We start from the raw sequence: 57,022 nt of genomic DNA, 5'->3' as shown, positions 1-57,022 counted from the left end.
CTCACCGCCGACCCCGACGGCCACGAGCACGCCCTGTACTGGGAGAGCGAGTACTACCAGGCCCCCGACGAGCTGCGGCCGGCGCTGAAGAACCAGCCGCAGGCCAAACCCAATCGCGGCGTGGGCGTACGCCGCCTGGACCACATCAACTTCCTCGCCGCCGACGTCCTCGCCAACGCCGAGTTCCAGGAACAGCTCCTCGGCGCCCGGCCCACCGAGCAGATCCGGCTCGACACGGGACGGATCGCGGCCCGCTGGCTGACCTTCACCGACAAGTCGTACGACGTCGTCTACACCGAGGACTGGACCGGTTCCTCGGGCCGATTGCACCACATCGCCTTCGCCGCCGACACCCGCGAGGACATCCTGCGCGCCGCCGACCTCGCCATCGACACCGGCGTCTTCATCGAGACGGGCCCGCACAAGCACGCCATCCAGCAGACGTTCTTCCTGTACGTCTACGAGCCCGGCGGCAACCGCATCGAGCTGTGCAACCCGCTCACCCGCCTGGTCCTCGCGCCCGACTGGCCGATCGTCACCTGGACCGAGGCGGAACGGGCGAAAGGCCAGGCCTGGGGCCTGAAGACCATCGCGTCCTTCCACACCCACGGCACCCCGCCCGTCGCCTAGGCGGAGACCGGGCAACGGGGGTGGGCCGCGCAGGGCGTGCGCGGCCCACTCTTCGCCGTATGTGCCCCGAGCCTCAGCGGTGGCCACCGGAACCGCGGCCATCAGGTCATTGCTGAGATTGTCAACAAAAGTGTTGACATGCAGAGAACGCGGTCCTTAGCGTCGCCCCATCACACGCCCCATCACACGCCCCCTCCAGGCACCGCCTCCTGGACGAGAGGAAAACAACGATGTCCTCCTCACCCGCCGCGCTGCCCGGCCGCGGCAGCGGACTGGCCCTGCTGGTCGTCGGCCTCTGCTGGCTGGCCGTGCTCTTCGACGGCCTGGACATGTTCATCTACGGCTCTGTACTGCCCCACATGCTCGAGGAGAAGGCGCTCGGCATCACCTCGGGGCAGGCCGGCGACCTCGGCAGCTACGCCACCTTCGGCATGCTGGTCGGCGCGTTGACCGCGGGGACGGTCGCCGACCGGATCGGCCGCAAGAAGCTGGTGGTCTCCTGCGTCACGCTCTTCTCGCTGGCCTCCGGCCTCTGCGCGGTTGCGAACGGCGTCGCCGTCTTCGGCCTCGGCCGCACCCTGGCGGGCGTCGGCCTCGGCGGCCTGCTGCCCACCGCGATCAGCATGGTCTCCGACTACGCCCCGCGCGGTCGCGCCGCCCTCACCATCGGCCTGCTGATGACCGCCCACCATGCCGGCGGCATCCTCTCCGCCTACGTGGCCCTGTGGATCGTCGAACCGCTCGGCTGGCGCGCCGCCTTCTGGGTCTGCGTGGTCCCACTGCTCTTCGTCCCGGTGCTCGCCAAGTGGCTGCCCGAGTCGCTGAGCTTCCTCGTCGCCCGGGGGCGCACCGAGGAGGCCCGCGCGCTGGCCGGCCGCTACGACGTCGAACTGCCCGCCGGGAAGGGCCGGAACGCCGTCGGCGCCCCGTGGGCCAACCTGCTCAACCTGTTCCGCGGCGGCGAGTGGGTCCAGACCCTACTGTACTGGCTGGCCTCCTTCGGCGGCCTGCTCCTCGTCTACGGCGTCGCCACCTGGCTGCCCACCCTGATGCGCGGCGAGGGCTACGAACTCGGCTCCGCGCTCACCTTCGTGGTCCTGTTCAACCTCGGCGGCATCGTGGGCATGCTGGTCGCGGGCCGGGCCTCCGACCGCTTCGGCGCCCCGCGCATCTCGGCGATCTGGTTCGCGCTGACCGCGGGCGGCGTGTTCCTGCTCAGCGTCCACATGCCGCTGGCGCTGACCTTCGTGGTCGTCTTCCTCACCGGCGTCTTCCTCAACAGCGCGCAGACCATGATCTACGCGACCGTCTCCATCGGTTCCGCCCCCGCCAACCGCGCCACCGCTGTGGGCTGGACCTCCGGCATGGGCCGCTTCGGCGCGGTCTTCGGCCCGTGGTTGGGCGGCCAGTTGCTCGCCGCGGACAAGGGCGACTGGGGCTTCACCGCCTTCGCCTTCGCCGGCTTCTCGTCCATGGTCTTCATCGGCATCGCGGCCCTGCGCACGACCAAGCGGCCCGCTGCCGGCCGTCCGGACCAGAAGCTGGTCGGCGCCCACTGAGGCCCCGGCACCGACTGGCATCCCGACGCGCCGCGTCGCCCAGGAGCGCCAGGAGCACGACGACGCGGGGAGACGGACCGCCCCCGTCCACACCCCCTTCGCATGAGGTCGTCCAGACCGTGGGCCTTGAGCGCGGAGGTGGTGCGAGGCCGGCCAGGCACAGTCCGGCCCAGACGGCGACTATCCGTCGGCGGGTGCTCACGAAATCGCCGTCCTGTCGGCAAGGCAATGTCCGGTGGCAGGCGTGACGCAACCTGCCTCGCGATGTGATCGGAAGAGCCCACCCGGCGGGGTGACCCGCTGAACCGCGCTCCCGCGCACACCTGCGGCGCGAGGAGTTTCACACGCGGGCCTGCACGAAGTGGTTCCGGTCGCCGTCGGGCGCGACGAAGCGGATGCCGTCATGGCGAAGCGCGGTCGGCCCGCCGTGGGCGCACCAGGCAGGTGACCTCTCGGCCGGCTTCCTGCGGCGGCCCTCGCCCCGCGGACGCCGGTGCGGCGAGGCGATAACCACTGGTGATGACCGCAGTAGGAACTCTGTGCTTCTGCACACGTCCGCGCCGACCTAGCTTGAGGAAAGCCCGATCACCTCGGGTGTCGCCGCGCGTTCACGGGCGACTGTGTCCGGCAACCCGGAAGGAAGTGCGAGTCGTATGCCCCCTACCGCCGACTGGTCGGTCGCCATCGCCGGCGAGTGCATGGTGACGAGGCCGTTCTCCATGCACTCCGAGGCGGAGTTCCTGCGCATCCGGGAACTGTTCGACAAAGCCGATGTCGCCTACGCGCATCTGGAGATGAACTTCGGCGACGCCGCCGAGGTGCACCCGGGCCGCGGCGACTGGTACGGCAGTTACATGTTGGCCGAGCCCCGCGTGGCCAAGGATCTGCGGTGGCTCGGCGTGGACGTGATGTCAACGGCGAACAACCACAGCCTGGACTTCGGTTCGGCCGGACTGTTCTCGACCGTTCAGGCCCTCAACGACGCCGGACTGGCCTGCGCCGGCACGGGACGGGACCTGGACGACGCACGGATGCCCACCTATGTCGAGACGCCCCGCGGCCGGATGGCGCTGATCTCGACCACCTCCGGCAACCGGCCGCACGAGTGGGCCGGCCGCCCCAAGGAGACCATGCTGGGACGCCCCGGCGTCAACCCGCTGCGGGTCACGACGACCTACGTCGTGCCCCAGGACTCCGCACAGCACCTCAAGGCCGCCGCGGAGGAGCTGAACATCCTGCGCACCGGCAAGGACTGGAAGCCGGGGAAGACCGGTCGCGTGCTGCGGGACGACGAGTTCCAGTACAACCTTCCCGGAGGGCAGTCGGCTGCCGGTGAGATGGTGTTCCGCGAGGGCGACGACCACAAGATCCTCACCGAGTGCCATCCCGGGGACCTCGAAGGCAACCTGCGCGCGATCCGGTCGGCGGCCGCCATGGCCGACCTGGTCATGGTCGCCCACCACTTCAACATCGCCGAGGGCCCGCGGGGCGACCGGCCGCCGCGCTTCGTCCGGGAATTCGCCCACCGCGCCATCGAGGCCGGCGCCGACATCTTCGTCGGCCACGGCTGGCACAAGACCCTCGGCATCGAGATCTACCGGGGCAAGCCCGTCTTCTACGGGCTCGGCAACTTCTTCGCTCAGTCCGAACTGCTCGAACGCGTCCCCTACGACAGCTACGAGACCTGGGGGCACGACGTCGACGCCCTGCCGACGCTCACCCCGGACGCGCATCCCCTGCACCCGGGGCTGGACACGCCCACTCCCACCTGGTGGAGTTCGGCCGTGATCGAGGTGCACCTCACCGACGGTCGGCTCACCGGCATCACCCTGCACCCCGTCGAGCTGGGCCGGGAGGTGTCGAAGGAGGCCAAGATCACCCGAGGCACCGGCAAGTCGGCGCGGCACCCCGCGACCGAGGGCCGCCCCCTGGTCGCGGACCAGGTCAACGGCGCCCAGGTGCTGGAGCGGTACCGGCAGCTGTCCGCCGAGTACGGCACGACCCTGGAGACCGACGGGCGCGTGGCCCGGCTGCGGCTCGGCGACTGATCCCCGCACGATCACGAACAGGAGGTACCGAGACGCATGGTGACGCTGACCCGACAGCCGACCTCCCCGCCGCGGGTGAACAGGAAGCAGGTGCGGACGCGACGACGCGGGCCTGGGGGACTCATGGTCCTCGTCGTCCTGCTCCTCGCCGTCCTCGTCTTCCTGCCGACCGTGCTGGTGTTCGTCCGTGCCGTCTCGGAAGACCCGCGCGACGCGCTGTCCACCTTCACCCCGGACGCCCTGAAGGACTCCTACGGCTCCTGGGAGATCTGGCGGGTACTGGGCGAGACCATGGCCATGTCGCTGGCGTGCGGAGTCATCGCCACCGCCCTGGGCGGCGCACTCGCCTGGGTGCTGGCCCGCACCGACGTACCGCTGCGGCGGTTCTTCGAACTGGTCGTGATCGCCCCGCTGTTCCTGTCTCCCTTCATCGGTGCGCTGGCGTTCCTGGAGCTGGGAGCGCCGCGCACCGGCCTGCTCAACCAGTTCGCCCGGGACGTCGGACTGCCGGGCTGGGTGTCGATCAACGTCATGACCTTCGAGTGGCTGATCATCATCCTGGCACTCCACTACGTGCCGTACGGATACCTGCTGGTCTCCGGCAGCCTGCAGAACATGGACGCCGGCCTGGAGGAGGCCTCCCACATGAACGGGCGGGGGACCCTGCAGACGGCGCTGCGGATCTCCCTGCCGGCCGTCCGGCACGCCACCCTGTCGTCGGTCATGTTCGTCACCATCAGCGCCACCGGCATGTTCTCCGTGCCGGCGCTGCTGGGGGCCAAGATGGACTTCCAGCCGCTGGCCGTGACGGTCTACCGGGCCACCAACGGCTATCCGAGCGACTACGCCCTCGCCGCCGCCCTCGGCACCATGCTGGTGCTGCTCAGTGTGATCGGTCTCTGGCTGTACCAGCGGGGGTTGCGGCAGGCGTCCAAGTTCGTGACGGTCACGGGCAAGTCCCGCAACCGCAAGCGCATACGGCTGGGCGCGGGCACCAAGTACCTCTTCGTGCTCCTGCTCGTCCTCTACGCTCTCGTCACGACCGTACTGCCGTACGCGGCCCTGTCCTTGCGGGCCTTCAGCACCTCCACGAACCTGGACGAGATCGACCCCACCTTCGATGTCGTCCGGCAGGTCCTGGAGGCCCCCGAGCTGAAGAACGCGCTCGGCAACACGGTGATCGTGGCCGTGACCACGGCCCTGTGCGCGGTGGCCGTCGGCATCCTGACCTCCTACGTCACGGAGCGGGTCCGGCACCGGGGCTCCGGCCTGCTCAACGCCGTCGCCATGTCCCCGCTGGCCGTCCCGGGCATCGTCTTCGCCACCGGGGTGTTCGCCCTCTACCTCGGCACCCCGCTCTACGGCTCGCTCGCCATCATGGTGGTCGCCTACGTGGCTTCCTACCTGCCGCACGCCACCCGCGTCACCGGTAACGGATTCGCCCAGATCGACAAGTCCCTGGAGGAGGCGTCCCGTATGTGCGGGGCGGGCCAGGGCCGCATGCTGTGGACCATCTTGCTGCCGCTGATGCGGCCGTCGATCGCCGCGGGCATCATCATGGTGTTCCTGTTCACGGTGCGGGAGATCAACACCGCGATCCTGCTCTACACCCCGGACACCATGCTGCTGTCCATCCTGTCCTTCAACTACGCCCAGCAGGCGTCGCTGCCGGCCGCCGCCGTCGTGGGCCTCCTGGAGACCGCCCTGATGATCGCTTGGATCGTCGTCATGCGGCTCCTGCTCCGGCCCGGAAAACTGCACCAGCGCGCCTGACGCGCACGGACCAAGCCGCCCGAATCGTGAACGAGGTGAACAGATCGATGGACGCGCCGCACCGCGACCCAGTGGACCACGGCCTGGTGGTGGAGGGACTCTTCGCCGACTACGGCGGCACGATGGCGGTCTCCGACCTCAGTCTGGAGATCGGACGGTCCGAGTTCGTCACCCTGCTCGGACCCAGCGGATGCGGGAAGACGACCACGTTGCGCTGCGTGGCCGGCCTGCACACCCCCACGTCGGGTGAGATCACCCTGGGGGGAAGGCCGCTGTACGCGCCCGACGCGAACATCCCGCCTCACAAACGGGACATCAACATGGTGTTCCAGTCGTACGCCGTGTGGCCGCACATGACGACCGTGGAGAACGTCATGTACGGCCTGAAGGCGAAGAAGATACCGAAGGCGAAGGCACGGGCCCAGGCCGAGCAGATGCTGGAACTGGTCGGCCTCGGCGAGTTCACCCATCGCAACGCCACCGACCTGAGCGGCGGACAGCAGCAGCGCGTCGCCCTGGCCCGTGCGCTGGCCACCGAGCCCAACCTGGTGCTCATGGACGAGCCGCTGAGCAACCTCGACGCCCAGCTGCGGGCGCGGATGCGCGACGAGATCCGGCAGATCCAGCGCCGTACCGGCATCACGGTGCTCTACGTGACGCACGACCAGTCCGAGGCGCTGTCGATGTCCGACCGGGTGGTGGTGATGAACAAGGGAGTCATCCAGCAGATCGGTGACCCCTGGACGCTTTACCACCGCCCTGCCAACGGCTTCGTGGCGACCTTCGTCGGCGAGGCCAACGTGGTGCCCGCGGTCGTCGTCGACGTGGGCGCGCGCGCCTTCTCCGTGAAGGTGCCCACACTCGGCCCGGACACCGTGCTCGACGTCGCCCACGCCACCTCCGCCGTCAGCCCTTCCAGCGGCGACCGGATCTCCGTCGTGTTCCGCCCCGAGTGGGTACGGGTGGGCCGGGAGACCGGGCCCCTGCCGGCCCGGCTGGACCCCAACGAGTTCCGGGCCCGTCTCGCCGCCAGCGAGTTCCTCGGCGACCACTTCGAGCGCACCTACGAGGCGGGAGAGCACCGGCTGCGGGTCCAGGCCGTCACCGGTCCGACCTCCCGGCCACCGCAGATCGGCGCCGAGCAGACGTTGCTGCTGACGCCGGACAACGTGACCTGGTTCCCCGCCGAGGACGCCGGGCCGCACGGCGACGTGGACGAGACGACGACCGTGGACGAGGGTCTGCCCGCCGGTGTGCCCACCGAGGTGCTCGGCAACTGAGACCCCGGTGCGCCGGTGCCCCTCAAGCGGGCACCGGCGCACTCGTGCGCGGCGCGGGGCTGAGTGAGGACTCGATCTTGGCGGGCAGCATGCCGAGGAAGGCGCGTGCGGCCCGGGAGACCTCCCGGTCGGGCGGGGCGAGGATGACGGCGCCCCGGGTCAGGGGCAGTCCCGGTGCCGCCGTGGGGCGCAGAAGCCCGGCCCGTTGGTCCTCGCGCACGCAGAACTCCGGAAGGACGGCGAGGGCCAGCCCTCGGGTGACGTAGGTGCGCATCGCCTCCAGGCCGCGGGACTCGAGCACCACCCGCAGCGATACGCCGACCTTCTCGGCCCAGCACTCGACCAGCTGCCGGCTGCGCATGCCGTCCGCGAACGTCGCGAAGTCGGTCTGCGAGAGGTAGGAGATGCGGTCGGCCTCGGGCAGGGCGTGTATCTCGTCGTCGGGTCGCGCGTAGAGGTACATCTGTTCCTCGATCGCCCCGAGGGTGGGGAACTCACTGGGCGCCGGGTAACGGCAGATGCCGATGTCGGCCCGCCCCTCCGCCAGCGCCCGCGTGCACTCCTTGCGGGAAGGCTCATGCTTGATGACGACCCGGACGGACGGTGCTCTCTCCTTCATGATCATGACGGCGCCGACGAGCAGGTGCTTGATGTGGTCGGAGTCGCTGACGACCGTCACCGTCGAGCTCTCCGGCAGTTCCTTCATGCGTTCCAGTCGCTGGTGGAACCGGTCGGTGCGGGCCAGGACCTCCTCGGCGAAGCCGAGCAGTTCCCGCCCGGCGTCCGTCAGCTCGGACCGCGCTCCCTGCCTGCGTTCCAGGAGGGTGCAGCCCAGCAGGCGTTCGAGGTGACGGATGCGCTGGGAGACGGCGGGCTGGGTGAGGGCCAGCTCGGCGGCGGCGGCGCGGAAGGAGCCGGCGCGCACGAGGGTCTGGAAGGTGTACATCTGGTCGAACGTCAGTCCCGCGATCAGCCGTTGACGGCTGGTGTGACGCCAGGCGGTGGTGTCGAACGTCATTGTTCCTCCTGTCGGGCAGGCGGGGCGGGCAGGGCGGGCAGGCGTGAGCCCGGGGCGGGCCTGGGGGTGCCAGGCCCTCCCCGGGACGGGTGGGAGGCGTCAGCGGCGACCGGTCACTTCTTCAGCGTGGCGTTGACCTTGCTGACGAAGTCGGCGAAGCTCTCGCCCTGCAACTCGGGCTGGGTGGCCATGCCGTACCAGACCTCCGGCTCGGAGTACCACGGCTCCTTGGCGATGGCCCGCTCGTCCACCCACCCCGTCCGGCTGCCGGCCCCGGTGCCGTAGGTGGCCATGAGGTCGTGCCCCTCGTCGGAACTGGCCCACTCCAGGAAGAGGCGGGCGGCGTACGGATGGGGGGTCGCGGTCGGCAGCCCGACCATCCACAGGGCGGCGTTGGTGGGCGTCGGGTAGGCGTACTCGACGGGAGCGCCGTCGTCGATGTAGTCGTTGTACAGGGTGTCGGTGCCGAACGTGACCGCGTACTCGCCCTTCACCAGCTGCTCGGCGATGGGTATCTGGCTCTCGAAGAGAGCGGGATCGTTGTCGGCCACGCCCTCCAGCCAGTCCCAGCCGTACGTGTCGGCCTGGTGGAGAATCACGTTGGCGTAGTTGCCCGCCGTGGTCGCGCCGCCGGTGTCGCCCAGGGCGATCTTGCCCTTGAACGCGGGATCGGCCAGGGCGGCCACCGGGTCCTCACGCAGCAGTTTCTGCTGCTCGGCCGTGGTGACCTCGGTGTTCCAGGCAACGGCACCGATGCTCTGGTGCAAGGGGTAGATCTTTCCGGCGAGTCCGGTGCCGGGCAGGACCTTGTCGTAGTCGTAGGCGTCGTAGTTCTCGGTGCGGTAGTCGGTGATCCAGCCCTCGTCCTTGGCGTCCTGCCAGAGCTGATGGACGTTCTGGACGACGATGTCCGCGTTGTCGACACCGCCGCCGACCTCTTGGGCCCACTTCTGGAAGAGTGTCGTGCTGCCGTCACGGTAGAGCTTGACCTGGATCCCGTACTTCTTCTCGAAATGCTGGACCCAGGCAGTGGTCGACTTCTCCGTGGTGGCGGCGTACAGGCTGACTTCGCCCTCTTCCTTGGCTTTCTTGATCAGCGAGTCCATGCCCCCCGCGTCGGCCACGTTCTTCGGCAAATTCTCGGAAGTGCCGCTCCCGGAACCGCCGCACCCTGCCAGCAACAGCGAACTCACGGCTGCTGTCCCGACGAGTACCTTTCGGATTCTCATGCTGCCCCAGCCTCCAACTTCCTTGTTCTCGGGGGGAGACGCGAAAGTCCGTAACTTCTCGAAACGGTAGGACCGTGTGCCAGAAACGGTAAGCGTCGGGTTCCTACTCCACCGATAAGCCTGGTCTTATCGCCGGGACGGAGAACATCACGGGCGGCCCTCTTGCGCACTGGTCGGTCACGACGAATCGTCGACAATATCGTCGGCAGTGATGGCGACGTCAGGGACAGTACACGCTCACCCAGCGGGTGCGGAACGGTGCGGACGTGGCCGACCACGTCCGTGGGGCCGGTCCCTGTGCCCACCCGGAACAGCTGAGGAGACCGATGCGCGCGTCAGAGCCGGCCGTCCCCTGGCGGCGGTTGCTGCCGACCGCCCTCGTCCCGAACGTGCTGCACGGCTGCGGCCAGGGCGCCGCGATGCCCGTGACACTGCTGGCGGCGAGGGCGCTGACCGGTTCCTCGGCCACCGCCGCGACGGTCGCGGCGCTGCTGACCGTGGGGCAGCTGCTGCTGGCCCTGCCCGCCGGATGGCTCGTCGGCCGGTACGGGGAACGGCGTGTCATGCTTCTGGCGACGGGCATGACGGCGGTGGGGGGAACGGCCGCGTACCTCGCGCGCTCCGTGTGGCTGCTCGCGGTGGGCGCGCTGGTGATCGGCAGCGGCGCGGCCGTCTTCACCATGGCCCGCCACACCTGGGTCACCGTCGCGGTGTCGGCCCGGGTCCGTGGACGCTCACTGTCCGCTCTCGCCGGGGCCACGCGGCTGGGTCTGTTCGCCGGCCCCATGCTGGCCGCCGCCACCATGCGGCTCACCGGTGATGTCCGGGGAGGCTTCCTGGTCGTCGTGGTCGCGTGCGTCCCGCTGGCGGTCCTGGTCGCGTCGGCTCCCTTCCAGGAGCCGGGCGTCGACGACGGAGGCGACGAGGTGGCTCCGCGCGTGCTCCGTACCGTCTGGGAACGCCGCCGGGTGTTGCTCACGCTCGGTCTGACGCTCTCCGTCGTCAGCACGATGCGCACGACCAGGCGCATCCTCGTGCCGCTCGTCGGGACCGCCGTCGGTCTGGACGAAGTGACCGTCACGGTCGTGGTCGGTCTCGCCGCAGGGCTCGACTTCTCCCTGTTCTACGCGGGCGGAGTCGTGACCGACCGCTGGGGAAGGGTCGCGGTGGCGCTGCCGGCCCTGGTGGTTTTCGGCGTCAGCCACCTCGGGCTCGCGCTCGCGCCTCAACTGCCGCTCGGGGTGCACTGGTTCCTCGGCAGCACCGCGCTCATCGCGATAGCCAACGGGTGGAGCGGCGGGATCGTTCCCACCGTGGGGTCGGACCTCGCGGACCCGCGGTCACCCGCACCGTTCCTCGGTTCATGGCGCCTGGCCACCGAACTGGGGCCGTCCGTGGCGCCGTTCGCCGTAGCGGCGCTGGCCGGTGCGCTGTCCCTGTCCGCCGCGTGCGCCGCGGCCGCGGTACTCGCGGCGCTGGCCGCGCTGCTCCTCCCGGCCCACGCGCGCAGGTACCTTCCCCGGCGGACCACCTGATGAGGTGCGGAGCACCGCGGCTGCTTATCAGCTCATCACGAATGCTTTCGCGCCGGGCATTGCGCTTCCTGGTGTCGGCTTCCGACCATGGCGGGAACCGGAGAGGAGAAGCCACATGACATCCCCAGGGAAGAGACACGCGTTCGGGCGCCGCACGGCAAGCGTCATGACGTCCGGAATTCTCGTCGCGATGTGTCTGGCGGCGGCCGCCCCGTCGGCCGCCGGAGGCGCCGACACCACGAATTCCGCCGCCAATCGGACGGACCGGGATTCCACGGGGACCGTACTGCGTGTGAAGGTGCGCGGGAAATCGCTCGAAGGGAACCTGGAGGGTGATTCACCGGACCGAGACGTCTCGGTGTATCTGCCTCCCGGCTACAAGTCCGACCCCCACCGGCGCTATCCCGTTCTCTATATGCTGCACGGATTCACCAACACGGACCTGAGCTACTTCGGCGAGGGAGCCGGGACACACATCCCCACCATCGCCGACCGGGCGATCGGGAACGGCGCCGCACACGACATGATCATCGTCACGCCGAACGCGATGACCGTCTACGGCGGAAGCAACTACTCCAGCGGCGCGACCACGGGGGACTGGGAGTCCTTCGTCTCCCGCGACCTGGTGACGTACGTGGACAAGCACTTCCGTACCGTCGCCCGGGTCGAAGCCCGTGGTCTGGCAGGTCATTCCATGGGCGGCTACGGCGCGATGCGGATCGGGATGAAGCATCCCGAGGTCTTCTCCTCCCTCTACATCCTCAGCTCCTGCTGCATCTCCCCGTCCAGCAACATCCCGGACACCCAGGAGGAGATGGCGGCGTTCGAGGCGTTCACCCGGCGTCCCGAGGACTACACCCAGATCCCGGCCAACATCAGGACGGCGGTCGCCGCCGCGGCGGCGTGGGCCCCCAACCCCGCCAAACCGCCCCTCTACTACGACTCCCCGGTCAAGAACGGCGAGCCGCAGCCGTCGGTGATCGCCCGGATGACCGCCAACCGGCCGCTGGCCATGGTCGACCAGTACATCAGCAACCTCAAGAAGCAGCACATCGCCTTCGACGTCGGCGACGAGGACACCAACATCGCGGCGAACCTCACCGAGTTCGACCGCGTCCTGACGACCTACGGCGTGCCGCACACCTTCGAGGTCTACCACGGCAACCACGGCAATCGCGTCCCCGAGCGCTTCGAGCACGAGGTGCTTCCCTTCTTCTCGAAGCACCTCGCGCGAAAGCCGGCGAAGGAGTCCTCTTGAGCAACACCGACCTGGCCACCGCAACCGGTACCCGGGCCCGCACCCGCACATGTGCCACGACGTTGGCCGACGCCGTGGCGCGCACCGGCTGCGCCCATGTCTTCGCCCTCATGGGGGACGGCAACATGCACCTGCTGCTGGCGCTGGAGGAGCGTGGCGTCGACGTGGTGGAGGTCCGGCACGAGAGCGCCGCCGTGGCGATGGCCGAGGGATACACCTGGTCGGCGGGCCGGACCGGCATCTGCTCGGTCACCCACGGCCCCGGACTCACCCATGTGGCGACGTCGCTGATGGTCGCGGCACGCAATCGGACGGCGCTCGTCGTGATCGCCGCCGAGACACCCACCGGTTACCAGGGCGCCCAGAGCTTCGACCAGGCGTCCTTCGCCGCCTCCTGCGAGGCGGTGTACCGCGCCATGGGCCGGGACGACGACCCCGAGGACGCCCTCTGCGCGGCACTGGCCGTGGCGCGGGAGCGGTCGCGTCCGGTCGTCCTGGGGATCGCCGCCGACCTTCTCACCTCGCCCGCGGCCGGCAGCGCCGCACGAGGACCGGAGCCGCTGCCGGACCCCGCCGGGGCACCGTCCGCCGAGGACGACGCGGTCGCGGCCGACCGGCTGGCCCGGCTGCTCACCGACGCGGAACGGCCGGTGCTGATCGCGGGCCGCGGCGCGGCGGACGGCCACGCTCCCGACCTCCTGCGCACGCTCGCGGACCACTTCGGCGCCGGCCTGGCCACGACCCTGCCCGCCAAGGGCGTGTTCGACGGCCACCCCCTCGACCTGGGCATCGCCGGCGGCCTGGCCCACCCCGCCGCCGAGCGCCTGCTCGGCTCCGCCGACCTGGTCGTGGCGTTCGGCGCCTCCATGGGCCGCAGCACCACGCAGTCCCGGCACCTGTTCGCCCAGGCACACGTCGTCAAGGTGGTCGACGAGGCACCCGACGCCGAGCCGACGCGGGCACCGGGGGACGGCGGACGGACGGAGACGCTGCGCGGCGACGCGGCGGGCACTCTGCGGCGCACCGTGTCCCTGACCCGGGCGCTGACCGGTTCGCGCCGGCCGTGGTTCAGCCCGGTCGGCCCGTCCGCCGAATGCTGGCAGGAGGACCTGCGGAACTTCGCTCCACCGGTCCCCGACGGCACCGTCGACCCTCGGCGCGCGGTCGCCGAGATCAGCGAGCGCCTTCCCGAGGACGCCACCGTCGTCATCAGCAACGGCCACTGCTCGGGCTTCGCCGCCGCGTTCGTCACCGCGCCCGCCCGGGGCCGCTTCTTCGCGGCCCAGGGCTTCGGCTCCATCGGCCAGGCGCTCACCACGGCCATCGGTGTCGCCCTGGGTGCTCCGGACCGCAAGACCGTGGTCTTCGAGGGGGACGCCGCGTTCATGATGCACGTACAGGAACTGGACACCGCGGCCCGCGCCGGGGCCGATCTGACGGTGTTCGTCCTCAACGACCAGGCGCTGGGCACCGAGTACCAGCGCCTGCACCGCGACGGCGACAATGCCGAGGCGGCCGTCGTCCCGCCACCCGGCCTCGCTCCGCTCGCCACCGCCTTCGGTGCCCGCTCGGCGACCGTGGACGGAGCCGGGGCCGGGGAAGTCGTCGAGGAGGCGCTGCGACCCGGTCTCGCCGTCGTCGATGTACGCACCGCGCGGTCGGTGCTCAGCCGCCACATGCGGCTTCCGCACACACTGAGCGGCCGGAACGGGGGGAGGGAGAGTGAGTGACGAGGCGACGGCGGACGTGTGCGACCGGTGGGAGAGCACGGTCCAGACCTGCACCACCCAGCTGCGGTCGTACGGCGGTCGGACACGATTCTCCGGGGTCGTCGACACCATCTCCTGCCTGGAGGACAACGTGCTCGTGCGCGAGGCCCTGTCCCGGCCGGGAGAGGGCCGTGTGCTCGTGGTCGACGGGGCTGGATCGCTGCGCACGGCGCTGATGGGCGACGCGATGGCCGACCTGGCGAGGGTCAACGGCTGGGCGGGAGTGATCGTGCACGGAGCGGTGCGTGACGTGGCCCGGCTGCACGAGACCGACCTCGGGGTGCTCGCTCTCGGGGCGAACCCGCGCCGCAGCGGGAAGACCGGAACCGGCACCGCCGGACAGCCGGTGGTGTTCGGCGGTGTGGTGTTCACGCCGGGTGACACCGTGCACGTGGACGAGGACGGTGTGGCCCTGGTGGCCCGCGAGACGGAGTGAGATGACCGGGGCACCGCAGTTCGCCATGCAGTTCACCGTTCTCGAACCGGTCCTCACTCGCGAGCACGCCCGCCGGCTGACCGACCTGGCGAGGATGGCGGACGACTACGGCCTGCACTCCATCGGTGTCGGTGACACGGGCTTTCGCCTCAACGAGGCGGCGGCCCGTGTCACTTTGCTCGCGCTCGGCACCACGCACACCTACGTCGGGATGCGCCCCACCAACCCCTGGACCCGTGACCCGCAGATCGCGGCGGCCTTCCTCGCCACGATCGACGGCATCACCGGTGGCCGTGCCTTCATGGAGGTCGCCACGGGCGACTCCGCCGTGCGCAGTGTCGGCCGCCGGCCGGCGACCCGGGCCCGCCTGGAGGAGTACGTGACCTGCGTACGCGATGTCCTGGCCACCGGCCACGGACGTTACGACGGACGCGACATCCGCGCCTTCACCGGCCCGCGTGACCCGGTCCGCATCTCGGTCGGCGCGGAGGGTCCGCGCATGCTGCGGCTCGCCGGGGCCGTCGGTGACGCGGCCTCCATCGGCACCGGCCTCACCCCCGAGGTCGTGCAGTGGTCCCTGGAGCAGCTCCAGGAGGGCGCCCGTGAGTGTGGCCGCCGAGATGCCGCCGAACCGTGGTTCACCGTCCGCAGCGTTCTGGACGGCGACCGGGAGGCCGCACGGGACCGGCTGCGTCCCTCGCTCGCGTCGATCCTGCACCACAGCATGCGGCAGGGAGTCGAGGGCCGGCTGATCCCCGAACACCACCACGCGGCGGTGCGGGAGTACGTACGCCGCTACACCCTGGCGGACCACCAGCGGGCCGGTGGCGGCAACGCGCGGCTGATGGGGGAGCTGGGACTGGCCGGTTTCGCGATGGACCGCTGGGGCATGGCGGGCGACGCGGCGGACTGGACCCGACGCATCGAGGAACTGACCGCCCGCGGAGTGCGCCGGGTGTGGCTGGCCAACCGCGGCGGCCTCGACGAACTGGAGCGCACGCTGCGGAGCTTCGGGCAGGAGGTGCTGCCTCGGGTGCGCTGAGCGGCACGCGGGCGGGCCCGGCACGCACGGCGCGTGTCGGGCCCGCCCGTGTGCGGACCGGTCAGGACAGCAGCTTCTGCCAGAAGACGAGGTTGTGCTTCTCGGGGAAGCCGCGGCTCGCCTTGGAGCAGGCGGCCGGGGCGTCGCCGCTCGCCGGCGAGGTGTCGCAGGCGACGAGGAACATCAGTGCGCCCGCCCGGTCGCTGTACTTCGGCCAGGACGGGGTGTCCGGGCCGTTGGGGTCGCCGGACGTGGTGAACCGGTCCCAGTACTCGATCATCTGGCGGGACAGTTCGAGCTGGTCGTCGTCGTAGGGAAGGGTCTGGCCGAGGTAGTCCCAGAGGTAGCCGAGGTCGTCGACGTGGACGGCCCCGCCGAAGGGGAACTCACGGGCGGCCCGGCTCTCCCGCTGGATGCGGAAGACGGACGTGAAGTGCGGGGTGTCGCTCTCGGCGAACTCGTACGCGTAGGTCGGCACCCACTTGGACAGCGTGCGGGTGAGCTGCCAGCGGGTGTGGGAGGTCGATCCGTTCTGGGCGTCGGTCCACGCCTCGCCCGGGGTGCGGTAGTTGCTCAGGGGGTACTCGGCGAGGACCGCGTCGGCGTCGTCGCCGTAGGCGGAGCGGACGGCGGCCTCGTACTGGGCGGCCGTCATCGGCGTACCGAGATAGTCGTGGTTCTGGAACGTGGACAGGCCGCGCTCGCTGTCGGTCTGGCCCAGCATGACCGGGACCCGGTTGAACCGGCCGGACTGTACCGCGGTCGCCGGGTTGACCGGGAAGGCGCGTCCGCCGGTGGAGAGGCTGACGCCGGCCTTCTTCTGGGCGGCGAGCAGGTCGGCGGCGGGCTTGGCGCGCAGGCAGGCCAGGACATCGGCGACGGTGGCGCAGCCGGCCTCCTTGACGAAGGCGGTGCTCTGCGCCCGGCCGGAGGCGGCGGACTGGAGGTGGCAGCCGCCGCTCATGAGGACGGCGCGGGAGAAGAGGCCCTCCGCGGTGGGGGAGGCGAGGTGGTCGCAGACCGAGCCGGCGCCGGCGGACTGGCCGGCGATGGTGACGTTCTCCGGGTCGCCGCCGAACCGGGAGATGTCGGAGTGCACCCAGCGCAGGGCCGCCTGCTGGTCGAGGAGGCCGTAGTTGCCGGGGCCGTCCTCGCTCTCCGCCCGCAACTGGGGCAGGTTGAGGGTGCCGAGGACACCCAGGCGGTAGTTGATGGTGACGACGATCGCGCCGGTCTGGGTGACGAACCTGCGCGGGTCGGTGTCCTGGCCGGCGCCCCCGGTGAAGCCGCCGCCGTGGATCCACACCAGGACCGGTGTCTTCGCGCGGGCGGAGTCGGGGACGTAGACGTTGAGGTCGAGGCAGTCCTCGGTGGTGATGATCTTCTCGTAGCCGGGGTCCCAGCCGGTGTTCTGCGCACACCGGTCGCCGAAGGAGGTGGCGTCGCGGACGCCGGACCACTTCGGTCCGGAGCGGGGCGCCTGCCAGCGGCCGGCCTCGGCGTAGGGGATGCCGAGCCAGGCGCCGTAGCCGGTGCGGTCGGTGCCGCGGACCTTGCCCTGGCTGGTCTGCACCACGTCAGAGGCGGGCCGGCCGCCCGCCGACGTGGACGACTGGGCCTGCGCGGCGAGCGGGGTGAGACCCAGGGCGAGCAGCCCGAGGGCGGTGAGTGCGGCGCGGACGGTGCCGCGCCGGGTGCGGGACGGTCTCATGGCTCCCTGCTTTCTGCGTGCGGGTGTGCCGGAAACGGTCGACGGCGGGATGACGTCAGGCGAGCCAGAAGTCGCAGTGGTGGTCGGCCGAGTAGCCGCTGATCACCTTGCTGGCACCGGCCGTGCGCAACTGCATGACCGGCCAGTCGGCAGCGGCGGTGTAGCGCGGCCAGGCGGGCTCGCCCTTGGCCTTCGGGGCGCCGCTGTGGGCGAAGGCACCCCAGTAGCGGATCATCTGGTCGGCCAGCTTCTCCTGCCGCACGGTGAGGGGCTTCTCGCCGAGGGTGAAGTCGAAGAGGTAGGCGAGTTCGGCGCTGTGCGCGTTCGACATGTCCTTGCCGGGGAGGGTGAAGCCGTACAGCGTCGGCGAGGTGGGGTCGTCGAACTCGTAGCGGTAGACGGGCACCTCGGCGGAGATCAGCCGTGCGGCCTGCTGGTTGGTGCAGGCACGCTGGACGTCGGTCCGGATCTGCGTGAGGGCGTCCCAGGGGTTGTCGAAGTCCTCCAGCGGATACAGCTCCAGGACGCGGTCGGCCCGGTCGCCGTAGTCCTCGCGGACCCGCTCCTCGAAGCCTTCCGGGGTGAGGCCGGCGAACGCCTCGGAGGCGAGGCGGTTCTCGGATCGGGTGTTCCCGGTCAGCACCGGCACCGCGTTCCAGGTTCCGTCCGCCAGGGCCTGCCGGAACGTCTTGGGCAGCACGGGGCCGCCGACCTTGGAGCCGCCCAGGTACTCGCCCTGGTGGGCGATCAGGGTGCCCGGCCACGCCTTGCGCAGACAGGCGACGGCGGTGGCCTCGTCGGGGCAGCCGACGGCCTCGGCGTAGGTGACCCCGCTCTGCTCGCCGGCGGCGAGGGTCGACTGAGACTGCAGGCACTGGGAACTCTGCACCGCGGCCTTGTCGAACAGGCCGCGGGCGGAGGGCATGGCCATCAGGTCGCAGACGGCGCCACCGCCGGCGGACTGGCCGGCGATGGTGACGTTGCCGGAGTCGCCGCCGAAGCGGGCGATGTTGTCCTCGACCCATTCCAGGGACGCCACCTGGTCCATGCGGGCGTAGTTGCCGGAACCGCCCGGTGTCTGCTCGCTCAGCGCCGGGTGGGCGAGAAAACCGAGGGCGCCGAGCCGGTAGTTGACGGTGACGACGATGACGTGGCTCTTGGCGGCCATGCTGCCACCGCCGTAGATGACACCGGTTCCCTGGGTGTTGGCGCCGCCGTGGAACCACACCAGTACGGGCAGCCGGGCACCGGGCTCGGTGCCGCTGGGGCGGTAGACGTCCAGGTAGAGGCAGTCTTCGCTGACGGCCTGCTCCTCCCGTACGCCGGAGGGCTGGAACTGCAGACAGGCGGGTGACTGGTGGTCCGCCTGTCGCACGCCCTTCCAGGACGCGGGCGCGGCGGGCGGCGCGAAGCGCAGGTCACGTACGGGCGGGGCCGCGTACGGCAGTCCCAGGAACCGGTCCGCCCGGTCGGCGGTGACCCCCTGGACCGGGCCGCTGTCCGTCCGCACGACGGGCGCGGCGCGGCCCGCGTCCAGCCCCGAGGCCGAGCCGGCGGTGGACGCGGAGGCCACCAGGGCGAGGGCGGGAAGCAGGGCGGTCGCCGCGAGCGCGGCCAGAGGGCGCCTCAAGACACGTCTGAACACACAACCTCCAAGTAGGGAGCCGCCGCCGTCAAGCGGCCGGCGGGGCGAGCTGTGGGATGTGAGTTGTCCGTGGCGACTGCGAACGTAGCCGGTCGGCAATATTGTCAGCAATATGTGCGACAGAGTTTCTTCAGTCCCTGAAGGCGGATCACCCGCTACGAGCCGGCCGACGACCGCCTCGGCAACGCCCTGGACGACCTGCGCACCGCCCTTCCTGTCCGCCGCCCAACGCCGCGCCGGCCGCGAACTGGACTCCGCGAGCGCGGTCGCCGACTCCCGGCAGGCGCTGCTGTGCACCTACCTGTCCGCGGCGCTCCTGGCGGGCCTGGTCCTGAACGCCGCCCTCGGCTGGTCCTGGCCGATCCCGTCGCCGCTCTCGTCATCGCCGCCCTCGCCGTGAAGGAAGGCCGCGATGCCTGGCAGGGCGAGGGGTGCTGCGCGCCGTCGGCGGGTGTGACGGCGGACGGGTGCGGCGACCGCCCGCCCGGATGCGGCTGTTGAGGCGTCACCGGGCCGCGGCCCGGTTCCCCCGGTTGACGTTCGCGTCGCGCGCGCCGGAGCCGTGGCTCACGCGCCGGGCCTTCACAGCCTCACGCGCCGCGCCTTCACAGCTACGGCAATGGCGCGCCTTACCGTTTCCACAGGCGGCGTTCGGACAATCTTCGGCATGAACACCTCCCACCTGTCACGACGCGGTTTTCTCGCCGCGTCGTTCGGCGCCGTCCTCCTCGGTGCCACCGCATGCGGCAACTCCTCCGACGGCTCGAGCGCCGGAGAGTCCGGCTCCTCCGAGGCGTCCAGCAGCCCCTCCACCACCGGGACCGCCACGACGAGCGGCACTGAGGAGCCACCCAGCCTCGACAGCCTGATCTCGGAGGTGAAGAGCACGTTCCGGCAGTTCACGTACGAGGACTCCCAGACGGGGGAGTCCCTGCCCTACAACTTGTACATCCCCGAGGACTACGACGCCGCCAAGTCCTACCCCTTGGTGCTCTACATCGCCGACTCCAGCCTGGTCGGCCAGGACGTCACCGCCCCGCTGTCACAGTACGGCGCACTGATCTGGGCCGGCGCCGACGAACAGGCCAAGCGCGCCAGCTTCGTCCTCGTCCCCGAGTTCCCGTCCGTCATCATCGACGACCACGGCAGCTACACCACCACCGACTACGTCGAGATGACCACCCGCCTGCTCGGCTCGGTCACCGGCGAGTACAGCATCGACGACAAGCGGATCTACGGCACCGGCCAGTCGATGGGCTGCATGACGGTGATGTACCTGACCGCCAAGCACCCCGACCTGTTCGCCGCCGAGCTCTTCGTCTCCGGCCAGTGGGACGTCAGCGAACTGGGCAACCTGGCCGAGGAGAAGTTCTTCTACATCGCCGCCGGTGGCGACGAGAACGCCTCCGGCGGCCAGGCCGACGTCAAGAACTTGCTCAAGGAAGCCGGAGTCTCCTACCAGAGCGCCACCTGGGACGCGACCTGGACCGCCGCACAGTACGCCACCGCCGCCAAGAAGCTCTTCGCCGCGGGCGACGACATCAACTTCGCCACCTTCAAGACCGGCACTGTCCTGGAAGCCTCCGACTCCACCTCCTCCGGCTCGGCCATGAACAGCGAACACATGGCCTCCTTCGAACCCGCCTACAAGATCACCGCCCTGCGTGACTGGCTCTTCGAACAGAAGGCCGCCTGAGACCGTGGAGCCTGGGGCGCCCGGCTCGGCCAGTCGTGTTCGCCGTGTGACGGCCGCGCGGCGACGTCCGGCTCCTGATGGACCAGGCCGCGACGGTGCGTGGGGTGAGCGCGGACCTCGGAAAATGACGGCAATATTGCTGTGCATATTGTCAACAATCTTGTAGCGTTCGTCACGCCTCGGCCCCGAGGCATCCACGAAGCACTTGATGTTCAGTGAGGGGAGACCTCGTGCAGCGGCTCTCCGCGTCTTCCGGACGCGACGCACTCACCCATCCGACCGATATACGGAAAGGACGTCCCGTGACCCGCACTCGCCTCCTGAGAGGTGCGGCTTTCACGGCTTCCCTCGTTCTCGCGGCGGTCGCGACGCCGGCCTCCGTCGCGGTGGCGGCTCCCGCCGCTGGTCGCGGTCACTCGGTGGACCGCGAGGACGCCGCGCTGGACTTCGACTCCGCCGCCTACACGACGATCACCGTCACCGTCGACGGCCGGCCGATCAACGTGCGCTGGTACAAGCAGATCTGCTACGTCGCGAACCCGGTCGCGGCGGCGGCCCAGCAGCCCGGCGGCCCCGGCGGCGGTACGACGATCACCGACACCGAGTGCGGCTACCAGAGCATGAACGTGTTCGTTCCCGAGAGCGCCTTCGGCGACCAGCGCACCCTGGTCTACTTCGCCGTGAACAACAGCGGCTGGAAGGCCAGTTACCTGCGGGCGAGCGTCACCGCCGGCACCTCCTACAACAGCGCGACGAGCAACGTCGGCGCCGCGCTGAAGGCGGGCTATGTCTTCGTCGACGTCGCCAACCGCAGCCGCGGCCTGGTCGGAGCGGACGGTACGGCTCCCGGCAAGGCCCCCGCGGCGGTGGTCGACGCCAAGGCGGCCGTCCGCTACCTGCGTCTCAACGACGCCGCGATGCCCGGCAGCGCGGAACGCGTCGTCATCAACGGCACCAGCGGAGGCGGAGCCTTGGTGTCGATCCTGGGCGCCTCCGGCAACAGCGCCGAGTACAACTCCCACCTCGCCGCGATCGGCGCCGCCGGTATCGACGCCAAGGGCCGCAGCACCCTGCGCGACGACGTCTTCGCCGTGAACGCGTACTGCCCGATCACCGACCTCGGCAACGCCGACATCGCCTACGAATGGCTCTACAACGTCCTCGGCACCCGAGACACCACCGGCTCCAACCCCTCGCCGTCGGACGCCGCCGCGATCGCGGCCCGATTCGCGGCGTACGAGAAAAGCCTCGGGCTGCGCAACCCCGACGGCTCCAGGCTCACCGCCGCGACCATGCTCGACACCATCAGGAAGGAAGTCATCCGCTCCGCCGAGACCTACCTGAAGGCGGACCCGGCCCACACGATCCCGCCGTTGGGCGGCACCTTCCAGATCACCTCCCGCGGCACCACCAAGTCGTACGTCAACGACTGGATCGACGTCGACACCGCCACCGGCAAGGTGCGTTCCGTCGACATGGTGAAGTACCTCGCGTTCGTCGCCACGCAGGCCACGCTGAAGACGACCCCCGCCTTCGACGCCGTGGGTGTCGACGGGAACATCACCAGCGGCACCGAGACCGACCTGTTCGGCCCGCCGACGCAGAAGTACCTGAACTACACCGAGTACAGCTGGAACCACAACGACGTCGCCGGCGACGGCAGCGGCCTCGACGACACCGGGCTGACCTGGAAGCAGTACACCGCGAAGAAGAGCACAACCGTCGATGACCAGGTGCACCTGATCAACCCGATGGACTTCATCGGCACGAGCGCCGACACCGCGCCCAACTGGTACGTCCGGCACGGAACCCGCGACCGGGACACCGCGTTCACCGTCTCCCTCAACCTCGACCGAGCGCTTGCCGACGACAAGCAGGTCAAGAGCCTGAACTACCAGCTCGCCTGGGACCAGCCGCACGCCGGCAACTACGACGTGCCCGAGGCCATGGCCTGGATCGCCGAGGTCGTCCGCGAGGCCGGCGACCCGCTCGCCTCCGGGCACAAGGGCTGAGCCGTCCGCGCACCCGAAGGCGGACAGCCGGTGCGGCGGAGCAGCGGTGCGGCTCCGCGGCGGAGAGGTGACCGGCCGCCCGCGCCGCTCGGTGGACCGGCCACCGGGCAGTGCGGGCAGCCGGGTCAGGCCGACTCGCGGACGACGATCCGCGCGGGCGGCGGGCGGAGGCCGTCCGTGTCGAGGCCCAGGGCGAGGCGGGCGCGGAGCCGACCGTGGGCCTTGGCGTCGACATGGACGCTGGTGAGCCCCGGGGAGGTGCAGGCACCGTACCGGTCAGGAACGTCTGGACGGCTTCGGCGCGGGCGTAGCGATCAGCCGGCCCGACGAAGGCCCTGGGGACCCGAGTACCCAGATCGCGGGTGGCGTGCCCGGTGAACTCAGCCGGGTCGCGGTCAGCGGGGACCCGGTGTCGGGCAGGGCCACGGCGATGACGGTGTGGCCGTGCTCCACCAGGTGACGCGGCTGCACCGCCGCGTGGGCGGCGAGGCCGTCGCGCCAGCCGCCGCCGAGGTCGTCCAGTACCCGGCCGGTGAGGCAGGTCTCGCCGAACCGGATGACCGCGCGGGGCGCGATGACGTCCAGGACCTGCTGTGTGGACTGCGGAGTGTGGTGGGCGTGCCGGACGAGCAGGACGTGGTCGTGAGCGGCGAGTTCGGCGTCGAGGCCCTGGATGCAGCTCCGGGAGTGGTCGCCCTCCATGCGGCGGCCTGCTCGACGTCACCGACGACCCGGAGACTCTCGACTCCACGGGCTTCCGGGCCGTCGCAGACCGTCGACGGTCTCCGCCACCGAGGCCATGAAGTCGTCGCGCCGCACCTCGCCGCCGGTGAACCCCCGCATGCCGGCGCCCCGCTGCGGCTTCACCGCGGCTTGCCCATCTGGTCCTCGTCCGACAAGTGCTCCACCGTCTTGCCGGTCTCCGTGAACGTACGGGTCACATGACCCGAGGAGTACACCCACAGGATGCGCAGCGGGGTGTCACCGACGTTGCGGAACAGGTGGGGGACGGGAGAAGGGATGTAGGTGGTGTCGAACCGCTCCAGCTTCGTCACCTCGCCGTCGACCCACACCTCCGCCTCTCCGTCGAGGATCGTCACGTGCTCGTCGCAGTTGTGCGAGTGCATCGGGGCCCCGGAACCCACCGGGTACACGCTCATGCCACTGGTGATGCGGTTCTCCCCGCCGGCCGACGGCGTCGTGATCAGGGGCGTCGTCACCACGGCACCGCCCCGGTCGAGCAGGGGCACGGACGCGGCCTTGATGATGGTGGTCATCGTGGGGGATCCTCTCCGGTTCATCGTCTTGCGTCGGACGACGTTAGGTCGCGCGGGCGCGGATCGGTGCCCTGTCGCGCGCAGGTTTACCTTGCGCTCCGGGAGGGGTGTGCTTCCTCGGCCCGGCTGTACCGTCACCTGTCACCGCAGGGCTTCGACCCGCTGCGGAAACGCGTCGGAAAGAAAAGGCAGGTATCGGCCGGATGAGGCTCCCCGTTCTCACCGAAGAGGAAATGGACCAGCGGCAGACCGAGTTGGCCGCTCGTATCGCCGGCCGCCGCGGCGCGGTCCGCGGCCCCTTTCGGGTCTGGCTGCACAGCCCGGAGATGTGCGAGCGGGCCGAGTCCCTCGGCGCCTTCGCCCGCTTCGACTGCAGCCTGCCCGAGCACCTGCGGGAACTGACGCTGCTGATGGCGGCCCGCAACTGGGACGCGCAGTACTCCTGGAACGCCCACGTCCACCAGGCCGTCGAGGCCGGCGTACCCGAGGCGGCCGTCAAGGCGATTGCCGAGAAGCGCGAGGCCGTCTTCGACGACCCGGCGGACCAGGCGTTCTACCGGTTCTGCAAGGAGGTGCTGGAGGAGCACTTCGTCTCGGACGAGACGTTCGCCGACGCGCTGGCGCACTTCGGGGCCAAAGGGCTGGTCGACACGATCGGCGCGCTCGGCAACTTCACCATGCTCGGCATGTGCCTGAACACCTTCCAGGTGGACCTCCAGCCCGACAGGGAACCGCCCTTCCCGGACATCCGCGGCTACGGCCGCGCAGCCGGCGGCCAGGCCCCCGAACTGCCGTGACCCACCACTCCTTCTTCCCGCAGTGCTTGGCGCAAGGAGGCGTCAGCCCATGAGAAGCAGCAAGAGCACCAGCACGTCCAAGTTCCTGGCCGTCGCCTGCCTGGCGACCGCGATGGTCGTCACGGGCTGCTCCGGGAGTGCGAAGAGCCCGGGCAAGTCCACCTCCGGCACACTGGCCGTCAACTGGGGCGGCTTCCCGGAAAGCTGGGCGCCGGGCGCCGAGATGGAAGCCGGCTACATGCGCGTCCCCTACGAGAACCTGGTGGCCCTGGACGCGAAGGGCGCGATATCCCCCGCGCTGGCGACCAAGTGGGAGCAGACCGAGGAGGCGCTGACCCTCACCCTGCGCGAAGGGGTCACCTTCCACGACGGCACCCCGTTCGACGCCGAGGCCGTCAAGGTCAACCTGGAGTCCATCCGCGACGGCAAGACCGCCTACGCGGGCCCCCTGAAGGTGATCGAGTCGGTCGACGCCGTCGACGCGCACACCGTACGGATCAACCTTGCCGAGCCGACCCCGTCCCTGCTCACCACGCTCTCCACCCGCGGCGCCCCCATGGGCAGCCCGAAGGCCATCGAGGACGGCACGATCGCCCAGACCCCCGTGGGCACCGGTCCCTGGGCCTACGACGCGGGCTCGTCCACCAAGGGCACCCGCATGGCGTTCAAGTACTACGACGGCTACTGGGGCGGCAAGGACAGCGTCGGCTTCCAGACGGTCGAGCTGTACGCGATCCCCGAGGACAACGCGGCCACCGGCGCCCTCGCCACCGGCGAGATCGCCCTCACCGACACCGAGACCACCCAGCTCGGTCGTATCGAGGGCAACTCCAGCCTCGAACACCTCTCCTACCCGGCGATCCGCAACAACCCGATGTTCTTCGATCGCGGACCGGGCGGCGCCTTCGAGGACGCCGACGTGCGCCGCGCCGCCTGCTACGCCCTGAACACCGAGGAGATCGTCAAGCTCGAACCCGACTTCAAGGCCCGCACCCAGCACTTCGCCGAAGGTGAGCCCGGGCACAACCCGGGCGTCGCCGGGTATGCCCACGACCTCGACGAGGCCAAGCGGCTCATGGCCAAGGCCGGCGACCCGGAGATCTCCGTGGAAGTATTGGCCGCGCCCTTCAACGAGAAGCAGCTCCAGGTCTACGCCCAGCAACTGGAGAAGATCGGCATCAAGGTGTCCGTGCAGTCCGCGGCCCCGCCCCAGTACTTCTCGCAGTGGAACAGCGGGCGCTACGCCCTCGGTCTCGGCTCCAACGACGAGCTGACCCCGTACGACTGGTACAAGGCGTGGTTCGCCGCCGACGCCCCCGGCAACCCCTCCCACGTGGAGAGCGCCGAGCTGAAGGCAGCCGCCGACGCCGCCATCGCGTCCGGTGCCTCCGAGGAGGCCGACGCGCTGTGGCAGAAGGTCACCAAGATCATCTCCGACGAGGCCCTCACCTGCGCCCACGTGGCGGGCGAGGAGCTGATCGCCTGGAACACCGAGGCCGTCACCGGGGTCAAGCCCTCCTCCCAGCCGTGGGAGACCAACCTCGTCGACTACAAGGCCCTGCGGCCGGCGGGGAAGTGAGCGATGGGCAAACTCATCGCCTACCGCCTGGTCCTGGCCCTGCCGCAACTGGCCACCGTGTCCCTGCTCGTGTTCCTGCTGACGTACCTGGTGCCGGGCAGCCCGGCCGCGGCCGTCCTCGGGGTCGGGGCCACACCGGAACGCCTGGCCGAGGTCGAGGCCGACCTCGGCCTGGACGCGCCCTTCCTCCAGCGCCTCGGCGACTGGTTCGCCGGCGCGCTCGGCGGTGACCTCGGCACCTCCTACACCAACAGCCTGCCCGTGACCGACCTCGTCGCCGAACGACTGCCCGCCACGCTCTCCCTGGTCGGCGGAGGCCTCCTGTTCGCGGCCGTCTTCGGGCTCGTCCTCGGCGTGCTCGCCGCACTGCGGCCCGGCCCCGTGGACCGGCTCGTCAACGGCGTGACGTCACTCGGGCTCGCCATCCCGGAGTTCTGGTTCGGTCTCGTCCTCTCCCTGGTGTTCGCCGTGCAGCTCGGCTGGGTCCCCGTGGTGGCCTACACCCCGTTCGCCGAGGACCCCGCCGCCTGGTTCACCGGCATGATCCTGCCGTCCGTCGCGCTCGGCGCCCCGGCCGCGGCCATCGTCGCCCGCCAGACCCGCAGTGCCATGGCCAAGTGCCTGACCGCCCCCTACATCGACAGCCTCACCGCGGTCGGCGTGCCCCGTGGCCGCATCGTGCTGCGCTACGCCCTGAAGAACGCCATGATCCCCGTGCTCGCCTCAACCGGGCTCACCCTGCGCATCCTGATCGGCGCGAGCTTCGTCGTGGAGACGGTCTTCGCCATCCCCGGCATGGGCCAGCTCCTGCTGCACAGCGTCATCGGCAAGGACTTCCCCGTCGTACAGGGCGGCGTCCTCGTCGTCGCCGTCCTGGTCATCGGCGTCAATCTCGTTCTTGACGTGGGCTACGGCCTGCTCGACCCGAAGGTTCGCCCGCAATGACCGTGACCGAAGCAACGACACAGAAAGCCGGCCGGACGGGCCCCGGCACACCGCGCAAACAGGGCGGCGGTGGCCTGCTGAGCCGCCTGCGGCGGCAGCCGGCGACCCTGGCCGGCGTCTCAGTCCTGCTCCTGATCGTCCTCATCGCCGCGGCCGCGCCCCTGCTCGCACCCCACGACCCGACCGCGCACAACTACGACGCGGTCCTCCAGGGGCCGGGCGCGGAACACTGGCTCGGCACCGACGACCTCGGCCGGGACACCCTCAGCCGCCTCCTGTACGGCGCCCGGATCGCCCTGCTGGTCTCGGTCGGCTCGGTGGGCGTGGCCCTGCTCATCGGGGTGCCCATCGGCCTGCTCCTCGGCTACCGGGGCGGCTGGACCGACCGGCTCGGCTCCCGGCTCCTCGACGTCTCGGACGCGCTGCCCGGCATCATGGTCGGGTTCACCGTCATCGCCGTCATGGGCCGCGGCCTGGTGCCGCTCATGCTGGCGGTCGGCCTGATCTTCTGCATGAGCTTCGCCCGGCTGACCCGCGCGGTGACCCTCGCCGAGCGGGAACGCCAGTACGTGGAGTCCGCGCAGGTCGCCGGCCTGCGCACCTCGGAGATCCTCTTCCGGCAGGTGCTGCCCAACCTCACCGGCCCACTGGCCGTGCAGGCGGCCGGCTTCCTCGGGCACGCGGTGGTCATCGAGTCCGTCCTCAGCTTCCTCGGCCTCGGCCTCGAGTCCGACACCGCCTCGTGGGGAGCGATGCTCTCCCTGGCCGCGGAGCAGCAGGCCGAACAGCCCTTCCTGCCCTTCCCGCCCGGTGTCGCCCTCGTCGTGACCGTGCTCGCCTTCAACGTGATCAGCGACGGCATCAACGACGCGCTCGTGGGCGGCGGCCGCGCGTCGGTGCGGCGCCGTTTCCGCGGAGCCGTCAAGGCCGTGACCCCGGAGACCCCGGCGTCCGGGAAGGGCGCGGCCGACACGGACGACGATGCCGTACTCGCCATCCACGACGTCACCGTCACCCTCGACGGGCCGGACGGCCCCGTGCCCCTGGTCCACGACGCGTCCCTCACGCTGCGCCGCCGCGAAGTCCTCGGGCTGCTCGGCGAGTCGGGATCCGGCAAGTCGATCCTCGCCCGCTCCGCACTGGGCCTGCTGCCCCGCGGCGTCCACCTGACCGAGGGCTCCGTCCGCCTCGGCGGCGTGGAGATCGCCGGGCTCGGCGAAAAGGAATTGCGTGCCCACCGCGGCTCCGGCATCTCCGTCGTCCTCCAGGACCCCATGACCGCCCTGTCCCCGGTCCACACGGTGGGCCGGCAGCTGTGCGAGCCGCTGCGCCTGCACTTCGGCATGACGAAGGCGAAGGCCCGCGAGCGCGCCGTCGAACTCCTCACCCGGGTCGGCGTACGGGACGCCGAACGGCGGCTCGACGACTACCCGCACCAGTTCTCCGGCGGCATGGCACAACGCGTCGCCATCGCCATGGCCCTCGCGGCCGGCCCCGACGTCCTCATCGCCGACGAGGCCACCAGCGCGCTCGACGTCACGACGCAGAGCCAGGTCCTCGACCTGCTCCTCGAACTCCGCGACGAGTTCGACATGTCCATCGTCCTGATCACCCACGACCTGGGGGTGGTCGCCGAGACCTGCGACCGCGTGGCCGTCATGTACGCCGGCCAGGTCGTGGAGGTCGGCGAGGTATCCGACCTGCTCCACCGGCCCCGCCATCCGTACACCGCGGCGCTCATGGCCTCCAGCCCTTCGGGCGAGGTCCCCGAGGGACGCCCGGGGCGCCTGCCCACCATCCCCGGGCACGTCCCGCCGGCCGGGTCCTGGCCCGTGGGCTGCCACTTCGCCGACCGCTGCTCCTACGCCGAGGACGGCTGCCGGCAGCGACCCGTGTCCTTGGAGGAAGACGTGCGCTGTGCCCGTGCCGAGGACCTCGTCCTGGAGGTGTCCAAGCCGTGACGACCGCGTCCCCCGCCCCGACCGCCACCCCGGCGGCGGACGGCGGCCCCCTGCTGGAAGTCCGCGACCTCTGTGTCAGCTACCGCACGGGCCGCGCCGCATCCTGGCGCAAGACGGCCACCAACGTGGTCGACCACGTCAGCTTCGACATCCGGCCCGGCGAGACCCTCGGTCTCGTCGGCGAGTCCGGTTCCGGCAAGTCGACCATCGGCCGCGCCATCCTGCGCCTCGTCGACCCCGCCGCCGGCACCATCACCTTCGAGGGCCGTGAGGTCACCGCCTTCGGCCGGACCACCCCCCTGTCGTACCGGCGCGACGTGCAGGCCGTCTTCCAGGACCCCGCGTCCTCGCTCAACCCCCGTCACACGGTGGGCGAGGCCGTCACCGGCCCGCTGCGCCGCCACGGCAGGGGCGACCGCGGCGAACGCGAGGACGCCGCCGCCGAGGCGTTCCGCATGGTCGGCCTCGACCCGGCCCTGCGCGCCCGCTACCCCATGGAACTCTCCGGCGGCCAGCGCCAGCGCGTGGCCATCGCCCGCGCGATCGCCCTCAGACCGCGCCTGGTGGTGTGCGACGAGGCGGTCAGTGCGCTGGACGTCTCCACCCAGAGCCAGATCGTCAACCTCCTGGCCGACCTTCAGGAGGCCACCGGGATCAGCTTCCTGTTCATCACCCACGACCTGCGGCTGGTGCGCCACATCGCACAACGCGTCGCCGTCCTCCAGTCCGGCCGGCTCGTCGAGTTCGAAGAGACGGAGCAGCTCTTCCGCTCCACCCGCCAGCCGTACACCCGCAGGCTGCTCGCGGCGATCCCCGCCACCGACCCGGAGGGCCGGGAACGCCGTCGCGCCCGTCGCGCCGCGCACCGGAGTGCCCCGCCCCCGGGGAAACCGCGAGGTCAGAACCCTTTACAAAGTTGAACGATCACTTAATCTGAAGCCCCCACCAAGAGTCCGACCCGTTCCGGGGGCCTGTCCTGGCCCGGAGCGGGCCGCCGTCACGGCCCGGGAGGAACCTTGGACCGCCTTCTCCTCATGCACAGCTTCGTCACCGTCGCCCAGGTGGGCAGTTTCAGCGGCGCGGCCAAGAAACTGGGCTCATCGGGCTCCCTGGTCTCCCGGCACGTGGCCGAACTGGAACGGCAGATCGGCGTACGCCTCGTCAACCGCACGGCCCGCTCGGTGAGCCTGACCGAGCCGGGCCGGCGCTACGCCACGTTCGCCGCCCGCATCCTGGACGAGATCGAGGCCGAGGACACAGGCATCGCTCAACTCCACGACCGCGCCGAAGGCACCCTCAGCGTCATCTGTCCCAAATGGATCGGCAGCCTCGACCTCGGCGACGCCATCGCCGCGTTCTCCGCCGCCCATCCCAGGATTCACATCCGCTTCGAACTGGGCGGAATGTCGGACCGCACCTATGACTTCCTGGACAGCGGATTCGACGTCGCCTTCCACACCAGGGACCTACGGGATTCCAGCGTCCGTCTCAAGAAGATCTCCTCGCTGCCTTTCGTCCTGTGCGCGTCCGGGCAGTACATCGAGCGGCGTGGCGCCCTGGCCCACCCCAACGACCTCGCCCACCACGACTGCCTCGTACACGTCAACGATCCCGTCTGGCGGCTCGGCCACGGCCACGCCAGCACCCTGCACAAGATCCGCAACATCGCGTTCTCGTCGAACTCCTACATCGCCCTCCAGAAGGCCGCCGTGCACGGCCGCGGCATCGCCCTGCTGCCCCAGCGCCCGGTCCACGACGACATCGCCGCCGGCGCCCTGAAGGTACTGCTGCCGGAACTGGCGGTGCCCGACCGCCCGCTCTACGCGATCTACGGCCCCGGCCAGGACACCCCGCGCAAGGTGAGCGTCTTCCTGGACTTCCTCGCCGAGTGGTTCTCCCAGAACCCGATTCCCGCCATCCGGCCCTGAGTTCCGCGCCCTGCGCCCTGTGTCCTGAGTTCTGCCTCCTGCCTCCCGCCTCCTGCGTCCGAGCCCTGGTCCCGCGGCGCAAGAAAGGGTTGCGCACTCGACGTCCCTCGGGCCATTGAGGCCCCGCGCCCGCAAACCTACGCTCACCAGGCGAGACGGAAACGAGGAAGCCATGGGAATCCAGAGAATCGAGTCGGTCACCTACAGCATCGACGACCTCGGCGAATGCGTCCGGTTCTTCGAGGACTTCGGCCTCTTCCTGGTGGAGCGTACCGACGAACACGCGATGTTCGAGACGCTCACCGGGCAGACCCTCCACCTGGACACCGACCCGAGCCCCCTGCTGCCGCCCCCGGTGGAGGACGGGCCCACCCTGCGTGAGGTCGTCTGGGGCGTCGACACCCAGGAGGAACTGGACCGCCTGGTTGCCGCCGTCGCCCGCGACCACCCGGTCCGCGCGAGCGCCGACGGTGTCCACCACACCGTCGACCTCAGCGGCTTCGGCGTGGGTCTCACCCTCGCCCGGCCCAGGAAGGTCACCGTCGACCCGCGCCGCGCCAACACCCTCGGCAGCGTCAACCGCTGGAACGAGGCGCTCGATCCGCTGACCCGCGCCTTCCCGCTGCGCATGTGCCACGTCGCCCTCAACATCGCCAAAGCGGGCAAGGACGAGGCCGTCGCCTTCTACACCGGCCTCCTCGGCTTCCGCCCCACCGACGTCGTCGAGCCCATGGGCGTCTTCATGCGGGCCCCCGGCGACGACGACCAGCACACGCTGCTGCTCTGCCACCGCCCCGACCGCGTCTCCATGAACCACATCGCCTACGAGGTCCCCGGCTTCGACGATGTCATCGAGGGCGGCAACCACATGATCGAACGGGGCTGGCGCGAGGCCCGCAAGCTGGGCCGGCACACCGTCGGCTCCAACGTCTTCCGCTTCCTGCACGCCCCCTGCGGCGGACGCGTGGAATACGCCGCCGACATGGACCGGGTCGACGACGACTACGAGACCCGCGTGCACCAGGAGACCCCGCCGCACCACATCTGGGCCCTGCGCACCAACCGCGACCAGGACGCCCCCGCCTCCTGAACCCCTTGAGAGGGCACCCACCCATGACCACCGACCACGGCTACCCCGCCGTCCGCATGTACATCGCGGGCGAGTGGTGCCAGGGCGGCACCGGACGTACCGCCCCGATCGTCGACCCGGCCACCGAAGAGGTGATCGGAGAAGTCCCCCTGGCCACCACGGCCGACCTGGACCGTGCGCTCGACGCGGCCGCCGCAGGCTTCAGGACGTGGCGCGCGACGCCGGTCACCGAGCGCACCCGCGTCCTGCACGCCGCCGCCGACCTGATCAGCGAGCGCGCCGCCGAGATCGGCCGGATCTCCACCCAGGAACAGGGCAAGCCGCTGCGCGAGTCCACCGGCGAGGCGCGCCGTACCGCCGGCACCCTGCGCTGGCACGCCGACGACGCCCGCCGCGCGTACGGCCGCATCATCCCCACCGACCCCGGCTCGGTCCTGACCGTACGCCGCGAGCCCATCGGCCCCGTCGCCGCGTTCGTACCGTGGAACTTCCCCGTCGGCGGCCCCAACCGCAAGATCTCCTCCGCGCTCGCCGCGGGCTGCTCCCTCGTCATCAAGGCGTCCGAGGAGACCCCGGCCACCGCCATGAAACTGGTCCGCTGCTACGCCGACGCGGGCCTGCCGCCCGGTGTCCTCAACCTCGTCCTCGGCGAACCCGCCGAGGTGTCCGAGCACCTGATCGACTCGCCGGTGACCCGCCTGGTCGCCTTCACCGGCTCCGTCCCGGTCGGCAAGCTCCTCGCCGCCAGGTCCGGGCAGGTCATGAAGCCCTCCCTGATGGAGCTGGGAGGCCACGCCCCGGTCATCGTCTGCGCCGACGCCGACCCGGTGAAGGCCGCCCGCAAGGCGGCTCGGGCGAAGTGGGCCAACGCCGGACAGGTGTGCACCTCGCCCAGCCGCTTCCTGGTCCACGAGTCGCTCGTGGAGGAATTCACCGCCGAGTTCGTCGAGGCCGCCGAGGCGGTCACCCTCGGCGACGGACTGGACGAGTCCACCGGCATGGGCCCGCTCGCCAACGAACGCCGTCTCAAGGCCATGGAGCGCCTCACCGCCGACGCCGTCTCCCGTGGCGCCAAAGTCCTCGCCGGGGGCGAGCGCCCGGACCGCCCCGGCTACTTCTTCGCGCCGACCGTCCTCACCGACGTACCCGAGGACGCGGAACTGCTGAGCGAGGAGCCGTTCGGCCCCCTCGCCCCGATCGTTCCCTTCAGCGACCTCGACCAGGCGCTCGCGCTCGCGAACAGCCTGCCCTACGGACTGGCCGCCTACGGCTTCACCGACTCCGCCGCCACCGCCGAGAAGCTCATCGCGGAACTGGAGGCCGGCATCCTGTCGGTCAACCACTGCGGCGGCTCCGTCCACGAAGCCCCCTCCGGCGGTGTCAAGGACAGCGGGTACGGCCGGGAGGGCGGGCCCGAGGCGCTGGACGCCTATCTGGTCACCAAGCGCGTCTCCCACCTGCTGGCGCCGTGAGGTACGCGCGCGTCTCGGTCGGCGGGCGGGCGGTCTGGGGCCGCGTGGGGGAGCGGGACATCGAGCTGCTGTCCGGCTCCCCGCTGCACGAGACGGACCCCGACGTACTGGGCACCGTGCCGCGCGAGGGCGCGCACTGGCTGCCGCCCGTCGTCCCGCCCGTCTTCTACGCCGTCGGCATGAACTACCCCCGGCACATCGCCCACGCCGGCGCCGCCACCCCCGAGCGCCCCGAGGTCGGCTACCGCGCGAACAACGCCCTCACCGGCCACCGCACGCCGATCGTCAAACCGGCCGAGGTGACCGGACGCTTCGAGGCCGAGCCCGAACTCGTCGCCGTCCTCGGCCGCACGCTCAGGCACGCCACCCCCGACGAGGCCCGCGAGTCGATATTCGGCTGGACCATCGGCAACGACATCAGCGCCCGCACCTGGCAGCACCAGGACCGCTCCTTCTGGCGCAGCAAGAACAGCGACACCTTCAAACCCATGGGGCCCTGGATCGAGACCGACGTCGACGCCCTCGCGCAGACCACGACCCTCCGCGTCAACGGCGGGACACGCGCCGAGTTCGCCACCGGCGACATGGTGTTCGACCCCTTCGACCACATCGTCGAGATCACCAAGTACATCACCATGCACCCCGGTGACGTGCTGTGGATGGGCGCCGAGTCGACCTGCCGGCTCGAACCCGGTGACACCGTCGAGGTCGAGATCGGCGGCATCGGCGTGCTGTCCAACCCCGTACAACTGGAAGAGGAACGAGGGAATCAGCCATGAGCGCAGCACCCCGCTACATCCACCACGTCAACTTCCCCACCACCGACCCCGACCGCACCGCCGAGTGGTACACCAAGGTCTTCGGCATGAAGCGGATCATGCCCAAGTCCAACACCCGCGTGGTGCTGATGACCCGCGGCAACTTCGACCTGCACTTCACCCCGGTCGAGGAGATGGAGCGCATGGCGCCCTACCACTTCGCCGTCGAGGTCGACGACTGGGACGACTTCCTCGCCCACCTGGGGGAGCTGGGCATCCGGCACACCCGGCCCATCGAGCGCCCCGAGAACCAGTCCAAGTTCTGCTACATCCACGACCCCGACCACACCATGATCGAGCTGGTCTGGCACGGCAAGCGCCCCAACTGACCAGGACCGCTGAGGAGTCACGTCCATGCCCTACGCCGATTCCGACGGCACCTCCCTCTACTACGAGCGCCACGGCAGCGGCCCGGCGATCCTGTTCGTGCACGGCAGCGGCGGCCACCACGCCGCCTGGTGGCAGCAGGTCGCGGCCCTGCGCGACGAGTTCACCGTCGTCACCGTCGACCTGCGCGGCTTCGGCAAGTCCGACAGTTCCATGCCGGAGTTCGACGGCCAGGACTTCCCCGGCGACGTCGTCGCGGTCCTGGAGGCCGAGGACCTCACCGACGTCATGGTGGTCGGCCAGTCCATCGGCTCCGTCGCCGCGCTCCGCGCCGGCCTGCTGCGTCCCGACCGGGTCTCCTCCGTCGTCCTCGGCCACTCCCTCGGCGGCATCAGCCACCCCGAGCTGAGGGAACTGGCCGCCGCCGACCGCGCCGAGGCCGTCAAGCTGCCGGTCATCGACCGTCTGCTGACCAAGCCGTTCCAGCGCGAGCGTGCCGACCTCACCTTCCTGTTCCAGCAGATGGGCACGTTCAACGTGGCCAGGATGCAGGACCTGCGCAACCTCGACACCGACGGCCCGACCCTGGACGAGATCCAGAACTCCGGCGTCAAGGTCGCCTTCCTGGCCGGCGAGAAGGACGCGGTGCTCGGCGTCAAGACCGTCACCCGCGCCCACGAACTGCTGCCGGGCTCACACCTGGAGATCGTCGCGGGCGCCCCGCACTCCATGTACTGGGAGACGCCCGAGCCGTACAACGCGGCCATAGCCCGGCTGCGCCGCACCCTCACTGCCCCGAAGGAAGCCGCATGAGCAACATCAGCCTCGACGCCGCCGAGGAGATCATCGAGGCCGCGCACAAGCGCGCCCAGGCCATCGGCAAGGCGGTGAGCGTCGCCGTCGTCGACGCCGGCGGCTTCGTCGTCGCCGTCCGCCGCCCCGACGGCGCCCGCCCGCTCACCCCCGACATCGCCCGCGCCAAGGCGTACACCGCCGCCGTGATGCAGCGCCCCGGCAGGATGCTGAAGAAGTGGCAGGAGAGCCAGCCGGTCTTCTTCTCCCAGCTCTCCCAGCTGCCCGGCGCCGCCATGCCCATCATGGCCACCGACGGCAGCGTCACCATCAAGAGGGACGGCGAGATCATCGGCGGCCTCGGCATCGCCGGCGGCACCGCCGACGAGGACCAGGTCATCGCCGACGAGGTTCTCGAATCCCTCGGCTACGAGCTGGAGTTCGCCGCCTGGGGCGTCGCGGGCAAGCCCGCCGGTTCCGACTCCCCGAAGGAGAGCTGACCATGGCGGACACGTTCAACTACCGCATCGACCACCACGGCAGCCTGGTCCGCCCGGCCGGCCTGGTGCCCGGCGACCCGGAGTCCGTGGCGGCCGCGGTCCGCGAGGCCGTCGTCTACCAGCGGGGGCTGCGCTCCACCGTGGTCACCGACGGCGACTTCCCCCGCGAGGACTTCCGCGGCGCCGTCCTCGACGCCGTCACCGGATTCCGCCGTACCGACGAGACGGGTCCCGACGGCCTGGTCCGCTGGGTCGCCGAGTCCCTGCCGAAGGCCGACGGCCCGCTGCTCGCCGACTGGGCCGGCCGGCTCGCCGAGCAGACGGTGATCGCCCCGAAGGCGTCCCTGCCCTCCCCGGCGTACCTCGCGGCCACCACGTACCGGCCGGGCCTCGGCGTCTCCTCCGCCCATGAACTGGGAGAGGCCCTCGCGGAGATCATCCAGGCGGAAATCGCCCTGCTGGTCGCCAAGGGCGTCCGCCTGATCCAGCTCAACAACCCGCTCCTGCTCGGCCAGGTCGGCACCGAACCGGCCCCCGGCGGCGCCCTGTCCTTCGAGGACGCCCTCGCCGTCGACGCGGCGGCGGTACGCCTGGTGGAGCGTCCCGAGGGCGTGCGCGTCGGCGTGGCCCCGGGCTGGGCGGCTCCGGCCGCCGTCGACCGGGCCCGCGCCGAGCGGATGTACGCCGCGGTCCCGGCCGACCGCTGGGTGCTCCCGTTCGACCAGGGCACCGTCGCCGAGACCGACCTCGTGCGGGCGCTGCCCGAGGAGCGGGACTTCTGCCTGGGCGTGGTCGACGCGACCCGGCCGGAGCTGGAGGACATCGACACGGTGATGTCCCGCATCGACCCGCTGGAGGCGTTCGCCGACCTGGAGGACGCTGCCGTCGCACCGTCCCGGGGCTTCGCGGACGTCGCGGCCCGGCCGCTGCTCGACGCCGAGGACCAGCGCCGGAAGATGGTGCTCGTCGAGACGATCGCCCGGTACTGCTGGGGCAACGAGTTCTGATCGGAGGCGGCGGGGGCCCGGTCCGTTCCTCGGAGTCCGTCCGGGGGCCCTGCCCCTCGCCGCCTTCCACCCCCGACAGGACGATCGCACGGTCGGTGCACTCGTCGAACGGCCGGCGGTGTCGACCACGCGGGGGTCGGCAACCGCCGGACTGCGGCCGGCTCGACGGGCGTCGGAACCCGCGCGCGGTCTCCTCCCGTCAGAGCACCTCGGCGAAGGTGACCGACCGGTCCGTCAGCAGCGGCCACACGGTCTCGACGATCTGCTCCGTGAAGTGCGGGGCCGCCTTGTGCGCCTCGAAGCCGGCGGCGTCCTCGTAGCGCTCGTACAGCAGGAAGCCGCCGGGTTCGTCCGCCACCGCGTGCACGTCGTACGCCAGGTTCGCCGGTTCGGCGCGGGTCGCCTCCCGCGCCGACAGCAGGGCGGCTCGCACCACGTCCGCGTCGGCGGGCGAGCAGCGGTAGTGGGCGACGACTGCGTAGGCCATGGTGTGTCTCTCCTCGGCTTCTCACGACTGACGGGCGTACCGTCCGGCCAGCAGATTCCAGCACGGATCAACTCCCCGCCGACCTGCGCGCGATGCAAGCAATGCCTGCCGCCGCGGAACTGGTGGAGGGTCCCGACATGGTGTGTTGTCGCTTCCGGCCCCGCACGGCCGACCCGTTGGGACCGCGGTCACCGACACCGCGGTCGACGAAGGAAGTGATCTGATGCGCAACCTGGAAACCCTCCTGGGCGGAGAGTGGGTGACGACCGGCGAGTGGATCGACGTCCACGACCCGGCCGACGTCCGTACCCCCGTGGCCCGTGTTCCGGCACTGTCCGCGAAGGACGTCACCCGGGCCTACGACCACGCCGAGCGGGGTTTCGCCGTCTGGAAGCGCACCAGCCCCTTCGAGCGGGCCCGTGTCCTGACCGACGCCGCCCGGCTGCTCCGCGAACGGCTCGACGAGATCGCCGCCGACGTCACCGCCGAGAACGGCAAGACCCTCGCGGAGGCCCGCGGCGAGGCCGGCAAGGCCGCCGACTTCCTGGACTACTACGCCGGCCTCGCCCGGCAGGGCTACGGCACCCTCCTGCACGACGCCCGCCCGGACACCCGTACGCACACCCAGCGCGAGCCCATCGGCGTGATCCTGGTGATCAGCCCCTGGAACGACCCGCTGATCACCCCGGCCCGCAAGCTCGCCCCGCTGCTCGCCGCCGGCAACGCGGCCGTCTTCAAGCCGGCCACCGACACCCCCGTGTCGGGGCTGCACTTCGCGCGCGCCCTGCACGACGCGGGCCTGCCGGCCGGTGTGCTGAACGTCGTCACCGGACGCACCCGCGAGATCGAGGAGGTGCTCCTCGACGACCCGCGGATCGCGGGCATCACCTTCACCGGCTCCAACGAGGTCGGCAACTCCATCCGCCGCCGCCTCGTCGACCGCAACGTCCGCTTCCAGGGCGAACTGGGCGGCAAGAACGCCTCCGTCGTCCTCGAGGACGCCGACCTCGCCGCCGCCGCGAAGACCGTCGTCGCCGGCTCCTTCGGCCAGGCCGGACAGCGCTGCACCGCCACCAGCCGGGTCGTCGTCGAGCGGCCGGTGTACGAGGAGTTCACGCGACTGCTGGTCGCGGAGGTCGAGAAGCTCACCGTGGGGCCCGGCAACGACCCGGCGACCACCATGTGCCCCCTCTCCGGCCCCAAGCAGCGCGACAGCGTCCTCGCCGACCTGGCCAGGGCGGTCGAGGAGGGGGCGCGGGTCCTCACCGGCGGCGGCGCCGACACCGAGGGCGAGCGCGCGCACGGCTGCTACGTCCGGCCGACCGTGCTCGGCGACGTCACCCCCGAGATGGCCGTCTGGCGGGACGAGGTCTTCGGCCCGGTCCTCGCCGTCCGCGCCGTAGACGGCTTCGCGCAGGCCGTGGAGGCGGTCAACGACTCCGTGTACGGGCTGGCCGCGGCCGTCTTCACCCGCGACATCGGCGCCGCCTACCGCTTCGTCGACGAGGCCGAGTGCGGCCAGATCGCGGTCAACCACCCCACTCCCGGCTGGGACGTGCACCTGCCCTTCGGCGGCTTCCACGACTCGGGCACCGGCTACAAGGAGCAGGGCGACGAGGTCCTGCGCTTCTCCACCCGCGTCAAGACGGTCGCCGTCCACTTCGGCGCCTGAGCTCGTCGTGCACGTCACGCACGTCATGAGAAAGGAGGATGCCGATGGCTGACGAGACGATCGGCATCGTCGGCGCGGGCATCGTGGGCCTGGCCCTGGGCCGCGAGATCGCGCTGAGGCGCCCCGGCACCCGGATCGTGGTGTTCGAGAAGGAACGGCAGGTCGCGCTCCACCAGACCGGCCACAACTCGGGCGTCGTGCACGCCGGCATCTACTACACAGCCGGCAGCCTGAAGGCCGACCTGACCGTTCGCGGCGTGGCCCTGCTGCGCGAGTACTGCCAGGATCGCGAGCTGCCCTACCAGGAGATCGGCAAGCTGGTCATGGCGGTCCGCCAGGACGAGCTGGACCGCATGGAGAACCTCTACCGGCGGGCCAAGAACAACCACGTGCCCGACCTGCGCAAGGTCTCGCAGGCCGAGATCAAGGAGGTGGAGCCCCACGCCGGCGGTATCGCCGCCCTGCACTCGCCGCGCACCGCGATCACCGACTACCCGGCGATCGCCCGGGAGTTCGCCAGGGACATCACCGGCTCCGGCGGCGAGGTGAAGCTCGGATTCCCTGTCACCGGCATCACCCACGCCCCCGGCGGCATGGAGGTCGCCTCCGGACAGCGGCGCGAAAGGGTGGACCGGCTGATCCTGTGCGCCGGCCTCCAGTCCGACTCGGTGGCCAGGCTCGCCCAGGACAGGCACGAACCGAGAATCGTCCCCTTCCGGGGCGAGTACATGCTGCTCAAGCCGGACCGCACCCACCTGGTGCGCGGCCTGATCTACCCGGTCCCGGACCCCCGTTACCCCTTTCTCGGCGTGCACTTCACCCCGCGTGTCGACGGCACCGTCGAGGTCGGCCCCAACGCCGTACTGGCCCTGGCCAGGGAGGGCTACACGCTCGCCAGGATCTCCCCGAAGGACCTGCTCGGCCTCGCCGCCTACCCCGGCTCCTGGAAGATGGCGGCCCAGCACTGGCGTACCGGCATCAAGGAGTACCGCGGCTCGCTGTCCACCACGGCCTTCATGCGCGACGCGGGTCTCTACGTCCCAGGAGTCAGCGCCAAGGACGTCGTGCGCGGCCAAGCGGGCGTCCGCGCCCAGGCACTGGACCGGGACGGCACCCTGGTGGACGACTTCCGCATCCACCAGGTCGGCCGGATCACCGCCGTGCGCAACGCGCCCTCGCCGGCCGCCACCGCCTCCATGGCGATCGCCGAGCACATCGCCGACGCCGTCTTCGGCGACGCGTGACGGCGTTCCGCACGTCCTACCGCACGACCTGCCGCGCAAGCTGAGAATGCCCTGCGTACGGCGCGCTTTCGCGCAACAACAGCTTGCATCCCGGGCTCTCGGCAAGGCCCCGGCACCGGCCTAGCGTTCCCCCTGTACCACCGGACCACCCCCTGCGAGAAAGAGAGTTCACGACATGTTCGTCGTCGACACCCAGATCCACATCTGGAAGGAAGAGACCCCGGACCGCCCCTGGGTCCCGGGCGCCCGCGAGCGCATCCGGCTCAACGGCCACCGCGAGGACCCCTTCTCCTACGAAGAGGCCCTCGAGTTGATGGACGAGGCCGGCGTCAACCGCGCGCTGATCCTCCCGCCCTCCTGGGAGGGCAACCGCATCGACTACGCCCTGGAGGCGTGCGAGGCCCACCCGGACCGCTTCGGCATCATGGCCCGCGTACCGCAGGACAACGAGGCCGAGGGCACCGCGATGCTCAAGGACTTCGCCCAGAACCCGCACGTCAAGGGCACCCGCCTCACCTTCCACCGCCCGCAGGACCGCAACTGGATGATCGACGGCACCAACGACTGGTACTGGCCGATCGCCGAGCAGCTCGGCATCCCCACCATGGTCCACGCCCCCGTCTGGAAGCGCGAGCTGGGCGAGATCGCCGCCAAGCACCCCGAGCTGAAGATCATCATCGACCACATGGGCATCATGGCCCGCTGCGTCGACGACGCCATCGGCTACTGGGTCCAGGAGACCGCCGACCTGGCCGCCCATCCGAACATCTACGTGAAGGTCTCGGCGCTGCCGGGCTACTCCACACAGCCGTTCCCGAACATGAACATCCAGAAGTACGTGCGCGAGATGGTCGACAAGATGGGGCCGCAGCGCTGCTTCTACGGCACGGACATCACCCGCCTGCTGGGCCACGGCATCACCTACACCGACACCATCGAGCAGTTCACCAAGCACTGGGACTTCACGCCCGAGGAGCTTGAATGGATGATGGGCCGCGGTATCTCCGAGGTCCTGAACTGGCCGTACGAGGGCTGAGGACGCACACGAGATGACGGACAGCAGGAACAGGCCGGGCACCGACGGCGGTGACGCCGTCGTCTCCGCCTTCAACGCCGTCGGCGCCGAGTACATCTTCTGCTCATCGGGGTCGGAGTGGGCCCCGGTGTGGGAGTCGCTGGCCCGCCGGCACCGCGACGGCGAGCCGGCGCCGACGTACCTCGACCTCACCCACGAGACGGTGGCGGTGGGTATGGCCACCGGCTACGGGCTGGTCGAGCGCCGCCCACAAGGCGTGCTGCTGCATGCCGCCCCCGGTCTGCTCCAGGGTTCCATGGCCGTGCACGGGGCGCTCCTGGCCGGTGTCCCGATGGTGGTCGCCTCCTCGGAGTCGACCACGTACGGCGACGGCCCCGGCCAGGACCCCGGCGGTCAGTGGTACCGCAACCTGTCCATCGTGGGCGGCCCGCACCACGTGGCCCAGCCGTTCACCAAGTGGGCCAACGAGGCCGCGCACATCAGCACCCTGCCCACGATGATCACCCGGGCGGCGGAACTGGCCTGGCGGGCCCCGGCGGGCCCCACCTACCTGAACATTCCGCTGGAGATCCTGCTGGAGGACTGGGACGGCCGCGAGGCCAAGCCCATCGTCAAGCCGGGCTCCATGCACTCCTCGCCCGAGGAGGTCGAGCCTGTCGCCCAGCTGATCCGCGAGGCGAAGAACCCGGTCGTCGTCACGGAGACGGCAGGCCGCGAGGCGGGCGGCTTCGAGTCGCTGGTCGCCTTCGCCGAGGCGTGGAACATCCCGGTCGTCGAACCCGACTCGGCGGTGTGCGCGAACTTCCCGCGCACCCATCCCCTCCACGCCGGCAGCGACATCGGCCCCTGGATGGACGAGGCAGACCTGATCCTCCTGGTCAACTGCCGCGCCCCGTTCTACCCGCCGAGCCGCAAGCCGTCGAAGGCGACGATCGTCGTCATCGACCAGGTGCCGCAACGCCCGCACATCGTCTACCAGGTGCTCTTCGCGGACGTGTACCTGGAGGGCAACGTCGCCAACACCCTGCGCCAGCTCGCCAAGCGGGCGAAGGACCTGGACGAGGTCGCGGTCACCGCCCGCCGCGCCGCCCAGGAGGAACGCCACGCCGCCGAGCACGCGGCGATCGCCGCCGCCGAGGCGAAGGCCGAAGAGGCACATGGGGTGGACCCCGTCCTGGTCGCGGCCTCCCTCCGCCAGCTGCTGGCCGGCCGGGACGGCATCGTCGTGGACGAGACCATCACCCACAGCAAGGCCGTCAAGCGCCACCTGCGGACCGACGCCCCCGACTCGTACTTCTACGTGCAGGGCGGCCTCGGCCAGGGCATCGCGGTCGCGCTCGGCGTCAAACTGGCCGCCCGGGAGCGCCCGGTGGTCCTCACCATCGGCGACGGCGCGTTCACCTACAACCCGGTGATCCCGTCCTGCGACGCGGCCAACACCTACGACCTGCCCGTACTGATCGTGGTCTTCAACAACCGCGTCTACAAGTCGATGAACCTCAACCACCGCCGCTTCTACCCCGACGGCGCGGCGGCCGAGACCGGAGAGTGGCTCGGCACCGACCTGCATCGCCTGCCCCGCCTCGCGGCCTTCGCCGAACCCTTCGGCATGCACACCGAGACCGTCGACACCACCGACGCCCTCGCGCCCGCCCTGGAGCGCGCGCTGAAGGCCGTGGCGGAGGGCACCACCGCCGTCGTCGACGTCCTCGTCACCCGCTGACCCAGGAGACCCACGCACCATGACCGACACCCCGACCCCGGCCCCGAAGCCGGGCAAGGTCCGCGTCCCCGCCGACGAGCTGCGCACCTTCGCCGCGGCCCTCCTGGAGAAAGGGGGCCTGAGCCCCGAGCACGCCCGCACCACCGCCGACGTGTTCATCTGGGCGGCGCAGCGCGGCGTCGAGTCGCACGGCGTGGCCCGCGTGCCCGCCTACCTCGACCTGCTCGCCAAGGGCGTGGCCAACGCGAACGCCGACCTCAAGGCCGAGTCGACCACCCCGGCCGCCGCCGTCATCGACGCCGACCGCGCCCCCGGCCCGGTCGCCCTGACCGCCGCCGCCGACATGGCTGTCGAGCGAGCCCGCGCCTACGGCATCGCCTCCGTCGGCGTCCGCCGCACCGTGCACACCGGCGCCATCGGCTACTACGTCTCCAGGATCGCCGAACAGGGCCTGATCGGCCTCGGCTTCGTGGCAGGCATGCCCAACATGGGCTACACGGGTGTCAAGGGCGCGGCGGTCGCCACCAGCCCCCTCGCCATCGCCGTCCCGGCCGCCGACCACGCCCCGCTCCTCCTCGACATGGCGACGGCTACCATCGCCCTCGGCAAAATTCGCCAGGCCAAGTCGAACGGCACTCCGCTGCCCGAGAACGCCGCCGCCACCGAGGACGGCACCCCCACCACCGACCCCGCGCTCGCGACCATGCCGCTGCCACTGGGCGGTGCCAAGGGCTCCGGCATGTCCCTCGCCTTCGAACTCCTCACCAGCGTCCTGGTCGGCGCGCCGATCTTCTCCGCCTTCCACTCCGACGACCCGGCCGGCCGCAAGCACCGCCAGAACGCCCTGCTGATCGCCGTCGACCCGGCGGCCTTCGGCGGCAGTGCCGAGGACTTCACCGGCGCCGTCGACGCCACACTGGACACACTGAAGGGCCTGCCGGTGGCGGAGGGTGCGCCCGGCGTGTACTACCCCGGCGAGCGCAGCGCCGCCGTCGCGGCGGAACGCGGCGCGAACGGCGTGCCGGTGGCACCCAAGGCGTGGCGCGAACTGACGCAGGCGGCCGAGCAGTTCGGCATTACGCCGCCCCACGCCACCTGATCCGGGGGACCGTACGTCGCCGGCCGAACTCAAGGGGGGACGGCCGGCGACTTCCTCCACCTTGCGCCTGCGGTGGACGTGAGCTGCAAGCTCACCGGGACGCGGCGCAGTGTGTGGCGTCGCGCAGGACAGCGGTGGTTCGGGAAGCTGCTCAACATCCGTGCGGAGGTGGGGCATCCGCCGGTGGCGCCGGCGGCGGTGAGGTCGGCTCCGATCCGAAGCTGGCCGCGCTGGTCGGTGTCGTACGCGAGATCGCGTCCGAGGTCGGAGCCACCATCACCAGTCCGGCGCCGACGGCGGCCAGCGCACCGGACGGCCGGGGCATTTTGCCGGTGTCGGTCATCGCGAGTCGTCTCCTTGGGGCCGGGCCGGGTCAATGCGAGGGCAGCAGGTCAGGGCGGTGGCGTTGTCGGCGGCCAGGGCGCGGGCGAGGGCGACCAGGTCCGCGACGCGAGGGTCGCCGACGGAGTAGAGCAGTCGGCGGCCGTCCCGGCGAGCGGTCACGTAGCCGCAGTCGGTCAGGCAGGACAGGTGGACCGACACCCTGGGCTGGGAGATCTGAGCATGGGTGACGCACTCGGCGGTGGTGCGCTCGCCGCCGAGTATGAACTCCAGCAGTTTCAGTCGGGTGGGGTCGGCCAGCGCCCGGAAGAACATGGCCACCGTGTCGGTGTGTGGGCAGGTGCCCGCAGAGACGGCCGGTGAGTCCGCAGCGGGGTGCTGGAGCATGTGAAGGACCTCCACGCAGTGAAGTATTCGCTTGCCCGAATAGTATGACATCCTTGACCTATTCGGGTAGGCGAATAGGCGGGGCGGCGCAGGAACCGGCCCCGGGAGAGAGGCGGCGCCATGACAAGTACAGAGGCCGGTTTCGACTTGGCGGTCATCGGCTCCGGGGCGGCGGCCTTCGCCGCCGCCATCGCCGCGACCAGCAAAGGGAAGCGCGTCGTCATGATCGAGCAGGGCACCATCGGTGGCACGTGTGTCAACGTCGGCTGTGTGCCCTCCAAGGCGCTGCTGGCCGCCGCCGAGGCCCGGCACACCGGCCGGGCCGCCGGACGCTTCCCCGGCCTGGCCGCCCAGGACCTTCCCGTCGCCTTCCCTGCTCTGGCCGGTGGGAAGGACGCACTGGTCGAGGAGCTGCGGAGCCATAAGTACACCGGTCTCGCGGACGGGTACGGCTGGCAGGTCATTCACGGCAGCGCCTCCTTCGGCGGGGACGCCGACCACCCGGTCCTGCGGGTTGAGTGCGAGGCGGGCGGCGAGGCGTGGATCGAGGCCGCGCACTATCTGATCGCCACGGGCGCCGCACCGTGGGTGCCGGCTGTGGAAGGGCTGACCCAGGCCGGGTACCTGACCTCCACCAGCGCGATGGAGCTCGGCCGACTGCCCGAGTCGATGGTCGTGGTGGGCGGCAACGCGGTCGGTCTGGAGCAGGCTCAGCTCTTCTCCCGGCTCGGCACACGGGTCACCGTCGTCGAGGCGCTGGAACGGCTGGCCCCGTTCGAGGAACCGGAGGTATCCGCCGTGATCGAGGACGTCTTCGCAGACGAGGGCATCGTGGTCCGCACCGGTACCACTGTCACCGCCGTCCGGCGCGACTCGGACGACTACGTCCTGGACACCACGGCCGAGGACCTGCGAGCCGAGCAGCTGTTGATGGCGACGGGGCGTCGTCCCGTCACTGCCGACCTGAATCTCGAGCGGGTCGCCGTGAAGACCGGTGCGCTGGGCGAGGTGGTCGTGGACGGGCAGTCACGCACCACACATCCCAGGATCTGGGCCGCCGGGGATGTCACCGGCCACGCCCAGCTCGTCTATCTGGCCGCAGCACAGGGCACGTTGGTCGCTGACGCCGCCTTCGACGGCTCGAGGCGGTTGCTGGACTACGAGAGCCTGCCCCGCGTCACGTTCACCAGCCCCGCCCTGGCCTCGGTCGGTATGACGGACGCCCAGGCGGCCGAGGCCGGCATCGACTCCGACTGCCGAACGCTGCCGCTGGCACACGTGCCACGGGCGCTGGTCGACCGGGACACCCGCGGTCTGGTGAAGATCGTCGCTGAGGCGGGCACCGGCCGCGTGCTTGGCGTGCATGCCGCCGCTGAGGGCGCCGGTGACCTCATCGCTGCCGCCACCTACGCGATCAGCGCGCGGATGACCGTCCACCAGCTGGCGCGCACGTGGGCGCCGTATCTGACCATGGCCGAGGCCCTCAAGCTCGCCGCGCAGGCCTTCACGCGCGATGTGGACACGCTGTCCTGCTGCGCCGAGTGAGCCAGGGTCGGGGTCTGTGGTCCATCGGGTGGGTTGCGCGGGCCCGGGTTGACGGCCACGCGAAGGCGATTGCCCTGGCCGACGGCGGGCCCCGGCATCACCGCGATGAGGCCGGGGCTGAACGAGGCGGCCATGAGGTGCTGACGAGCGCGATCTCGCTGCGCAAGTCCGGCTGGGTTACGGAGTCGTGGCCTGGCTGATCGGAGCGATGTGGATCACGCCCGCGAACATGGGCATGCCGGTCTCCGAGTGGAACGACGTGACCAGCTCCAGCTTCGGCGCTCACCTGTGCAGGCGGCACGTTGGGCGACGGATTTGAAGACGGTGTCGGACAGGCGCTGTTCGAGGTCGGCGAGGCGGCGGCCGAGGATCGCGGTGATCCGTGCGTCATGGCTCATACCCGCGTGTGGCTGCTTGTGCCCTCTTTTCAGTTGGCCAGGGAGGGCGCGGGAGTTGAACAGGTGCAGCGCGACGTCACTGCCATCGGTGCTGCCAGCCGACCCGAACCGGGTCGGTAGCACGGCCTGGAACTCGTGACGGCGGTGTGCGAAACCCTCTGTGCCCACCGGGAAACCGTGGGCAAGCGGATCGCCGCGTCCCTCCTGCTCGCCGACGGACCTGACAGCGCCGGCGCCCACCGCCACTCCTTCTGACGGCAGCAGGTTGCGCGGCTGTGCGGGCTGACGACGCCGAGCATGGCGTGATGGACGCCGTAACCACCCCTGAGCCGGCAGGCGCGCAGGATCTTCCAAGCTCCGCACGGGTGCTTTCCCGGAGGGCGGCCGGATGGCCGGCGCAGTCTTGGGCGGCGACCGCGCACACGCGACACGGAAGCCATCGGCCGCGCTCGTGACCGCTGCTCCCGCGGGCTCCCCGCCGCGCCGCCCCAGGGCGGGGCCGCACAGCCCGTGGCGCCCCAGCGGGCCCGGCCGGGGACCGCCGAGGCCCAAAGGCCCTGCCCGGCCGGGTTCAGTGACGGCGGGTCAGCCGCACCGTTTCCCCGCAGGTGGCCGCCCGCTATAAGCGCGCGGCCGTGGCCAACGTCGCCGACATCGCGGCGTTGGCCCACCAGCACCTTCCTGAGCTGGGCAACAGCGCACCGCAGTTGACCGCAGCCATGATCATGGCCGTCGGCGCCGTGTGGACACACGCACGGCCCTCCCCGGCGATGCTCGCCGCCTACGAAGCCGACCCCTCACTCACCGCGTTCAAGCTGGACTTCGTGACTGCCCTGCAGGAGATGCTGGCCACGCTCACCGCGGGCACCATCGCCCGCGCCTCCGCCTGAGCCCGTCCGGCCAGTAGCCGTGGGCCGGGCCGCGATGGCCGGCGCGCGGTGGCGCGTCGCGACCAGGTGTGACAAGACCGCCACCTCCTACGAAGCAGCGGTCTCTCTCGCCTCGTTCCTGCTCCGGACGAGACCTGTTTGCAGACGGACCCTAGGTCAGCTCGTCGGAGCGGCCGGCTTCGATGCGGGACCACTGGGCGATGGGGCGCCCGTTCGTACGCCACTCCTCGGGGTTCTCGGCGGAGTACCAGGGCTGGGGCCAGCCGCGGGGGGAATCCTCCCACGCCTCCTGGCGTCCGTAGACGGTCATGTCCAGCAGCCCGTGGGTGGGTGCCATGACCTCGACGCCGCGACCGCCGGTGTAGTACGTCTCGAACATCCGCTTCCCGTCGCGGACGTAGCAGACGAGGTGGTGACGCTGCCAGTCACGACCCTCCAAGAGCTGCGGCGCCGTCTTCTCGACCGAGTACCACGGCATGTCCAAGCCCAGGAAGTCGCGGTAGCGGACGCTCTCTTGGTAGGGGCCCTTGCAGAGCGTGGCGTACGTGGCGTCGCGGGAGTGGATGTAGGACAGCTCGCGGACCTGACTGTTGAAGAACGTGCAACCCTCGCACTGCCCGGCGGCGGGTCGTCCGGGCCACCAGGCGTGGAAATACGCGATGAGCTGTTTGCGGCCTTCGAAGACGTCGAGGATCGTGATCGGCCCGTCAGGACCAATGACCTCGATGGTGGCATCGACCTCCACCATCGGCAGCCGCCGCCGCGCCGCCGCGATCGCGTCTCCCTCACGGGTGTGCGCCTTCTCCCGTGCGAGCAGAGCTTCCCGCGCCTCCTGGTAGGTCTTTCTGTCCACCACAGGCGGGAGGGCCGAGCTCGGTGATTGATCGTTCACGAGCGTCTCCATTCGCTTCTGGGGAGGCTGCCAAGAGGTCACGCGGGACCACAATGCCCACCAGGCTGTGCCGCACTCCCGGGCGCCACGCAGTAGCCCTTCGGCGGCTCGCTCATTCGGCCCACCAGCCGGGTGCCAACGGAGTGCACGCGATCAGGCATCGCCACCGGCGCGGCGAGGCCGCAGGCGTGACCCGCCCCGGACCCTGCGGCGAGGCAGAGCGCACCGCACAGGGCTGCAGAGCCCGCGAACGGGAGACCTCAGAACTCCTAACGAAATGCCGAGCGCGACAATCGAGTGTGTCAGCGGTGACCGGATTTCTTGCGCGCCCGGCGCACACGCCACAGCACCACGGCCCCAGGTTCGGAGCGCATGTGCGGTGGCACGAAACGCGCGGGCACGTTGAAGAGGATGATGCTGATCTCGCAGGCCATGCATGCCAGCACGATGAGCACCGCTATCAGGACGACGGCTGTTTGACCACCGGTCATCTCCGCGTCCAGCAGTCCCAAGAAAACAAGAGAAGCGATCGCCCAGAGCGAGGTGGCGGTGACACCCGCGGAGCGGACCTCGCCTCTCCTGACCTCCTGGCCGAACGGCAGGACCGCGAAGGAAGCCAGGAAGACGTCCACCAAGTCCGCGTTGCGCCAGAGTTGGGCTGCCTTCCACGTCATGAAGGCAGCCCCTGCCATCCACACGAGCCCGATCGCATAGGCCACGCCGCGTCCCCCCGCTACTCACCGACCGCCTTCGCGATCTCTGAGGATACGCCGCCTGACGTTCCATGGCTCCAGACTGGTTTGACGAGCACGCTCAGGACTCATGGGCCGCCCTGACAGGTGGGCGAACGCGCGCTCCACGATCCAGCGTTGAGTGCCGAGACCGGAGCCGTGCTCGGTGCCCCGGCGCGCGATCGTGCCGCCGGTGTGGGGCAAGGGCGGCCGGCCCCGGCGCCGACCGGACGTGGTGCTGGGCGACCGCGGCTACGACCACGACGAGGGTGGCGGCGAGCGGGATGCCGGTGGCGTCGGTGATCAGGTGGTGTTTGCTGCCCGTCCTGCCCCGGTCGGCGGGGCGTCGTCCGGTCTTGGCCCCCTTTAGCGCCCGGATGTGGGAGCCGTCGACCGCCGCCCGGGAGAAGTTCAGGGGTGTTCGCACTGCGGAGCTTGGCGGGGAGGACCCCGTGCAGCCGGGGCCGTACCCCTGCTTCGGCCCACTCGGCCAGGCGGCGCCAGCAGGTCATGCCCGAGCCGAAGCCGAGTTCCTGCGGCAGGTGCTCCCAGGTGCTCCCAGGTGGTCCCGGTGTGCCTCGTCCGGTCGCTCAGCGACCGCGCCGCCGTCGTGCCCGCGACCACGAGCGCGCAGGACGAATCCCATAGCGTGATCACGAGTCGATACGCGTCCTAGTGGCGCAAGTGGCGGAGACGATGTAGTCGACGACGCCGTGCGTGCTGGAGCGCTGCCGGTAGGCGGCGCGCTGGCGGTCGGCACCGGTTCCTTCGGCGCGCAGGCGCTGCCACTGCTCGCGTACGAAGTCGAGGTCCTCGTGCTGCCGCAGTGCCGGCGCGATGGAATGCAGCATTTGTTCGACCAGCGTGGTCTGGGCTGTCAGGCGGCTGGTGAGCGGGTCGATGCCGTGGCCGGCCAGTCCGTCGCGTGCCGCGCGCCAGCAGGCCGCACGCAGGAGCTCCGGTGCCGGGCGCGGGGCCCTCTCGCCGGCTTGGACGGCGGTGAGAGCGGTGGCGGTCAGGGCGCGGACGACGGCGGCGAGCAGAAGGGTGTCGTCGGGGGTCAGGGCGGCGTCGGCGACGCGGACTTCGATGGTGGGCAGGTGATGGGAGGGGCGGATGTCCCAGTACAGACCGCCGCGATCGATGAGCGCCTCAGCCTCGAGAAGAGTGTCGACGAGGTCGTCGAAGTGCGCGGGTGATTCGAAGTACGGGGGCGGGCCGGCGACGGGCCAGCGCCCCCAGGTGGTGGTGCGCCAGCTCGCGTATCCGGTGTCCCGGCCGTCTTGGAACGGGGAGTTCGCACTCAGCGCGATCAGGGCCGGCAGCCAGGGCCGCAGGTGGTTGCTGACGTGCACGGCATCACAGGGGTCGGGCAGGCCGACGTGGATGTGGCAGGCGCACGCGGTCTGCTCGTCGTCCAGAGCGCGGAAGTGGGCGGCGCTTCGCGCGTAGCGGGCGCCATCTGTGATCGGGACGGGGGCCGCCTGGCCGAGTACGGGGGTGCCGGTGGAGGCGATGCGGAGGCCGATACGGGCGGCGGCGCGGGCCGCCGCCGTTCTCGTGCAACGGATCTGGTCGTCCGCTTCCTTCAGGCAGATGTGCGGGTCGGTGCGCAGTTCCACCTGATAGCGGGTCAGCTCGGTGCCCACCCGGTCACCGAGTTCACCGGAGGCCTCGCCCACCAGCTGAGGGCCGCGAGGGCTGAGAGCTCGGCTGTCCGGGTCGATCAGGAGGAGTTCCTCCTCGATCCCGACGGTGAGCGGGGCCGGGGTGTGGCCTGATCCGAGGGTGTGGGCTGGCGTGAGGGCGTCTGTCGGGGCCGACTCGCCGTGAGGTTCACTGCTCATAGTGATGACACTGTCTCAGACAGTGGCGAGTTCGGTATGCGGTGACGGCATTCTCGACGGTTGAGGAGCACAGCATGCGTGAACAGACCGACGTCCTCGTGGTCGGAGGCGGCCCGGCGGGCGCGACCGCGGCAGCCCTTCTCGCCCGCCAGGGCCACCAGGTGCGCGTGCTGGAACGGGAACGCTTCCCGCGCTACCACATCGGGGAGTCGCTGCTGCCGTCCCTGCTGCCGGTACTGGACGTGCTGGGCGCCCGTGAGGTGGTCGAGGCGCACGGTTTCGTCCGCAAAACGGGGGCGTTCTACGGCTGGGGCGGCCAGGAGTGGTCACTCGGCTTCGACGAACCCGGCAGACCGGCGGCCTACAGCTTCCAGGTCATCCGTTCCCAGTTCGACCACCTGCTGCTGGAACACGCCCGCACACAGGGAGCCGAGGTGCGCGAAGAGACCCGCGCGGGACGGATCACGTTCGGCAACGGCAGGAAGACTGGCCAAGCCCAGCGGGCCGTGGAAGCGGCCTGGACCGGCCACGACGGGACTGAAGGACGCATCCGGTTCGGACACCTCGTCGACGCCTCCGGCCGCGCCGGGCTCCTCGCCGCCCGGCAGCTGCGCACCAGGCGCGTCCACGACATCTTCCGCAACGTCGCCACCTGGAGCTACTGGCACGGCGCAGCGCCTCTCACCACCGCACCCAGCGGCGCGATCGGAGTGTTCTCCCTGCCGGACCACGGATGGCTGTGGGCCATTCCCCTGCACGACGGCACCCTCAGCGTCGGCCTGGTCACCGACAAACGCTCCTTCGCCCACGCCAGGCAAGCAGCAGGCGGCTCACTGCAGACCGTCTACGACGAGGCCGTCGCCCGCTGCCCCCTCCTGGCCGGCATGCTCACCCAAGCCCGGCAGGCCGCACCGCTGAAGACCGAGAGCGACTACTCCTACGTCAGCGACTCCTTCACCGGACCAGGCTGGTTCCTCGCCGGGGACGCCGCCTGCTTCCTCGACCCCCTGCTGTCCACCGGAGTGCACCTGGCCATGTACAGCGGACTGCTCGCCGCCGCCTCCATCAACAGCGTGCTCCGCGGCGACGTCGACGAAGACGCCGCCCGCGCCTTCTACCAGACCGCCTACCGCCACGCCTATGAACGGCTCCTCATCCTGGTCAGCGCCTTCTACCGCATCCACGACGGCCGCGACCACTACTTCCGCACCGCCCAACAACTCAGCCGCCGCGACCAGGCACCCCTGCGCTTGCACGAAAGCTTCCTCAGCATCATCACCGGCGCCGAAGATCTCCACGACACCCAGACCGACGACGCCGTCGGCACCTTCCTGCGCACCGTGCGCCGACCCGTCAACGGCCAGCCCCCACAAGGACTCGCAGGCCACGGAACAACCGACCTCCTGCCCTTGCCCACCACCCACGAACTGGCCGCCGCCGGTCTCTACCTCAACCTCCATCCGCACCCCCACCTCGCGACAGACAACGCATGAGTGCGAGACGGGCGACGACGGACCGCGGGCTGTCTGCAGGCGGACCGGTCGTGACCGCCCGTCCGGCGCGCGACGGGCCTTGCGGAGCGGTGAGGGGTTGCCACGGCCGCACGTCAGTGCCGGGCTGTGGGCGCGGTCGCATGCAGGGATCCAGCCGCTAGTCACCTGTGTGAGGGAATGCGCACACGCGGGCGGCACCCTACGGTGCCGCCAGGGAAACCACATTCGGTGGCTCGGACGTCAAAGAGGGCACCGCGATGACCAATGCGGAAGCCAACGCCTCCGGCGCGGTGAGCCAGTGCAACTGCGGACCGGCGTGCGCGTGCGGCTGCCAAGCCGGCGGACCCTGCCAGTGCGGCGGCCGGCGGGGAGCACCGCGGCACGCCCACGGCTGGGCGCGCACCCCACAGGACACACCGCACAGTGGTGTCACCGGTGCCCAAGGCCGACGTTCGGAGAAGCCCGACGCCCTTTCGGCAAGGATGGACGGCCCGGTCCGACTCCGGTCGCCTCGGGCCTCCGCGTCGGCTGGCGTCTGGCGGTGAGGGGGCCGGCCGCCTTGCGGTGACCGGCCGTCCGCGCGGCGGAGCTCAGCCGGCAGGAGTGGCCAGGTCCTGCCACCACCAGGCGATGGAGGGGAAGCCCGGGGCGCCGACAGCGCTGGGGACGCTGGTGATCGTGCCGTGGGTGGTGACCGCGCCGGGGTGGCGGCCGTCGGGATTGGTGCAGCGGTCGACGCTTAGAACGCCCTGGGCGTACCCGCCCCCTCGCCTGCCTTCAGCTGAGCTGCTCGGCCAGTCCGACGATGATGCCCTCGGGGCCGCGGACGTAGCAGATCCGGTAGCTGTCCTCGTACTGCGCCAGCTCGCCGACAAGTTCGGCGCCGTGAGTGCGCAGGCGGGCAACTGTGTCCTCGATGTCGTCGACGGTGAACATGACGCGGTGCGTGCCCAGGATGTTGTGCGGCTGGTTGCGTGGCCCGGCACTGATCGCCGCGGGACTGCGGTACTTCGCCAGCTCGAGCCGGCCGTGGCCGTCAGGGGTCCGGACCATCGCGATGTCACAGCGAACGCCGTTGAGTCCGGTGCACTGGTCGGCGACGGGACCCTCGACCTCCGCCCGACCCTCCAGCTCCATACCGAGTTCCACGAAGAACGCGATGGCTGCGTCCATGTCCTCGACCACGATGCCGACGTTGTCCATCCGCTGAATCGCCATGCTGGCCTCTCCTTCTTCCTCTGCCGCCGGGGGTGGCTGCTGGCACCTCTGGGACGTAGCCGGTAGCACGTTCTCGACATCCGCCATCACGAATCTGAGAGAACGGCGAGCACCGCTCAAACTTCGATGGCACCCGCTCGAAGTCGGGTGGCACGGGACACCTCATCTCGACGGCCGACAACGGCCGACAACGGCCGCCTCGAGCAAAGAGTGGAACGCCAGCCGCACCGTCCCGGGAGGGTATGACCCGTGACCTGGCGGAAGGCAAGCCTGTTCCTACGGCTCGCGTTCCCGTCCGGCTGTCATGAGGCCTGTCGGCAAACGGGGGCGGGGCGAAAGTTCCCGCTGTCTCGGCCGCCGTGGGCGGTTCGAGGCTGTCGGCACAGGCGCGGGCCATCTCCTGTGTCCCTGCGGTCAGTCCTCAACCAGGCAGGTACCGCTTCCGGGTGCAAAAGAGACAGGATCCCCGGGCCGACAGATAGAGCAAATCTGTTGTGTCAGCTGTAGACATTGCCGTCGCCGGAGGCTAATGTTTTCGTCGTAGCCCAGAAGTCGATGGGCACGGCAGAGACGAACTGCCGTGCGGCAGGTCAAAGAAGATGGCACGGCAGCGGAGTGGCGGAGCCGGAAGTGGCGGGTTCCTCCACTGGCTGCCGGGCCGAGCGGCCCCAGGGGCCGCACAGCAGTATCGCGTAACCCAGCAGTACAGACGGATCAACCGAAACAGGTAAGGAGCCGAACGCCATCAGGATCGCCCGGGCTGAGGAAGACCGCCCGGGTACCGCAGGCCCCGGATTGGAAGGTGGTCCCCGGTCACGCATCCGCGATCCCCGCAGCCCCGCCCTCCCAGGCGGACCGCAGCGGAAAAAGAAAGTCGGCGTACGTCAGCCGGCAGATGGTGTTGAAAGCTCGGGGCCCGGGCGCCAGTCGGCGCCCGGGCCCCTCGACGCGTCCCCCGGAAGAAGAGGTCTATGCCCCCTCGCAGTACCCGCCCCGCCACCCCACTCGATGACGACGACTACCCCGCCTACACCATGGGCCGGGCCGCCGACATGCTCGGCACCACCCCCGCCTTCCTCCGATCCCTGGGCGAACACCGCCTGATCACCCCCCTGCGCTCCGAAGGCGGCCACCGCCGCTACTCCCGCTACCAACTGCGCATCGCCGCCCGCGCCCGCGAACTCGTGGACGCCGGCACCGCCGTCGAAGCCGCCTGCCGGATCATCGTCCTGGAAGACCAGCTCGAAGAAGCCCAGCGCATCAACGAGCAACTGCGACAACCTCCCGCTGACCGCTCTGACAAGACCGACGCCTGACCTGGCCCGCTCAAGAGGTCGGCGGTCGGGTATGGACGCCTCTTCGCAGGTGTTCGGCAGGCCAGGACCGGTGAATGGCCCTGCAAGCAGGCACAGGGCCACTGTGCCTGCCCGAGAGGACGGCCAGGCAGGGAATGGATCTGAGGCTGTCCGTTGGCCGCGCCTGGAACAGGAACTATGTCCGTGGCCACGGTCGCCCACGCGCCGGAGCGATGCGGCTGTGGACGGGGGACCGGACGGTTGTGTCATCGGGTGCGGGACACAGGGTGACAGTGACAGGGCCGGCGAAGAACCGGTCGGCCGTTGCCGAGGGCCGGCCGTCCAGGGCCAGTACGTGGAAAGGTGATCCCACTGATCCCACCTGGACTCCGGTCGGCCAGGCACCGTGGAGCCGAAGGCTTCCCAGCAACGGGCAAAGTCATCGAAGATCGGTTCCAGCCGCCTTGGAGGAAGAACCGGTCCACCGGTTCTCTGAGTACCCAGGCCGGGGCGCGGCTCCCACCGTCATCGTGTCCACGAGATAGAGCGCGAGCGACAACTGCAGTCGCGCTCCGCGGACTACACAATCCTCCTTCCTGGTGGCCTGGCCACGCTCCGTCGCTTGCTGTGGAACTGGTTGTGGGGCTCACATGGGACCCGCCAACGCTGCCAGGGGCTTTGTGCGACACGGACTGTGACGGCCCAGGGGGTGGTGCGACACCACTACCGGGCGGCGCAGCCGCCTGTTACCCGGAGGACTGGCGTTTGCCGTGCCCGGGTGAGCGGAGCTGGTCTGTGTGGCGAGTGAGGTTGTCGATGCGGACGATGAGGTCTGAGTGGTCGGCTGCGAGGTGGTCGCGGGCTCGGGCCAGAGGGGCGATGAGACCAGCGGCGTCGTCGTGGCCGAGGGCCTGCAGGAGGGGGGTGCGGGCCTTGGCCGGGAGGTCGGTGAGGGCGATGACCTGGCCGGCGAGCTGGCGCAGGTCGGCGGCGTTGCCGCGGGCCCAGGCGGTGATGGTTCGGTCGGCGGCGCGGCGGTCCCGGGTGGCTTGTACGCGCTGTTCGCCGGTGGTGCCGGGGGCTCCGGGGCGCAGGCGCAGATAGCGGCGTTCGGCGGCCTGCCGGCTGGCGACACCAAGGGGGTGGGCGAGGTCGGCCCAGCTGGCCCCCGCATCACGTGCGGTTTCGATCAGTCCCGTTTCCCAGCCCGCGAGACGGGCGCGGACCTGGCGCAGGAGCAGCAGTGCGGCGAGGGCCTGGTCGGGACTGACCTCGGTGCCGGGCCGCTCTGCGGACTGGGGTCCCTGGGCGGTGTGGACGGCTTCGTCGATCGCCGCAAGTGCCGCCTTGGCGGCGAGGAACGACGCGGGCTGTGTACCGGCTTTCTGGGGGTCCGCGGTCATGGTTCACCTCCACTCGAGGACGTCACCCGACAGGTGACTTCTGCGCTTGTCATCCTTTCGATGACATGCTACAAGAAATACAGGAAGCAGCGCATGAGCGGTTCTGCCCGTACAGGAGGTGTTTCACGATGCTGATGCGTACTGATCCTTTCCGTGAGTTCGACCGGCTCACTCAGCAGCTGTTCG

47 protein-coding genes and 3 pseudogenes (2 of these 50 cut by a window edge) are annotated in these 57,022 nt (G+C 70.6%); 36 read left to right on the top strand and 14 right to left on the bottom strand.

Features of this window, described 5'->3' with window-relative positions:
- From ACFW48_RS19410 to ACFW48_RS19390, 5 genes are all read left to right on the top strand, one after another.
- Positions 1–630, top strand: the 3' portion of a protein-coding gene (locus ACFW48_RS19410) for a VOC family protein (RefSeq protein ID WP_386316157.1). The gene continues 321 nt to the left of window position 1, outside the view; 630 of the gene's 951 nt are visible here — the last part of the coding sequence; its start codon lies off the left edge, out of view; the stop codon is at positions 628–630.
- A 230-nt stretch (positions 631–860) separates the two neighbouring features.
- The gene (locus tag ACFW48_RS19405; RefSeq protein WP_386316155.1) at positions 861–2,189 is read left to right on the top strand and encodes an MFS transporter; all 1,329 of its coding nucleotides are present in this window, start codon (positions 861–863) and stop codon (positions 2,187–2,189) included.
- A gap of 653 nt (positions 2,190–2,842) precedes the next feature.
- Positions 2,843–4,237 carry a CapA family protein gene (locus tag ACFW48_RS19400; protein WP_386316153.1) on the top strand — a complete coding sequence of 465 codons (1,395 nt, stop codon included), beginning with the start codon at positions 2,843–2,845 and terminating at the stop codon, positions 4,235–4,237.
- Between the two features lie 36 nt (positions 4,238–4,273).
- Positions 4,274–6,010, top strand: a complete 1,737-nt coding sequence (locus ACFW48_RS19395; RefSeq protein WP_386316151.1) for an ABC transporter permease — start codon at positions 4,274–4,276, stop codon at positions 6,008–6,010.
- 47 nt (positions 6,011–6,057) lie between these two features.
- Positions 6,058–7,290, top strand: coding sequence for an ABC transporter ATP-binding protein (locus ACFW48_RS19390; protein WP_386316149.1), 1,233 nt, complete (start codon positions 6,058–6,060; stop codon positions 7,288–7,290).
- A gap of 22 nt (positions 7,291–7,312) precedes the next feature.
- Here ACFW48_RS19390 and ACFW48_RS19385 read toward each other — a convergent pair whose 3' ends face one another.
- Together ACFW48_RS19385 and ACFW48_RS19380 are read right to left on the bottom strand one after the other, a co-directional pair.
- Positions 7,313–8,308, bottom strand: a complete 996-nt coding sequence (locus ACFW48_RS19385; protein ID WP_386316147.1) for a LysR family transcriptional regulator — start codon at positions 8,306–8,308, stop codon at positions 7,313–7,315.
- Positions 8,309–8,421: 113 nt separating this feature from the next.
- Positions 8,422–9,432 (bottom strand): ABC transporter substrate-binding protein, encoded by a 1,011-nt coding sequence (locus tag ACFW48_RS19380; protein ID WP_386316145.1) that lies wholly within the window; start codon positions 9,430–9,432, stop codon positions 8,422–8,424.
- Positions 9,433–9,863: 431 nt separating this feature from the next.
- On the opposite strand from ACFW48_RS19380, the gene ACFW48_RS19375 reads away from it, so the two are divergent.
- The 5 genes from ACFW48_RS19375 to ACFW48_RS19355 all read left to right on the top strand — a co-directional run bounded on the left by ACFW48_RS19375 (position 9,864) and on the right by ACFW48_RS19355 (position 15,577).
- On the top strand, positions 9,864–11,072 hold the full coding sequence (locus tag ACFW48_RS19375; RefSeq protein ID WP_386316143.1) for an MFS transporter: 1,209 nt from the start codon (positions 9,864–9,866) through the stop codon (positions 11,070–11,072).
- Between the two features lie 166 nt (positions 11,073–11,238).
- On the top strand, positions 11,239–12,330 hold the full coding sequence (locus ACFW48_RS19370; RefSeq protein ID WP_386316141.1) for an alpha/beta hydrolase: 1,092 nt from the start codon (positions 11,239–11,241) through the stop codon (positions 12,328–12,330).
- Complete coding sequence (locus ACFW48_RS19365) at positions 12,327–14,060, top strand: thiamine pyrophosphate-binding protein (RefSeq protein WP_386316140.1); 1,734 nt, start codon at positions 12,327–12,329, stop codon at positions 14,058–14,060. Before ACFW48_RS19370 ends, ACFW48_RS19365 begins: the two co-directional genes overlap by 4 nt.
- The gene (rraA, locus tag ACFW48_RS19360; RefSeq protein ID WP_386316138.1) at positions 14,053–14,535 is read left to right on the top strand and encodes a ribonuclease E activity regulator RraA; all 483 of its coding nucleotides are present in this window, start codon (positions 14,053–14,055) and stop codon (positions 14,533–14,535) included. The genes ACFW48_RS19365 and rraA overlap by 8 nt, the downstream gene beginning before the upstream one ends.
- Position 14,536: 1 nt before the next feature.
- Positions 14,537–15,577, top strand: coding sequence for an LLM class flavin-dependent oxidoreductase (locus ACFW48_RS19355; protein WP_386316136.1), 1,041 nt, complete (start codon positions 14,537–14,539; stop codon positions 15,575–15,577).
- Positions 15,578–15,638: 61 nt separating this feature from the next.
- On the opposite strand, the gene ACFW48_RS19350 is transcribed toward ACFW48_RS19355, so the two are convergent.
- Positions 15,639–17,288, bottom strand: a complete 1,650-nt coding sequence (locus ACFW48_RS19350; RefSeq protein WP_386316134.1) for a carboxylesterase/lipase family protein — start codon at positions 17,286–17,288, stop codon at positions 15,639–15,641.
- Between the two features lie 55 nt (positions 17,289–17,343).
- The gene (locus ACFW48_RS19345) at positions 17,344–18,918 is read right to left on the bottom strand and encodes a carboxylesterase/lipase family protein (protein WP_386316132.1); all 1,575 of its coding nucleotides are present in this window, start codon (positions 18,916–18,918) and stop codon (positions 17,344–17,346) included.
- A 223-nt stretch (positions 18,919–19,141) separates the two neighbouring features.
- On the opposite strand from ACFW48_RS19345, the pseudogene ACFW48_RS19340 reads away from it, so the two are divergent.
- The 3 genes and pseudogenes from ACFW48_RS19340 to ACFW48_RS19330 form a co-directional block, all read left to right on the top strand.
- Positions 19,142–19,434: pseudogene (locus ACFW48_RS19340) on the top strand (cation transporter); the annotation flags it as partial.
- 166 nt (positions 19,435–19,600) lie between these two features.
- Positions 19,601–20,629: an alpha/beta hydrolase-fold protein gene (locus ACFW48_RS19335; RefSeq protein WP_386316131.1), complete on the top strand. Its 1,029-nt coding sequence runs from the start codon at positions 19,601–19,603 to the stop codon at positions 20,627–20,629.
- 302 nt (positions 20,630–20,931) lie between these two features.
- The gene (locus tag ACFW48_RS19330) at positions 20,932–22,641 is read left to right on the top strand and encodes a subtype B tannase (RefSeq protein ID WP_386316130.1); all 1,710 of its coding nucleotides are present in this window, start codon (positions 20,932–20,934) and stop codon (positions 22,639–22,641) included.
- Between the two features lie 276 nt (positions 22,642–22,917).
- Here the strand turns inward: ACFW48_RS19330 and ACFW48_RS19325 are convergent, their stop codons facing one another.
- Complete coding sequence (locus tag ACFW48_RS19325; protein ID WP_386316129.1) at positions 22,918–23,343, bottom strand: hypothetical protein; 426 nt, start codon at positions 23,341–23,343, stop codon at positions 22,918–22,920.
- Positions 23,344–23,504: 161 nt separating this feature from the next.
- A complete protein-coding gene (locus ACFW48_RS19320) occupies positions 23,505–23,918 on the bottom strand; it encodes a cupin domain-containing protein (RefSeq protein ID WP_386316128.1) in 414 nt (137 codons plus the stop codon).
- 233 nt (positions 23,919–24,151) lie between these two features.
- Here ACFW48_RS19320 and ACFW48_RS19315 point away from each other — a divergent pair, with 233 nt between their 5' ends.
- The 13 genes from ACFW48_RS19315 (at position 24,152) to ACFW48_RS19255 (ending at position 37,134) form a co-directional block, all read left to right on the top strand.
- Complete coding sequence (locus ACFW48_RS19315) at positions 24,152–24,715, top strand: carboxymuconolactone decarboxylase family protein (RefSeq protein WP_386316311.1); 564 nt, start codon at positions 24,152–24,154, stop codon at positions 24,713–24,715.
- Positions 24,716–24,764: 49 nt separating this feature from the next.
- Entirely contained in the window at positions 24,765–26,294 is a 1,530-nt protein-coding gene (locus ACFW48_RS19310) for an ABC transporter substrate-binding protein (protein WP_386316126.1), read from the top strand.
- 3 nt (positions 26,295–26,297) lie between these two features.
- Positions 26,298–27,239, top strand: a complete 942-nt coding sequence (locus ACFW48_RS19305; RefSeq protein ID WP_386316124.1) for an ABC transporter permease — start codon at positions 26,298–26,300, stop codon at positions 27,237–27,239.
- Positions 27,236–29,200, top strand: a complete 1,965-nt coding sequence (locus ACFW48_RS19300; protein WP_386316123.1) for a dipeptide/oligopeptide/nickel ABC transporter permease/ATP-binding protein — start codon at positions 27,236–27,238, stop codon at positions 29,198–29,200. Before ACFW48_RS19305 ends, ACFW48_RS19300 begins: the two co-directional genes overlap by 4 nt.
- Complete coding sequence (locus ACFW48_RS19295) at positions 29,197–30,120, top strand: ATP-binding cassette domain-containing protein (RefSeq protein WP_386316121.1); 924 nt, start codon at positions 29,197–29,199, stop codon at positions 30,118–30,120. Before ACFW48_RS19300 ends, ACFW48_RS19295 begins: the two co-directional genes overlap by 4 nt.
- A gap of 96 nt (positions 30,121–30,216) precedes the next feature.
- Positions 30,217–31,128, top strand: coding sequence for a LysR family transcriptional regulator (locus tag ACFW48_RS19290; protein WP_386316119.1), 912 nt, complete (start codon positions 30,217–30,219; stop codon positions 31,126–31,128).
- Between the two features lie 172 nt (positions 31,129–31,300).
- Positions 31,301–32,218 (top strand): VOC family protein, encoded by a 918-nt coding sequence (locus ACFW48_RS19285; protein WP_386316117.1) that lies wholly within the window; start codon positions 31,301–31,303, stop codon positions 32,216–32,218.
- A 23-nt stretch (positions 32,219–32,241) separates the two neighbouring features.
- Complete coding sequence (locus ACFW48_RS19280) at positions 32,242–33,690, top strand: NAD-dependent succinate-semialdehyde dehydrogenase (RefSeq protein WP_386316115.1); 1,449 nt, start codon at positions 32,242–32,244, stop codon at positions 33,688–33,690.
- Positions 33,687–34,469: a fumarylacetoacetate hydrolase family protein gene (locus ACFW48_RS19275; RefSeq protein WP_386316113.1), complete on the top strand. Its 783-nt coding sequence runs from the start codon at positions 33,687–33,689 to the stop codon at positions 34,467–34,469. The genes ACFW48_RS19280 and ACFW48_RS19275 overlap by 4 nt, the downstream gene beginning before the upstream one ends.
- A complete protein-coding gene (locus ACFW48_RS19270; RefSeq protein ID WP_386316111.1) occupies positions 34,466–34,837 on the top strand; it encodes a VOC family protein in 372 nt (123 codons plus the stop codon). The genes ACFW48_RS19275 and ACFW48_RS19270 overlap by 4 nt, the downstream gene beginning before the upstream one ends.
- Positions 34,838–34,862: 25 nt before the next feature.
- Positions 34,863–35,648 carry an alpha/beta fold hydrolase gene (locus ACFW48_RS19265; RefSeq protein WP_386316110.1) on the top strand — a complete coding sequence of 262 codons (786 nt, stop codon included), beginning with the start codon at positions 34,863–34,865 and terminating at the stop codon, positions 35,646–35,648.
- The gene (locus ACFW48_RS19260) at positions 35,645–36,127 is read left to right on the top strand and encodes a heme-binding protein (protein ID WP_386316108.1); all 483 of its coding nucleotides are present in this window, start codon (positions 35,645–35,647) and stop codon (positions 36,125–36,127) included. The genes ACFW48_RS19265 and ACFW48_RS19260 overlap by 4 nt, the downstream gene beginning before the upstream one ends.
- A 2-nt stretch (positions 36,128–36,129) precedes the next feature.
- Positions 36,130–37,134: a methionine synthase II (cobalamin-independent)-like protein gene (locus ACFW48_RS19255; protein WP_386316106.1), complete on the top strand. Its 1,005-nt coding sequence runs from the start codon at positions 36,130–36,132 to the stop codon at positions 37,132–37,134.
- Positions 37,135–37,333: 199 nt separating this feature from the next.
- Here ACFW48_RS19255 and ACFW48_RS19250 read toward each other — a convergent pair whose 3' ends face one another.
- The gene (locus ACFW48_RS19250) at positions 37,334–37,621 is read right to left on the bottom strand and encodes a putative quinol monooxygenase (protein ID WP_386316104.1); all 288 of its coding nucleotides are present in this window, start codon (positions 37,619–37,621) and stop codon (positions 37,334–37,336) included.
- A gap of 223 nt (positions 37,622–37,844) precedes the next feature.
- On the opposite strand from ACFW48_RS19250, the gene ACFW48_RS19245 reads away from it, so the two are divergent.
- The 5 genes from ACFW48_RS19245 to ACFW48_RS19225 all read left to right on the top strand — a co-directional run bounded on the left by ACFW48_RS19245 (position 37,845) and on the right by ACFW48_RS19225 (position 44,395).
- A complete protein-coding gene (locus ACFW48_RS19245) occupies positions 37,845–39,293 on the top strand; it encodes an aldehyde dehydrogenase family protein (RefSeq protein WP_386316102.1) in 1,449 nt (482 codons plus the stop codon).
- 44 nt (positions 39,294–39,337) lie between these two features.
- Positions 39,338–40,537: an L-2-hydroxyglutarate oxidase gene (gene lhgO / locus ACFW48_RS19240; RefSeq protein WP_386316100.1), complete on the top strand. Its 1,200-nt coding sequence runs from the start codon at positions 39,338–39,340 to the stop codon at positions 40,535–40,537.
- 175 nt (positions 40,538–40,712) lie between these two features.
- Positions 40,713–41,573 carry an amidohydrolase family protein gene (locus ACFW48_RS19235; RefSeq protein ID WP_386316098.1) on the top strand — a complete coding sequence of 287 codons (861 nt, stop codon included), beginning with the start codon at positions 40,713–40,715 and terminating at the stop codon, positions 41,571–41,573.
- A 13-nt stretch (positions 41,574–41,586) separates the two neighbouring features.
- A complete protein-coding gene (locus ACFW48_RS19230; RefSeq protein WP_386316096.1) occupies positions 41,587–43,296 on the top strand; it encodes a thiamine pyrophosphate-dependent enzyme in 1,710 nt (569 codons plus the stop codon).
- Positions 43,297–43,315: 19 nt separating this feature from the next.
- A complete protein-coding gene (locus tag ACFW48_RS19225) occupies positions 43,316–44,395 on the top strand; it encodes an Ldh family oxidoreductase (protein WP_386316094.1) in 1,080 nt (359 codons plus the stop codon).
- A gap of 339 nt (positions 44,396–44,734) precedes the next feature.
- Here ACFW48_RS19225 and ACFW48_RS19220 read toward each other — a convergent pair whose 3' ends face one another.
- Complete coding sequence (locus ACFW48_RS19220; protein ID WP_386316092.1) at positions 44,735–45,139, bottom strand: ArsR/SmtB family transcription factor; 405 nt, start codon at positions 45,137–45,139, stop codon at positions 44,735–44,737.
- Between the two features lie 105 nt (positions 45,140–45,244).
- On the opposite strand from ACFW48_RS19220, the gene merA reads away from it, so the two are divergent.
- Together merA and ACFW48_RS19210 are read left to right on the top strand one after the other, a co-directional pair.
- Positions 45,245–46,669, top strand: coding sequence for a mercury(II) reductase (gene merA / locus ACFW48_RS19215; RefSeq protein ID WP_386316090.1), 1,425 nt, complete (start codon positions 45,245–45,247; stop codon positions 46,667–46,669).
- A gap of 994 nt (positions 46,670–47,663) precedes the next feature.
- A pseudogene (locus ACFW48_RS19210) lies at positions 47,664–47,957 on the top strand (TetR/AcrR family transcriptional regulator); the annotation flags it as partial.
- A 151-nt stretch (positions 47,958–48,108) separates the two neighbouring features.
- Here the strand turns inward: ACFW48_RS19210 and ACFW48_RS19205 are convergent.
- The 4 genes and pseudogenes from ACFW48_RS19205 to ACFW48_RS19190 form a co-directional block, all read right to left on the bottom strand.
- A complete protein-coding gene (locus ACFW48_RS19205; RefSeq protein WP_386316088.1) occupies positions 48,109–48,861 on the bottom strand; it encodes a DUF899 family protein in 753 nt (250 codons plus the stop codon).
- A gap of 290 nt (positions 48,862–49,151) precedes the next feature.
- Positions 49,152–49,568 (bottom strand): hypothetical protein, encoded by a 417-nt coding sequence (locus ACFW48_RS19200; RefSeq protein WP_386316087.1) that lies wholly within the window; start codon positions 49,566–49,568, stop codon positions 49,152–49,154.
- Between the two features lie 286 nt (positions 49,569–49,854).
- A pseudogene (locus ACFW48_RS19195) lies at positions 49,855–50,140 on the bottom strand (IS5/IS1182 family transposase); the annotation flags it as partial.
- Positions 50,141–50,233: 93 nt separating this feature from the next.
- Complete coding sequence (locus tag ACFW48_RS19190; RefSeq protein WP_386316085.1) at positions 50,234–51,427, bottom strand: glutamate--cysteine ligase; 1,194 nt, start codon at positions 51,425–51,427, stop codon at positions 50,234–50,236.
- A 74-nt stretch (positions 51,428–51,501) separates the two neighbouring features.
- On the opposite strand from ACFW48_RS19190, the gene ACFW48_RS19185 reads away from it, so the two are divergent.
- Positions 51,502–52,920, top strand: a complete 1,419-nt coding sequence (locus ACFW48_RS19185; RefSeq protein ID WP_386316083.1) for an NAD(P)/FAD-dependent oxidoreductase — start codon at positions 51,502–51,504, stop codon at positions 52,918–52,920.
- A gap of 777 nt (positions 52,921–53,697) precedes the next feature.
- Here ACFW48_RS19185 and ACFW48_RS19180 read toward each other — a convergent pair.
- A complete protein-coding gene (locus tag ACFW48_RS19180; RefSeq protein WP_386316081.1) occupies positions 53,698–54,138 on the bottom strand; it encodes a VOC family protein in 441 nt (146 codons plus the stop codon).
- Positions 54,139–55,109: 971 nt separating this feature from the next.
- Here ACFW48_RS19180 and ACFW48_RS19175 point away from each other — a divergent pair.
- A complete protein-coding gene (locus tag ACFW48_RS19175; protein ID WP_386316079.1) occupies positions 55,110–55,454 on the top strand; it encodes a MerR family transcriptional regulator in 345 nt (114 codons plus the stop codon).
- 725 nt (positions 55,455–56,179) lie between these two features.
- Here ACFW48_RS19175 and ACFW48_RS19170 read toward each other — a convergent pair.
- Entirely contained in the window at positions 56,180–56,836 is a 657-nt protein-coding gene (locus ACFW48_RS19170) for a type III effector protein (RefSeq protein WP_386316077.1), read from the bottom strand.
- Between the two features lie 128 nt (positions 56,837–56,964).
- Between ACFW48_RS19170 and ACFW48_RS19165 the strand changes: the two genes are divergently transcribed.
- Positions 56,965–57,022 carry the start of an Hsp20/alpha crystallin family protein gene (locus ACFW48_RS19165; protein ID WP_386316075.1) on the top strand. It continues 380 nt past the right edge of the window, so only the first 58 of its 438 coding nucleotides appear in the window; its start codon is at positions 56,965–56,967; its stop codon lies beyond the right edge, outside the window.

The organism is Streptomyces sp. NPDC058812, from assembly GCF_042744565.1.
In the GTDB taxonomy this organism is placed as follows: domain Bacteria; phylum Actinomycetota; class Actinomycetes; order Streptomycetales; family Streptomycetaceae; genus Streptomyces; species Streptomyces thinghirensis.
The sequence above is the reverse complement of the archived record's forward strand: the minus strand, read 5'-3'. Positions and strand labels throughout refer to the sequence as shown.

What these genes read in the sequence shown, in the direction of transcription:
- ACFW48_RS19250 (WP_386316104.1), bottom strand. Translation starts at nt 37,621, where the DNA reads ATGGCCTACGCAGTCGTCGCCCACTACCGCTGCTCGCCCGCCGACGCG.
- lhgO (WP_386316100.1), top strand. Translation starts at nt 39,338, where the DNA reads ATGGCTGACGAGACGATCGGCATCGTCGGCGCGGGCATCGTGGGCCTG.
- ACFW48_RS19255 (WP_386316106.1), top strand. Translation starts at nt 36,130, where the DNA reads ATGGCGGACACGTTCAACTACCGCATCGACCACCACGGCAGCCTGGTC.
- ACFW48_RS19180 (WP_386316081.1), bottom strand. Translation starts at nt 54,138, where the DNA reads ATGGCGATTCAGCGGATGGACAACGTCGGCATCGTGGTCGAGGACATG.
- ACFW48_RS19185 (WP_386316083.1), top strand. Translation starts at nt 51,502, where the DNA reads ATGCGTGAACAGACCGACGTCCTCGTGGTCGGAGGCGGCCCGGCGGGC.
- ACFW48_RS19395 (WP_386316151.1), top strand. Translation starts at nt 4,274, where the DNA reads ATGGTGACGCTGACCCGACAGCCGACCTCCCCGCCGCGGGTGAACAGG.
- ACFW48_RS19175 (WP_386316079.1), top strand. Translation starts at nt 55,110, where the DNA reads ATGCCCCCTCGCAGTACCCGCCCCGCCACCCCACTCGATGACGACGAC.
- merA (WP_386316090.1), top strand. Translation starts at nt 45,245, where the DNA reads ATGACAAGTACAGAGGCCGGTTTCGACTTGGCGGTCATCGGCTCCGGG.
- ACFW48_RS19265 (WP_386316110.1), top strand. Translation starts at nt 34,863, where the DNA reads ATGCCCTACGCCGATTCCGACGGCACCTCCCTCTACTACGAGCGCCAC.
- ACFW48_RS19310 (WP_386316126.1), top strand. Translation starts at nt 24,765, where the DNA reads ATGAGAAGCAGCAAGAGCACCAGCACGTCCAAGTTCCTGGCCGTCGCC.
- ACFW48_RS19225 (WP_386316094.1), top strand. Translation starts at nt 43,316, where the DNA reads ATGACCGACACCCCGACCCCGGCCCCGAAGCCGGGCAAGGTCCGCGTC.
- ACFW48_RS19400 (WP_386316153.1), top strand. Translation starts at nt 2,843, where the DNA reads ATGCCCCCTACCGCCGACTGGTCGGTCGCCATCGCCGGCGAGTGCATG.
- ACFW48_RS19320 (WP_386316128.1), bottom strand. Translation starts at nt 23,918, where the DNA reads ATGACCACCATCATCAAGGCCGCGTCCGTGCCCCTGCTCGACCGGGGC.
- ACFW48_RS19270 (WP_386316111.1), top strand. Translation starts at nt 34,466, where the DNA reads ATGAGCGCAGCACCCCGCTACATCCACCACGTCAACTTCCCCACCACC.
- ACFW48_RS19325 (WP_386316129.1), bottom strand. Translation starts at nt 23,343, where the DNA reads ATGGAGGGCGACCACTCCCGGAGCTGCATCCAGGGCCTCGACGCCGAA.
- ACFW48_RS19245 (WP_386316102.1), top strand. Translation starts at nt 37,845, where the DNA reads ATGCGCAACCTGGAAACCCTCCTGGGCGGAGAGTGGGTGACGACCGGC.
- ACFW48_RS19370 (WP_386316141.1), top strand. Translation starts at nt 11,239, where the DNA reads ATGACGTCCGGAATTCTCGTCGCGATGTGTCTGGCGGCGGCCGCCCCG.
- ACFW48_RS19335 (WP_386316131.1), top strand. Translation starts at nt 19,601, where the DNA reads ATGAACACCTCCCACCTGTCACGACGCGGTTTTCTCGCCGCGTCGTTC.
- ACFW48_RS19170 (WP_386316077.1), bottom strand. Translation starts at nt 56,836, where the DNA reads ATGACCGCGGACCCCCAGAAAGCCGGTACACAGCCCGCGTCGTTCCTC.
- ACFW48_RS19405 (WP_386316155.1), top strand. Translation starts at nt 861, where the DNA reads ATGTCCTCCTCACCCGCCGCGCTGCCCGGCCGCGGCAGCGGACTGGCC.
- ACFW48_RS19230 (WP_386316096.1), top strand. Translation starts at nt 41,587, where the DNA reads ATGACGGACAGCAGGAACAGGCCGGGCACCGACGGCGGTGACGCCGTC.
- ACFW48_RS19315 (WP_386316311.1), top strand. Translation starts at nt 24,152, where the DNA reads ATGGACCAGCGGCAGACCGAGTTGGCCGCTCGTATCGCCGGCCGCCGC.
- ACFW48_RS19300 (WP_386316123.1), top strand. Translation starts at nt 27,236, where the DNA reads ATGACCGTGACCGAAGCAACGACACAGAAAGCCGGCCGGACGGGCCCC.
- ACFW48_RS19190 (WP_386316085.1), bottom strand. Translation starts at nt 51,427, where the DNA reads ATGAGCAGTGAACCTCACGGCGAGTCGGCCCCGACAGACGCCCTCACG.
- ACFW48_RS19205 (WP_386316088.1), bottom strand. Translation starts at nt 48,861, where the DNA reads ATGGAGACGCTCGTGAACGATCAATCACCGAGCTCGGCCCTCCCGCCT.
- ACFW48_RS19260 (WP_386316108.1), top strand. Translation starts at nt 35,645, where the DNA reads ATGAGCAACATCAGCCTCGACGCCGCCGAGGAGATCATCGAGGCCGCG.
- ACFW48_RS19355 (WP_386316136.1), top strand. Translation starts at nt 14,537, where the DNA reads ATGACCGGGGCACCGCAGTTCGCCATGCAGTTCACCGTTCTCGAACCG.
- ACFW48_RS19350 (WP_386316134.1), bottom strand. Translation starts at nt 17,288, where the DNA reads ATGAGACCGTCCCGCACCCGGCGCGGCACCGTCCGCGCCGCACTCACC.
- ACFW48_RS19390 (WP_386316149.1), top strand. Translation starts at nt 6,058, where the DNA reads ATGGACGCGCCGCACCGCGACCCAGTGGACCACGGCCTGGTGGTGGAG.
- ACFW48_RS19285 (WP_386316117.1), top strand. Translation starts at nt 31,301, where the DNA reads ATGGGAATCCAGAGAATCGAGTCGGTCACCTACAGCATCGACGACCTC.
- ACFW48_RS19375 (WP_386316143.1), top strand. Translation starts at nt 9,864, where the DNA reads ATGCGCGCGTCAGAGCCGGCCGTCCCCTGGCGGCGGTTGCTGCCGACC.
- ACFW48_RS19235 (WP_386316098.1), top strand. Translation starts at nt 40,713, where the DNA reads ATGTTCGTCGTCGACACCCAGATCCACATCTGGAAGGAAGAGACCCCG.
- ACFW48_RS19280 (WP_386316115.1), top strand. Translation starts at nt 32,242, where the DNA reads ATGACCACCGACCACGGCTACCCCGCCGTCCGCATGTACATCGCGGGC.
- ACFW48_RS19385 (WP_386316147.1), bottom strand. Translation starts at nt 8,308, where the DNA reads ATGACGTTCGACACCACCGCCTGGCGTCACACCAGCCGTCAACGGCTG.
- ACFW48_RS19305 (WP_386316124.1), top strand. Translation starts at nt 26,298, where the DNA reads ATGGGCAAACTCATCGCCTACCGCCTGGTCCTGGCCCTGCCGCAACTG.